Source organism: Rhodanobacter sp. C01, from assembly GCF_002001045.1.
Classification (GTDB): domain Bacteria; phylum Pseudomonadota; class Gammaproteobacteria; order Xanthomonadales; family Rhodanobacteraceae; genus Rhodanobacter.
Window position 1 is genome coordinate 1 of record NZ_MUNR01000003.1, and the last position, 55771, is coordinate 55771.

Annotated in this window: 52 protein-coding genes, 1 tRNA gene and 1 riboswitch; of the genes, 33 read left to right on the plus strand and 20 right to left on the minus strand. The window is 62.8% G+C overall.

Translation table 11 applies throughout. The features are described from left to right. Positions 1 to 287 precede the first annotated feature (287 nt). Positions 288 to 1535: a crosslink repair DNA glycosylase YcaQ family protein gene (locus B0E50_RS00085; RefSeq protein ID WP_077438963.1), complete on the plus strand. Its 1248-nt coding sequence runs from the start codon at positions 288 to 290 to the stop codon at positions 1533 to 1535. An 11-nt stretch (positions 1536 to 1546) separates the two neighbouring features. Here B0E50_RS00085 and B0E50_RS00090 read toward each other — a convergent pair whose 3' ends face one another. Continuing rightward, a complete protein-coding gene (locus tag B0E50_RS00090) occupies positions 1547 to 2029 on the minus strand; it encodes a hypothetical protein (RefSeq protein ID WP_077438965.1) in 483 nt (160 codons plus the stop codon). A 357-nt stretch (positions 2030 to 2386) separates the two neighbouring features. Between B0E50_RS00090 and B0E50_RS00095 the strand changes: the two genes are divergently transcribed. The 6 genes from B0E50_RS00095 to B0E50_RS00120 all read left to right on the plus strand — a co-directional run bounded on the left by B0E50_RS00095 (position 2387) and on the right by B0E50_RS00120 (position 6462). Then, positions 2387 to 2596 carry a cold-shock protein gene (locus tag B0E50_RS00095; protein WP_077438967.1) on the plus strand — a complete coding sequence of 70 codons (210 nt, stop codon included), beginning with the start codon at positions 2387 to 2389 and terminating at the stop codon, positions 2594 to 2596. A gap of 263 nt (positions 2597 to 2859) precedes the next feature. After that, positions 2860 to 3069, plus strand: a complete 210-nt coding sequence (locus tag B0E50_RS00100) for a cold-shock protein (protein WP_077438969.1) — start codon at positions 2860 to 2862, stop codon at positions 3067 to 3069. Between the two features lie 117 nt (positions 3070 to 3186). Further along, on the plus strand, positions 3187 to 4086 hold the full coding sequence (locus B0E50_RS00105) for an alpha/beta fold hydrolase (protein ID WP_139350694.1): 900 nt from the start codon (positions 3187 to 3189) through the stop codon (positions 4084 to 4086). A gap of 54 nt (positions 4087 to 4140) precedes the next feature. Next, positions 4141 to 5202: an NADH:flavin oxidoreductase/NADH oxidase gene (locus B0E50_RS00110; protein ID WP_077438973.1), complete on the plus strand. Its 1062-nt coding sequence runs from the start codon at positions 4141 to 4143 to the stop codon at positions 5200 to 5202. 16 nt (positions 5203 to 5218) lie between these two features. Continuing rightward, the gene (locus tag B0E50_RS00115) at positions 5219 to 6088 is read left to right on the plus strand and encodes a pirin family protein (protein WP_077439099.1); all 870 of its coding nucleotides are present in this window, start codon (positions 5219 to 5221) and stop codon (positions 6086 to 6088) included. 71 nt (positions 6089 to 6159) lie between these two features. Further along, on the plus strand, positions 6160 to 6462 hold the full coding sequence (locus tag B0E50_RS00120) for a DUF962 domain-containing protein (protein WP_077438975.1): 303 nt from the start codon (positions 6160 to 6162) through the stop codon (positions 6460 to 6462). Positions 6463 to 6484: 22 nt separating this feature from the next. Here the strand turns inward: B0E50_RS00120 and B0E50_RS00125 are convergent, their stop codons facing one another. After that, complete coding sequence (locus tag B0E50_RS00125) at positions 6485 to 6874, minus strand: cytochrome c (RefSeq protein WP_077438977.1); 390 nt, start codon at positions 6872 to 6874, stop codon at positions 6485 to 6487. A 153-nt stretch (positions 6875 to 7027) separates the two neighbouring features. On the opposite strand from B0E50_RS00125, the gene B0E50_RS00130 reads away from it, so the two are divergent. After that, entirely contained in the window at positions 7028 to 7813 is a 786-nt protein-coding gene (locus B0E50_RS00130) for a tRNA threonylcarbamoyladenosine dehydratase (protein WP_077438979.1), read from the plus strand. 75 nt (positions 7814 to 7888) lie between these two features. On the opposite strand, the gene phbB is transcribed toward B0E50_RS00130, so the two are convergent. Next, a complete protein-coding gene (phbB, locus tag B0E50_RS00135) occupies positions 7889 to 8629 on the minus strand; it encodes an acetoacetyl-CoA reductase (RefSeq protein ID WP_077438981.1) in 741 nt (246 codons plus the stop codon). A gap of 113 nt (positions 8630 to 8742) precedes the next feature. Further along, a complete protein-coding gene (gluQRS, locus tag B0E50_RS00140) occupies positions 8743 to 9609 on the minus strand; it encodes a tRNA glutamyl-Q(34) synthetase GluQRS (RefSeq protein ID WP_077438983.1) in 867 nt (288 codons plus the stop codon). Between the two features lie 129 nt (positions 9610 to 9738). On the opposite strand from gluQRS, the gene htpX reads away from it, so the two are divergent. The 3 genes from htpX (at position 9739) to B0E50_RS00155 (ending at position 13717) form a co-directional block, all read left to right on the plus strand. After that, positions 9739 to 10629, plus strand: a complete 891-nt coding sequence (gene htpX, locus B0E50_RS00145) for a protease HtpX (protein ID WP_077438985.1) — start codon at positions 9739 to 9741, stop codon at positions 10627 to 10629. Positions 10630 to 10728: 99 nt separating this feature from the next. Beyond that, a complete protein-coding gene (htpG, locus tag B0E50_RS00150; protein WP_077438987.1) occupies positions 10729 to 12597 on the plus strand; it encodes a molecular chaperone HtpG in 1869 nt (622 codons plus the stop codon). Between the two features lie 313 nt (positions 12598 to 12910). After that, complete coding sequence (locus tag B0E50_RS00155; RefSeq protein ID WP_077439101.1) at positions 12911 to 13717, plus strand: isocitrate lyase/phosphoenolpyruvate mutase family protein; 807 nt, start codon at positions 12911 to 12913, stop codon at positions 13715 to 13717. 385 nt (positions 13718 to 14102) lie between these two features. Here B0E50_RS00155 and B0E50_RS00160 read toward each other — a convergent pair whose 3' ends face one another. The 4 genes from B0E50_RS00160 to B0E50_RS00175 form a co-directional block, all read right to left on the minus strand. After that, on the minus strand, positions 14103 to 14738 hold the full coding sequence (locus B0E50_RS00160; RefSeq protein ID WP_077438989.1) for a hypothetical protein: 636 nt from the start codon (positions 14736 to 14738) through the stop codon (positions 14103 to 14105). Positions 14739 to 15055: 317 nt separating this feature from the next. Further along, complete coding sequence (locus tag B0E50_RS00165) at positions 15056 to 17071, minus strand: DUF2075 domain-containing protein (RefSeq protein WP_077438991.1); 2016 nt, start codon at positions 17069 to 17071, stop codon at positions 15056 to 15058. A gap of 87 nt (positions 17072 to 17158) precedes the next feature. Then, complete coding sequence (locus B0E50_RS00170) at positions 17159 to 18127, minus strand: restriction endonuclease (RefSeq protein WP_077438993.1); 969 nt, start codon at positions 18125 to 18127, stop codon at positions 17159 to 17161. A gap of 69 nt (positions 18128 to 18196) precedes the next feature. Continuing rightward, positions 18197 to 19093: a LysR family transcriptional regulator gene (locus tag B0E50_RS00175; RefSeq protein ID WP_077438995.1), complete on the minus strand. Its 897-nt coding sequence runs from the start codon at positions 19091 to 19093 to the stop codon at positions 18197 to 18199. A 108-nt stretch (positions 19094 to 19201) separates the two neighbouring features. On the opposite strand from B0E50_RS00175, the gene B0E50_RS00180 reads away from it, so the two are divergent. From B0E50_RS00180 to B0E50_RS00215, 8 genes are all read left to right on the plus strand, one after another. Then, entirely contained in the window at positions 19202 to 20071 is an 870-nt protein-coding gene (locus B0E50_RS00180) for an aldo/keto reductase family oxidoreductase (RefSeq protein WP_077439103.1), read from the plus strand. Between the two features lie 147 nt (positions 20072 to 20218). Then, complete coding sequence (locus B0E50_RS00185) at positions 20219 to 21025, plus strand: isocitrate lyase/phosphoenolpyruvate mutase family protein (protein ID WP_077439105.1); 807 nt, start codon at positions 20219 to 20221, stop codon at positions 21023 to 21025. A gap of 102 nt (positions 21026 to 21127) precedes the next feature. Beyond that, a complete protein-coding gene (locus B0E50_RS00190; protein WP_168170754.1) occupies positions 21128 to 22225 on the plus strand; it encodes a S41 family peptidase in 1098 nt (365 codons plus the stop codon). A gap of 64 nt (positions 22226 to 22289) precedes the next feature. After that, on the plus strand, positions 22290 to 23639 hold the full coding sequence (locus B0E50_RS00195; protein ID WP_254427119.1) for a dipeptidase: 1350 nt from the start codon (positions 22290 to 22292) through the stop codon (positions 23637 to 23639). A gap of 97 nt (positions 23640 to 23736) precedes the next feature. Further along, complete coding sequence (locus B0E50_RS00200) at positions 23737 to 25539, plus strand: DUF885 domain-containing protein (protein ID WP_077439001.1); 1803 nt, start codon at positions 23737 to 23739, stop codon at positions 25537 to 25539. 161 nt (positions 25540 to 25700) lie between these two features. Next, a complete protein-coding gene (locus tag B0E50_RS00205) occupies positions 25701 to 26204 on the plus strand; it encodes a sugar O-acetyltransferase (RefSeq protein ID WP_254427120.1) in 504 nt (167 codons plus the stop codon). 403 nt (positions 26205 to 26607) lie between these two features. After that, entirely contained in the window at positions 26608 to 28287 is a 1680-nt protein-coding gene (locus B0E50_RS00210; RefSeq protein WP_077439005.1) for a hypothetical protein, read from the plus strand. Positions 28288 to 28527: 240 nt separating this feature from the next. Beyond that, the gene (locus tag B0E50_RS00215; RefSeq protein ID WP_077439108.1) at positions 28528 to 29349 is read left to right on the plus strand and encodes an isocitrate lyase/phosphoenolpyruvate mutase family protein; all 822 of its coding nucleotides are present in this window, start codon (positions 28528 to 28530) and stop codon (positions 29347 to 29349) included. A gap of 92 nt (positions 29350 to 29441) precedes the next feature. Here the strand turns inward: B0E50_RS00215 and B0E50_RS00220 are convergent, their stop codons facing one another. Continuing rightward, the gene (locus B0E50_RS00220; RefSeq protein ID WP_077439007.1) at positions 29442 to 30188 is read right to left on the minus strand and encodes a glucose 1-dehydrogenase; all 747 of its coding nucleotides are present in this window, start codon (positions 30186 to 30188) and stop codon (positions 29442 to 29444) included. A 109-nt stretch (positions 30189 to 30297) separates the two neighbouring features. Here B0E50_RS00220 and B0E50_RS00225 point away from each other — a divergent pair, with 109 nt between their 5' ends. Then, positions 30298 to 30681, plus strand: coding sequence for a helix-turn-helix domain-containing protein (locus B0E50_RS00225; RefSeq protein WP_077439009.1), 384 nt, complete (start codon positions 30298 to 30300; stop codon positions 30679 to 30681). A 43-nt stretch (positions 30682 to 30724) separates the two neighbouring features. On the opposite strand, the gene B0E50_RS00230 is transcribed toward B0E50_RS00225, so the two are convergent. The 4 genes from B0E50_RS00230 to B0E50_RS00245 form a co-directional block, all read right to left on the minus strand. Beyond that, a complete protein-coding gene (locus B0E50_RS00230; protein ID WP_077439011.1) occupies positions 30725 to 31999 on the minus strand; it encodes an MFS transporter in 1275 nt (424 codons plus the stop codon). Beyond that, a complete protein-coding gene (locus B0E50_RS00235) occupies positions 31996 to 32337 on the minus strand; it encodes a hypothetical protein (RefSeq protein ID WP_077439013.1) in 342 nt (113 codons plus the stop codon). The genes B0E50_RS00230 and B0E50_RS00235 overlap by 4 nt, the downstream gene beginning before the upstream one ends. 86 nt (positions 32338 to 32423) lie before the next feature. Further along, complete coding sequence (locus B0E50_RS00240) at positions 32424 to 32987, minus strand: isochorismatase family protein (RefSeq protein WP_077439015.1); 564 nt, start codon at positions 32985 to 32987, stop codon at positions 32424 to 32426. Positions 32988 to 33047: 60 nt separating this feature from the next. Continuing rightward, the gene (locus tag B0E50_RS00245; RefSeq protein WP_077439017.1) at positions 33048 to 33500 is read right to left on the minus strand and encodes a MarR family transcriptional regulator; all 453 of its coding nucleotides are present in this window, start codon (positions 33498 to 33500) and stop codon (positions 33048 to 33050) included. Positions 33501 to 33908: 408 nt separating this feature from the next. Between B0E50_RS00245 and B0E50_RS00250 the strand changes: the two genes are divergently transcribed. Continuing rightward, a complete protein-coding gene (locus B0E50_RS00250; protein ID WP_168170755.1) occupies positions 33909 to 34916 on the plus strand; it encodes a diguanylate cyclase in 1008 nt (335 codons plus the stop codon). A 74-nt stretch (positions 34917 to 34990) separates the two neighbouring features. Here the strand turns inward: B0E50_RS00250 and B0E50_RS00255 are convergent, their stop codons facing one another. The 4 genes from B0E50_RS00255 to B0E50_RS00270 all read right to left on the minus strand — a co-directional run bounded on the left by B0E50_RS00255 (position 34991) and on the right by B0E50_RS00270 (position 39770). Next, positions 34991 to 35596, minus strand: coding sequence for a DUF4124 domain-containing protein (locus B0E50_RS00255; RefSeq protein WP_174575010.1), 606 nt, complete (start codon positions 35594 to 35596; stop codon positions 34991 to 34993). A gap of 89 nt (positions 35597 to 35685) precedes the next feature. After that, positions 35686 to 36258 (minus strand): nicotinamide riboside transporter PnuC, encoded by a 573-nt coding sequence (gene pnuC, locus B0E50_RS00260; protein ID WP_077439021.1) that lies wholly within the window; start codon positions 36256 to 36258, stop codon positions 35686 to 35688. A gap of 1 nt (position 36259) precedes the next feature. Beyond that, on the minus strand, positions 36260 to 38449 hold the full coding sequence (locus B0E50_RS00265; RefSeq protein ID WP_217343169.1) for a TonB-dependent siderophore receptor: 2190 nt from the start codon (positions 38447 to 38449) through the stop codon (positions 36260 to 36262). 54 nt (positions 38450 to 38503) lie between these two features. After that, a riboswitch (TPP riboswitch) is annotated at positions 38504 to 38600 on the minus strand. A 33-nt stretch (positions 38601 to 38633) separates the two neighbouring features. Beyond that, positions 38634 to 39770, minus strand: a complete 1137-nt coding sequence (locus B0E50_RS00270) for a phosphotransferase (protein WP_077439023.1) — start codon at positions 39768 to 39770, stop codon at positions 38634 to 38636. 124 nt (positions 39771 to 39894) lie between these two features. On the opposite strand from B0E50_RS00270, the gene B0E50_RS00275 reads away from it, so the two are divergent. Next, positions 39895 to 40785, plus strand: a complete 891-nt coding sequence (locus B0E50_RS00275) for an AEC family transporter (protein ID WP_077439114.1) — start codon at positions 39895 to 39897, stop codon at positions 40783 to 40785. Between the two features lie 78 nt (positions 40786 to 40863). Continuing rightward, a complete protein-coding gene (locus B0E50_RS00280; RefSeq protein ID WP_077439025.1) occupies positions 40864 to 41457 on the plus strand; it encodes a response regulator in 594 nt (197 codons plus the stop codon). 21 nt (positions 41458 to 41478) lie between these two features. Here B0E50_RS00280 and B0E50_RS00285 read toward each other — a convergent pair whose 3' ends face one another. After that, a complete protein-coding gene (locus tag B0E50_RS00285; RefSeq protein WP_139350691.1) occupies positions 41479 to 41730 on the minus strand; it encodes a hypothetical protein in 252 nt (83 codons plus the stop codon). A 45-nt stretch (positions 41731 to 41775) separates the two neighbouring features. Between B0E50_RS00285 and B0E50_RS00290 the strand changes: the two genes are divergently transcribed. Next, positions 41776 to 42168 (plus strand): RNA-binding S4 domain-containing protein, encoded by a 393-nt coding sequence (locus B0E50_RS00290; RefSeq protein ID WP_077439029.1) that lies wholly within the window; start codon positions 41776 to 41778, stop codon positions 42166 to 42168. 98 nt (positions 42169 to 42266) lie between these two features. Further along, the gene (locus tag B0E50_RS00295; protein WP_077439031.1) at positions 42267 to 42830 is read left to right on the plus strand and encodes a response regulator; all 564 of its coding nucleotides are present in this window, start codon (positions 42267 to 42269) and stop codon (positions 42828 to 42830) included. A gap of 105 nt (positions 42831 to 42935) precedes the next feature. Here the strand turns inward: B0E50_RS00295 and katG are convergent, their stop codons facing one another. After that, positions 42936 to 45131 carry a catalase/peroxidase HPI gene (gene katG, locus B0E50_RS00300; protein ID WP_077439033.1) on the minus strand — a complete coding sequence of 732 codons (2196 nt, stop codon included), beginning with the start codon at positions 45129 to 45131 and terminating at the stop codon, positions 42936 to 42938. A gap of 650 nt (positions 45132 to 45781) precedes the next feature. Here katG and B0E50_RS00305 point away from each other — a divergent pair. Further along, positions 45782 to 46141: a hypothetical protein gene (locus B0E50_RS00305; RefSeq protein WP_077439035.1), complete on the plus strand. Its 360-nt coding sequence runs from the start codon at positions 45782 to 45784 to the stop codon at positions 46139 to 46141. Between the two features lie 274 nt (positions 46142 to 46415). Further along, a complete protein-coding gene (locus B0E50_RS00310; RefSeq protein WP_254427121.1) occupies positions 46416 to 47285 on the plus strand; it encodes an alpha/beta hydrolase in 870 nt (289 codons plus the stop codon). 55 nt (positions 47286 to 47340) lie between these two features. Here the strand turns inward: B0E50_RS00310 and mutS are convergent, their stop codons facing one another. Beyond that, complete coding sequence (gene mutS, locus B0E50_RS00315) at positions 47341 to 49917, minus strand: DNA mismatch repair protein MutS (RefSeq protein ID WP_077439039.1); 2577 nt, start codon at positions 49915 to 49917, stop codon at positions 47341 to 47343. A gap of 89 nt (positions 49918 to 50006) precedes the next feature. Here mutS and B0E50_RS00320 point away from each other — a divergent pair, with 89 nt between their 5' ends. The 6 genes from B0E50_RS00320 (at position 50007) to B0E50_RS00345 (ending at position 55663) form a co-directional block, all read left to right on the plus strand. Then, positions 50007 to 50516 (plus strand): CinA family protein, encoded by a 510-nt coding sequence (locus B0E50_RS00320; RefSeq protein WP_077439041.1) that lies wholly within the window; start codon positions 50007 to 50009, stop codon positions 50514 to 50516. A 137-nt stretch (positions 50517 to 50653) separates the two neighbouring features. Further along, positions 50654 to 51691, plus strand: a complete 1038-nt coding sequence (gene recA, locus B0E50_RS00325; RefSeq protein ID WP_077439043.1) for a recombinase RecA — start codon at positions 50654 to 50656, stop codon at positions 51689 to 51691. A gap of 32 nt (positions 51692 to 51723) precedes the next feature. After that, entirely contained in the window at positions 51724 to 52299 is a 576-nt protein-coding gene (locus tag B0E50_RS00330) for a regulatory protein RecX (RefSeq protein ID WP_077439045.1), read from the plus strand. A gap of 85 nt (positions 52300 to 52384) precedes the next feature. Further along, positions 52385 to 55027, plus strand: coding sequence for an alanine--tRNA ligase (alaS, locus tag B0E50_RS00335; RefSeq protein ID WP_077439116.1), 2643 nt, complete (start codon positions 52385 to 52387; stop codon positions 55025 to 55027). Positions 55028 to 55290: 263 nt separating this feature from the next. Then, positions 55291 to 55494 carry a carbon storage regulator CsrA gene (gene csrA / locus B0E50_RS00340; protein ID WP_077439047.1) on the plus strand — a complete coding sequence of 68 codons (204 nt, stop codon included), beginning with the start codon at positions 55291 to 55293 and terminating at the stop codon, positions 55492 to 55494. Positions 55495 to 55570: 76 nt separating this feature from the next. Beyond that, positions 55571 to 55663, plus strand: a tRNA-Ser gene (locus tag B0E50_RS00345). Positions 55664 to 55771 lie beyond the last annotated feature (108 nt).

A 55771-nucleotide genomic window follows, 5' to 3' on the forward strand; every position in this document is an offset into this window, starting at 1 on the left:
GGGCGGTGGCGGCGGGGTGTCCTGGGCCAGCAGTGTGCCGGCGAAGAAGATCGCCCCGATGGTGATGGTCGATAACAGTGGCTTGCGGAATTTCATCGTGGATGCTCCATGCCAGAATAGTGGGAGTTTCGTACTCATCCGGAAGCGCTCAATTCGGGAAAATCCCTGATCGCTACTGCCGGACTCGGTGCCACGCTAGCAAAGGCTTTGTAAATGCCCGCTCAATATTCTCGTCGTGAATCCGTGAAGATGCTGTGTCGTTGAACGCAGCTTCAGTCAACCACCGCATGCTGACCCCGTCGCAGGCGCGTTTGCTGCAACTGGCCGCACAGGGGCTTTTGCAGCCGTTGCGCCGCCGCCCCCGGCGTGCCGATGTGGTGGCGACCATCGAACGCATGCGCCTGCTGCAGATCGATACCATCCATGTGGTCGCACGCAGCCCTTATCTGGTGCTGCACTCACGCCTCGGCGATTACCCGATGGTGTGGCTGGACGAGGCGCTGACGCAGGGGCAGCTCGCCGAATGCTGGGCGCACGAGGCATGCTTCGTCGCCGCGACCGATGTCGGCCTGCATCGGGGCTGGCTGGGGCAACGCGGCAATCACTGGGCACACCGCAATGCCCAACGCATGCATCGTGAACAGCGTGCGGACATGGATGCGCTACTGGAAGGTATCCGTGCCTCTGGCCCCGTGCGTGCGGCGGACTTTGTCCGCAAGAGCGAGGGCGCAGAAGCGGCGAAGACCGGTTGGTGGGAATGGAAACCGGAGAAGCGCTGGCTGGAGGCGTGGTTTGCGTTGGGCGAGCTGATGGTGGCGCGACGCGAGAACTTCCAGCGTGTCTACGACCTCGCTTCAAACGTGCTGGTCCGGCTCGATCCACCGTTCGATGTCGACACAGCCGCGCTTACCGCGGCGGAGCTGCGGCAACGCTTCATCCTCGACAGCGTGCACGCGTTGGGCGTGACCCAGGCTGGCTGGATCGCCGACTATTACCGGTTGAAGCCGGCGGTCACCGAGCAGGAACTCGCGCCGCTGCTGACCCGCGGTGACCTGTTGAGCGTGCCGGTTCAAGGCTGGAAGGTGCCGGGCTATGTGCATCGCGATCATGCCGAAACACTGGATCGGGCAATCCGCGGTCGCTTGCGCGCCACCCATACCACGCTGTTGTCGCCGTTCGATCCGCTGGTGTGGGACCGGGCACGGGCGCTGGCGATGTTTGATTTCGAGTACACCATCGAGTGCTACACGCCGGCAGCGCGACGACGCTACGGCTATTTCGTGCTGCCCATCCTGCATCGTGGCCGGCTGGTCGGCCGGCTGGACGCCAAGGCCCATCGCGACGAAGGCGTGTTCGAGGTCAAGGCGCTCTTCCTGGAACCCGGTGTGACGCCCGAGCCCGAACTTGTCCGAGCGGTGGCTGTGGCGATTGCTGCCACGGCACGCTGGCACGGTACGCCCGAAATCAGGCTGGGACGCACGCAACCGGCCAGCTTGGCGAAGGCATTGCGGACGGTCTGGCAAGTTATCGGATAGGCGCAACCCGTTTACCGCGTGCTGCTGGCAGGAGCCGGGCTCACCGCGCACGACTTGCCATGCAGGGCTTCACGCAACGTAGTGGCCAGCGAGTTGCAACGGGCAGCCAGTTGCGGGCGGATATCCGGATTTTCCGAATCACGCAGCAGGCTGGTGCGCATGGCATCGTAACGTTCCGGCAGCTGGCTCGGCGTGAAGACGCCTGCGGCGCGGTGGCATGCCATATAGCTGGAGAGGTAGTCATCGCAGGCAGCAATGCCGGTACGGTCGGGCAACTTGACCTCCTCGACCGTGACATGGCCGTGGGGACCGGCATTGCGCTGCGGATGGTGTGTGGTTGTTGCGCCTGTTGTACTGGCAACTGCCGAAGTCGAGGCCGTTGCCTGGGAGGTGCCAGTCTTGGACGCGGCCGGGGTGGTGGGGTGATGGGCACAGCCGGCCAGCAACAGGGTGACGATCATGCCGGCCAGGGATGAACGGGTCAGGGTGGGCATGCTGGGTGCTCCTTGGTAATGATCCTGAGGAAGTTGCGAGGATCCGGTCGTGCCGGTGGATGGCTCGACTCACACTAGACCGGGTTCGACGTAAACAAAATCTGAATTTGTCATCCCGATTGGCAAAAACGACGGAAACGTTTTCATTTCGTGCCGCGTTGCGCAATCTCGCATCGTCCGGATTCTGCCGTTATGATCTGGCCACTGTGTTTGCCGGGGTCAGCAGAGATTGTGACCCGATGCAGCTGATCCGCGATCTGCCTCATCGTTCACCCCAGGGTTGTTTCCTTGCACACCAGTAAGCCGGTCTGTCGCAACATGCAGGTCGAGCCTTCAAACCCAATGGAGTGATTAACTATGTCTGATCGTCAGGTCGGTACCGTCAAGTGGTTCAACGACGCCAAGGGCTTCGGTTTCATTGCCCGTGATAATGGCCCGGATGTTTTCGTGCATTTCCGCGCGATTACCGGTTCGGGCTTCAAGAGCCTGCAGGAAGGCCAGCAGGTTTCCTTCAGCGTGGTGCAGGGCCAGAAGGGCCTGCAGGCTGAAGAAGTAACCCCGGCCTGATTGCCATTCGATGTAAGGGAAACCGGGCAGCGATGCCCGGTTTTTTCTTGCCCGGATAATGGCCGCAACAATCTGCTTGACAAATCACTTGCAAGCTGGAAATCCGTTATGCTAACGGCACTGTGTCTGCTCGGCCACGTGCGTGCCCGGTAAGGGGTTTCCTGAATCCCTATCGTTACACCCGATGATTCCGGCAAGCTCAGTAAGCCGTCGGCCCGTTGGGGCCGGCTTGTGTCAGCGTCTGGAATGGATCGGAGTGAGTCATGTCGGATCGTGAAGTAGGTACCGTCAAGTGGTTCAACGACGCCAAGGGCTTCGGCTTCATCAGCCGTGAGAATGGCCCTGACGTGTTTGTGCATTTCCGCGCCATCAGCGGCACGGGATTCAAGAGCCTGCAGGAAGGGCAGAAAGTGAGCTTCAAGGTCGTCGACGGCCAGAAGGGCTTGCAGGCCGAAGACGTCACGCCGGCCTGATAACGGCGTTGATATTCTGAAAGGGCCGGCGCAAGCCGGCCTTTTTTTGTCGCAGAAACAACAATTCGCTAGCCTGTCGGGATGTCCGATCCCTCCCACGGCCGCGCGCCGACCCCGATGCCGGCTGTCACAGCCACCGAGCAGACAGTCATCACGGTTTCGGCGGCCGATGGTTCACGCTTCGAGTTGCTCTGCGTCCATCCCGCTGGCGCATGGCACCAGTTGCTGTTCTGGTTGCCGGCGATGGGCATGCCGGCCAGGCACTACCTGCCGCTGGCCGAGGCGCTGGCCGCGCGGGGTGTGGCAATGGTCGTGCACGAATGGCGCGGTATCGGTTCCAGCAACCGGCGTGCCGGCCGTCATGAAGACTGGGGTTACCGCGAGCTGCTGGCCGACGATTTGCCGGCGGCGCTGGCAGCGGTACGCGTGCGCTGGCCGCAGGCGGCCTGCTGGCTGGGTGGGCACAGTCTGGGCGGTCAGTTGGGTTCGCTGTATGCCAGCCTGCATCCATCCGCACACGCCGGTCTGGTGCTGGTGGCGAGTGGTTCGCCGTATTGGCGCCGTTTCCGCTTTGGCGGTCTGATCCGCATCGCCTATGTCCTTGCCCCGTGGCTGGCGTGGCTGGTGGGCTATCTGCCCGGCCGGCAGATCGGTTTCGCCGGCAACGAGGCTCGCCGGTTGATTGCCGACTGGGCGCGCAGCGGGCGCAGCGGCCGTTATGCGGCGACCGGGATGGCGCAGGATTTCGAGCAGGCAATGGCCGCGTCGCCGTTGCCGGTATTGGCATTGCGCCTGCAGGACGACTGGCTTGGGCCACAGGCCTCGCTGGACTGGCTGCTCGACAAGATGCCGCAGGCCGGCCGGAGCGTGGAGGTCATCACGCCGCAGGACCTCGATGGTCGACCCGCTGATCATTTCGGCTGGATGAAGACACCCGAGCCGATCGCCGCAAGCGTGGCAAGCTGGATCGCAGCACAGGATGCGGGCTCGACCGCACGTGATCATCCGGCCGCTTGATCCGTTGGCGGGTCGCCTGCATATCGAGCAGCTGTCTCCTGGCGGAAATACCCGATGAACCTGTTCGAACCCCTGGCCCAGCGCGGTCTCAACTTGCGCAACCGTCTGGTGGTATCGCCGATGTGCCAGTACTCGGCTACCGACGGCATGCCGAACGAGTGGCATATGGTGCATCTGGGCAGCCGGGCCGTGGGCGGTGCAGCGGTGGTGATCGCCGAGGCCACCGCGGTCTCGGCGCAAGGGCGCATCTCGCCGCAGGACACCGGCTTGTGGAATCAGGCCCAGCAGGAGGCGTGGCAGCCGATCGCCCGCTTCATCAAGGCGGAGGGCGCGATTGCCGGCGTGCAACTGGCGCATGCCGGACGCAAGGCCAGCACGCTGCGCCCCTGGGAAGGGCATGGCCCGGTACCCGCCGGGCAGGGCGACTGGCTGACCGTGGCGCCATCGGCGTTGCCATTCGATACCGGCTGGAACATGCCGCAGGCGCTGGACGAAGCTGGCATCCAGCAGGTGATCGCGGATTTTCGCGCGGCGGCGCAACGCGCGCTGGCGGCCGGCTTTGAACTGATCGAGCTGCATGCTGCACACGGCTACCTGCTGCACCAGTTCCTGTCACCGCTGAGCAACCAGCGCGACGATGCCTATGGCGGCAGTTTCGAAAACCGCAGCCGCCTCGTGCGTGAAGTGATCGCCGCGGTACGCGAGGTGTGGCCAGCCGAGTTGCCGCTGTGGCTGCGCATCTCGGCCACCGACTGGGCCGATGCCGGCGGCTGGGATATCGAGCAGAGCGTGCAGCTGGCCGCGCAGGTGAAACAGCTTGGCGTGGACCTGATTGATGTTTCCAGCGGTGGCCTGTTGCCGCACGTCACGATCCCGCTGGAGCCGGGCTACCAGGTGCCATTCGCCGCACGCATCCGGCGTGAGGCCGGCATCGCCACCGGTGCGGTGGGCCTGATCACCACGGCCAAGCATGCCGCGGACATCGTCACCAACGGTGAAGCCGACGTGGTATTGATGGCGCGCGAGAGCCTGCGCGACCCGTATTTCCCGCGTCGGGCAGCTCATGTGCTCGATGCGAAGATCGAGGCGCCGATCCAGTATGGGCGCGCCTGGTAAGCCACGGAGAACGATGATGGAAGCGAGTCCAACCCTGATCGAAGGTCGCCTGCATGACCTCGGCGACGGCTTCACGGTGAGGCGCATGCTTCCGGTGCTGCAGGCGCGCCATGTCGGCCCGCTGGTGTTCTTCGACCACATGGGTCCGGCGACCTTCGCGCCCGGCAGCGGCATGGACGTGCGCCCACATCCACATATCGGACTGGCTACGGTGAGCTGGCTGTTCGAGGGAGCGATCCGCCATCGCGACAGCATCGGCAGCGTGGCCGACATCCGTCCCGGTGAAGTGAACTGGATGACCGCCGGGCGCGGCATCGTGCATTCGGAGCGCACACCGCCGGATGAGCGTCGTGACGGACAGTCATTGCATGGCGTGCAGATCTGGGTCGCCTTGCCGCAGGCCGACGCCGAAGTGGCGCCCGAATTCCATCACCATGATCGCGCGGTGTTGCCGACGATCCGCCAGCCGGGCATGGAAGCAGTGCTGATTGCCGGCAGCGCGTACGGGCAACAGTCGCCGGTCAAGGTGTTCGGACCGATGTTCCTGCTCGAGGTGAAGCTGGCCGCTGGCGCCGAACTGGCGTTGCCGCCGGAACATCTCGAACGTGGTGTCTTCCTCGTCGAGGGTGCGGTTCGCTGGGGTGAGCTGGATCTTGCCGCGGCACAGATGGCCGTGCAGGCAGGGCCAACGGCACCGTTGTTACGCGCAAACGCGGACAGCAAGCTGCTGTTGTTCGGCGGTGCGCCACTCGATGGCGAGCGGCATCTATGGTGGAACTTCGTGGCTGCGACCCAGGAACGGATCGAACAGGCCAAGGCCGATTGGCAGGCGCAACGCATGGGCACGGTGGTGGGTGACGAGGACGAGTTCATTCCGCTGCCTTGACCGGTGCCGTTGGTTGCATCAAAAGCCTGCCCGGGTCACGCTGTCCGGGTCGATCCGTCAGGGGTTACCACATGTCCGGTTTCAGCAATTTCAGCGAGTTCTATCCGTACTACCTGACCGAACACAGCAACCGCAGCTGCCGTCGCATGCATTTCATCGGCAGCAGCCTGGTGATCGTGGTACTGGTAGTGGCGCTGCTGACCGGCCAACTCGGCTGGCTATGGCTGATGCCCGTAGCCGGTTACGGTTGTGCCTGGATAGGCCACTACGTGTTCGAGAAGAATCGTCCGGCCACGTTCAAGCATCCGCTGTACAGCCTGCTCGGCGACTGGGTGATGTACGGGCAGATGTTGCGCGGCAAGGTCAGCTTCTGAGCACTGGCCGTGCCTGAGTGGATCAGCGGTATTTCTGGTGGCAGCTCTTGCAGGTGTCATCGATCGGCTTGATGGCTGCAGCCAAGGCGGCGCAGTCTGCGGGTGCCGATTGCAACGCCTGCTGCAGGCGATCCTGCAACTGGCTCGCGTCGTCGGTGAAGTCCTTCTCGGTCATGCCGAACACCGGCACGATATCGGTGGCGGTGGACTGCAGTCGCTGCAGGTGATGCTGGATGCTGGCTGCATCGCACTGCTTCGCCTTCAGCGCATGGCCCAGTTCACCCATGTGATAGCCCATGGTATGCATCACCGCCTTCGGCATCGGATTGCGTGCACTCAGCGTACTCATGACGTTGACCGTTCCGATCACGCCAATCGCCAGGCCGAGCAGGATCAACAGAGCGACGCGCATCGTTTTGGTCCCACAGGAGACGAGGAAGGCAGCAAGAATAACCCGTGCCGATGCGTGGCATCCATGCAGGCGCGATAAAATGACGGTTGAACCGCATCAGGATGATCCCGTGACACCTTCAGACAACCTCAGGCGCACACATGGCATGTTCACATGACTGATGCGGCATTTCCGGCCGAGCGCTTCGCCGGCGTCGAGCGCCTGTACGGCCTCGGCAGCGTGGCCGCGCTGGCGCAGGCACACGTGTGCGTGATCGGCATCGGCGGCGTCGGTTCGTGGGCGGCCGAGGCGCTGGCACGCAGTGGCATTGGTCGACTTACCCTGATCGATGCCGACGAAGTCTGCGTGTCCAACACCAATCGCCAGCTGCATGCGCTGGATGGCGAGTTCGGCAAGTCCAAGGTCGGCGTGATCGCCGCACGGGCAAAGGCGATCAACCCGGTCATCCGGATCGAGGCGATCGAGCGCTTCCTCACGCCATCGACGCTGGACGAACTGCTCGACCGCGGCTACGACGTGGTGCTGGATGCCTGCGATGCGTTCCGCGTAAAGCTGGAAACGATCGCCTGGTGCCGCCGGCGCAAGCTGCCGATCGTCAGCGTCGGCTCGGCTGGTGGTCGCACCGATTCCACCCAGATCCGCGTGCGTGATCTGTCACGCACCGAGCACGACGCGATGTTCAGCCTGATCCGCAAGAAGCTCCGCGCGGACTTCAACTTCCCCCGCAATCCGGATCGCTACTTCGGCGTGTCGGCGGTGTACTCGTTGCAGAACGTGCAGTACCCGCAACCCGATGGCACGGTGTGTGGCAACCGTCCGCCGGGTGGCGACGCGTTGAATCTCGCCTGCGGTGGTGGCCTCGGTGCCGCCACGCATGTCACCGGCGCGTTTGCATTCGCGGCAGTCGGCAAGGTGCTGGAAAAGCTGCTCGACCGGTAGGAGCGCACCCTGTGCGCGATGCTCTTCGTCACGTCAGGCAAAACATCGCGCACAGGGTGCGCTCCTACACGTGGCTTACCAACCCATGTAATGCCCGCCATTGATCGCCAGGTTCGCCCCGGTGATCCAGCTGGCCTGGTCGCCGGTGAAGAACGCCACGGCATGTGCGATCTCGTCCGGCCGCCCGAGGCGGCCGACCGGAATCTGCGCAACGATCTTCTCGCGCACTTCCTCGGGCACGGCCATCACCATGTCGGTGCCGACATAGCCGGGCGAGACGGTGTTCACGGTGATGCCGAACTTCGCGTTCTCCTGCGCCAGCGAAATGGTGAAGCCGTGCATGCCGGCCTTCGCGGCGGCGTAATTGGCCTGGCCGTACTGGCCCTTCTGGCCGTTGATCGAGCTGATCTGCACGATGCGGCCCCACTTGCGCGCACGCATGCCGTCGATCACCGGGCGGGTGACGTTGAAGCAGGCGTTCAAGTTGGTGCTGATCACGTCCGTCCACTGCTGGTAGTTCATCTTGTGGAAGGTGCTGTCGCGGGTGATGCCGGCATTGTTGATCAGGATGTCGATCGAGCCGCATTTTTCCTCGATGGCACGGATCATCGCGTCGCAGGCGGTGGGATCGCATACATCGCCCTGCACCATGCATACGTTGATTCCGTCCTTGGCCATCGCGTCATGCCACGCCTCGGCCTTGCTCTGGTCACGGTAATTGGTGGCGACCCGGTGCCCCTGACTGGCGAGGTAGCGGATGATCGCGCTGCCGATGCCGCCAGTGCCACCTGTGACCAATGCCGTACGCTGCGTCATGTCCTTGATCTCCTGAGAGGTAAAGCCGAGGGCTGTGAAATCCGGCCATCATGGCAACGCATTGCTGCAATTCGATGCCATGGAGAGCCGGTTTGCCTTAGCTTTATAGCGTTTCAGGCGACAGAGTGACCGCTGCATTGCGGCAAAAGTGCCGGGTCGAAATTGACGAGCGCCTGCGCCAGCAAGTCCTGCACATTTGCCGTGTCCCCGGAGGCAGGCAACTGCAGGAAGACCAAGGCCTGTCGCAACGCTGGCAGCGGGCTGGCCGGATCGACTGGACAGGCCCGGTCGGACTTGGACAACTTGCGACCCTCGGCGTCCAGCGCCAACGGCAGGTGCCGGTACGCTGGTGTTGGCAGGCCCAGGCAGCGTTGCAGCCAGATCTGCCGCGCGGTGGAGTCGAGCAGGTCGCTGCCGCGCACCACGTCGGTGATGCCCTGGAACGCGTCGTCCACCACGCAGGCCAGCTGATAGGAATAGAGGCCTTCGACCCGCTTGATGACGAAATCGCCGGCACTCTCATGCAGGTTCTGCCTTTGCGGGCCTTGCAGGGCGTCGACGAAATCCACCTCGATGTCCGGCACACGAAGGCGCCATGCGGGTGGGCGATTCGGATCGGGTGCTGCGATGCAGCGGCCATCACGATGCATCCCGTCCGCACCGGCCAGGTCGCTGCGACTGCACCAGCAGGGGAACACCTGATCCGCCGCGCGCAGCCGCTCGAATGCCGCATCGTAGGCGGCCACGCGCTGCGACTGGAACAGCGTCGGTGCATCGGCGACCAGCCCGAATGCCGGCAGCGCTGCCAGAATGCTGGCCGCCGAGCCGGCGACCTCGCGCGGCGGGTCGATGTCCTCCATCCGCAGCAGCCATTGGCCGCCAGCATGCCGTGCGCACAGCCAGCTTCCCACCGCAGCCACCAGCGAGCCGAAATGCAGGTGTCCGGTGGGCGAGGGGGCGAAGCGGCCGCGATAGGTCATGCGGTCATTTTAGGGTATGCAGCGGGGACGACAGGCCTGGCGGACCTTGAAACGGCGCCTCCATGCCCCGAATCTTGATCCACGCGCCAAGCGCGTAACCCCTTCATGACTGCCACAAGAGAGACAGCCATGCGTCGCATCGCATTGTTCATTGGTACCAACCTCGCCGTCCTGTTCCTGCTGAGCATCGTCTGCCACTTGCTCGGTGTCGACCAGATGCAGGCCGCACGAGGCTTTGGCGGCTCGACCGGGCTGCTCATCTTCGCCGCTGTGTTCGGCATGGGCGGCGCCTTCATCTCGCTGGCGATGTCCAAGTGGATGGCCAAGATGTCCACCGGTGCGCGCGTGATCAGCGAGCCGCAGAACGAGACCGAGCGCTGGCTGGTCGATACCGTGCGTCGCCATGCCCAGAACGCTGGCATCGGCATGCCCGAAGTGGCGATCTACGACGCGCCGGAAATGAACGCGTTCGCCACCGGCATGACCAGGAACAGCTCGCTGGTCGCAGTCAGCTCCGGTCTTTTGCAGCAGATGGACCGTGAGCAGGTGACCGCCGTGCTCGGTCACGAGATCGGCCACGTCGCCAATGGCGACATGGTGACGTTGACCCTGATCCAGGGCGTGCTGAATACGCTGGTGATCCTGGCTGCGCGCATCGTGGGTCGGCTGGTCGACAGTTGGCTTTCCGGTGGTCGCGACAACCGCGGTGGCAGCGGTATCGGCTACTTCGTGGTGGTGATGGTGCTGCAGGTGGTGTTCGGCCTGTTCGCCTCGATGATCGTGGCCGCATTCTCGCGCTGGCGCGAGTTCCGCGCCGATGCGGCGGGCGCCAAGTTCGCCGGTCGCGGCGCGATGATCTCCGCGCTGCAACGGCTGCAGGCCAACCATGGCGAAAGCACCTTGCCCAACACCATCGCCGCATTCGGCATTTCCGGCCCGCTGGCCGATGGCTTCAGGAAACTGTTCATGAGCCATCCGCCGCTGGACGAGCGCATCGCCGCGCTGCAGAGCGCCAGCTAGGCATCGCCAGGCCGTAAACTTTCGGACCCGTCATTCCGGCCTGCGCCGGCATGACGGTCAAGAGAATTCAACATCCACGCATCAACGGAACACCCACGCATGACCGCACCCACCGAAACCCGCAAATTCGAAGCCGAAGTCGCCCAGGTGCTGCACCTGGTCACGCACTCGCTGTACTCGCACAAGGAGATCTTCCTGCGCGAGCTGATCTCCAACGCCTCCGACGCCTGCGACAAGCTGCGCTTCGAGTCGATCGCCAAGCCCGAGCTGATGGCCGGCGACAGCGAGCTGCATATCGACGTGAGCTGGGATCCGGACGCGCGCACCGTCACCATCCGCGACAACGGCGTCGGCATGAATCGTGACGAAGTGGTGGCGAACATCGGCACCATCGCCAGCTCCGGCACCAAGCGCTTCCTCGAGGCGATGTCGGGCGAGCAGAAGGCCGATGCGCGGTTGATCGGCCAGTTCGGCGTGGGCTTCTATTCCGCCTTCGTGGTCGCCGACAAGGTCACCGTGATCACCCGTCGCGCCGATGCGCCGGCGAGCGACGGCGTGAAGTGGGAGAGTGACGGCAAGGGCGAGTACTCGCTGGAGCAGGTCGAGCAGGCCGAGCGCGGCACCTCCGTCATCCTGCATCTCAAGGCCGACGAGGACGAGTTCCTCAAGCGCTGGCAGCTGCGCTCGCTGATCACCAAGTACTCCGACCACGTCGCCTTCCCGATCCGCATGCCGGTGGAGAAGGACGGCAAGCCGACCGACGAATGGGAAACCATCAACGCCGCTTCGGCGCTGTGGACCAAGCCGAAGTCCGAGATCAGCGACGCGGACTACCAGAGCTTCTACAAGTCGCTCGGCCACGATTTCAACGATGCGCTGGCGTGGACGCACAACCGTGTCGAGGGCAGCCAGAGCTTCACCACCTTGCTGTACATCCCGTCGCAGCCGCCGTTCGACCTGATGATGGGCGGCCGCGACGAGCGCAAGGGGCTGAAGCTCTACATCAAGCGTGTCTTCATCATGGACGCGGCCGAGGAGCTGCTGCCGAACTACCTGCGCTTTGTGCGCGGCGTGGTCGACGCGGACGATCTGCCGCTCAACGTGAGCCGCGAGATCCTGCAGCAGAACCGCCAGCTTGAGCGCATCAAGTCCGCCTGCGTGAAGCGCGTGCTCGACCTGATCGAGAAACTGGCCAAGGACGAGCCGGAGAAATTCGCCACGTTCTACAAGGCGTTCGGCAACACGCTCAAGGAAGGCATCAGCGAGGATGCGAACAATCGCGAGCGCATCGCCAAGCTGCTGCGCTTCGCCTCGACCAAGGGCGACGGCAGCGCGCAGACCGTCTCGTTCGATGACTACATCGGCCGCATGCCGGTGGGCCAGGACACCATCTGGTTCATCACTGCCGACAGCTACGCCGCCGCGCTGGGCAGCCCGCAGCTGGAAGCGTTCAAGGCCAAGGGCATCGAAGTGCTGCTGATGTCCGACCGCATCGACGAATGGATGCTCGGCAGCTTGAACGAATACGGCGGCAAGAAGCTGCAGAACGTCGCCAAGGGCGAACTGCCGCTGGACGAAGCCGACAAGAAGAAGCAGGAGGAGTCCGCGAAGGAGGCCGAGCCGCTGGTCAAGAAGCTCAAGGAGCTGCTCGGCGACCGCGTCGGCGACGTACGCGTCTCAGCCCGCCTCACCGATTCACCGTCCTGCCTCGCGCTGAGCGATTACGAGATGGCACCGCATCTCGCCCGCCTGCTGCGCGAAGCCGGCCACGACATGCCGGACAACAAGCCGACGCTGGAAATCAATCCGCAGCATGCGTTGCTCAAGCGCGTCGAGGCGGAAGCGGACGAAGCGAAGGCGAAGGATCTGGCCACGCTGCTGCTGGAGCAGGCGGAGATCGCAGCGGGTGCGCAGTTGCCGGATCCGTCGGCGTTTGTGCAGCGGATGAATCGGGTGTTGCTGGGCTAAGACGCAGCGCATTTCGCCAATATGAAGAGCCCGCCATCCGGCGGGCTTTTTCTTGTCTCCCTCTCCCCTTGAGGGAGAGGGCTGTGACCGAAGGGAATCCCTTTGGGAGGGAGAGGGGTGCTCGCGAAAATTCCACCCATCCGTCACCCCAGCGCAGGCTGGGGCCCAGTGCCTTCAGCTCATACAGATTTGGCCCCTTCCGAGGGTATGCGCTGCGCGGTATCACGGCGAACCGTTGCAAGGGCGTCCCTGTTGGTGGGGCGAAACTTCAAGCAGAATGCACGTCCCCATCGGTGATGCATCGGAGCTCGACATGTCAGCGAACGCAGCCATCTTCCGTCAGTTGCACGATGGCCCGCAGCCGCTGCGGCTGCCCAATGCCTGGGACGCCGGCAGTGCCAGGTTGTTTGAAAGTCTGGGCGCCGCGGCCATCGCCACCACCAGCGCAGGTTTGGCCTGGGCGCTTGGCTATGCGGATGGAGGAAAGCTGCCAGTGGACGCCGCGATCCATGCGGCAGCCGGCATCGCGCGCGTCCTCACGGTGCCGTTGTCGGTCGACATGGAAAACGGCTACGCCGATGATGCCGCGACGGTAGGCGAAACGATCCGGCGACTGCTCGATGTCGGCGTCGCCGGCATCAATATCGAAGACGGTGCGCAGGCGCCGGCCGTGCTCGCTGCGAAAATCGAAGCGATCAAGAACACCGCCGCAAAGGCGGGTTCGGACATCTTCGTGAATGCGCGCACCGACGTGTACCTGGCCAATCTGGCCGATGCCTCGCTGCGCGTCGATGAAACGCTGTCACGCGGCGCGATCTATCGCGCGGCCGGTGCCGATGGTTTGTTCGTTCCCGGTCTGCACGAACCGGCCGAGATCCAGGCCATCGTGGTGGGAATAGGCCTGCCGCTCAATGTGATGGCGTGGCCGGGACTGATGCCGGTCCACGAGTTGGGTCAGCTCGGTGTGCGGCGCTTTAGCGCAGGCTCCGGTATTTCGCAGATGCTGTGGGGACAGGCGGAAACACTGGCGCGGGATTTTCTCGATAGTGGGCGCTCTGAGTCGCTGGCCGCGGGTGCCATGCCGTACGGCCGGATTCAGGCTTTGTTCGCCGGAACGTAAGCGGTAAGGATTGCCTGTTTGCGTGCTTCGGGTTCAAGCAGGCACAGAGTCAAGAGCTTTCGTCTGCGTGCGGCAGCCGAGTCACTTTTCTCTTGCGTGGCCAAGAGAAAAGTAACCAAAAGAGAAGGCCACCCCGCTTGGCGCTTGCCGCCCATCCATGGGCGGCAAGTCCGTGAGCCGGGGCCGGGCTTTTCGAACGGTCATCCTGACCGTGCGAAAAGGAACCGACGTCCTGTCGGTTCCCGCTACGCGGCCTGTCGACCCCGCCTCACCGCCGCACAAGGGGCCCCAGGTAGAGCAGCGTGCCATCCTGGCCCGCACTCGGTGCGCCCGCTGCGCGGGCAAACGTATCCAACGCGAGTGACTACGCCGTCCCCCAATCGAATCAGAAGCAGTTGGGAGACAATGAGCAATCCCATTTGCCATCCGTGCGTAGGAATCGGCATGTCAGATCTCGCAGGCCACCCCACAATGGGAGCGAAGCGATTTCTTCTGCCGTGGCCGGGCGAAGGCCCTGAAATTCATGGAAAGCGTGATCATCATCGGTAGGACCACTACCAAAGGCGAAGAGCTGATCGCACAGTGCGGGCACTCCAACTTGCTCGGCAACGAAGCATCCATCCGCGTCACAACACTCGCGGATTAAATCTTCTTCAACGTCTCGGCTTGCTCCGTAAAGAAGCAACATACCGCCAGCCTTGTAGTTCGCGGCGTCACGGTACTGATAAATGAAGACTTGGCGCTCGCCATCGTCCTCGTCCTCATGCAGAAAATAGACGGCATCAGGAGTGTCCGAAGTCCACTCGCGTCGGGTCATGATGTAGCCAAGCTTGTTTACGATGTGAAACCCCGGCATGGCGTACCAGTTTTCATCTTCGTAAGCACCGGTATCTACGATGGTCCACACGCGTTCGAGCGGCTGATCTTTAACGTCGTCGAAATCGAACATGCCACCATCGGACTTTTGGATAACGCCCCAGCCATCCCAGAACTTGTCTTCGGAAATGTATTCGTCGCTCATGGATGGCCTCAATCGACAGGGGAGGTTCGTCGTGCACGCGACTGATATTTTCACCACTTTGTCTCAGCTGACGCGACAGCATGAAGAGCGCGTGACCACAAAAAAATGGGTCAGCTCAGGGCGTACTTGCCGACAATCACGCCTCACAAGTTCGACCCCAGATGAGAACCGGAATGTGAGAGGCGAGCTAAAAGCTTGCGATACCTTCTGGCGATTCGAGGCGGCAATGGAGTTGCCTCAAGCAGAGGTCACTGTCAGACGACGAATGCTTCTAATTCCTGCAGCAACATCATGATTCCGACGACGTCCCCCCGCTTTTAGCTCAGCGCAGGAATTCCGACTTCCTGAAACAGCTGATGGGCAGAATTGTAGAAAGCTGGGAGTCTGGTCGGATCGGCCGGGTCGCCCTCTGGTATGACGATCACCATGCCCTGTCGCGCTCTGGTGAGTAAGACGCGATAGGCATTAAGCAGATAGCGTTGTCTTGAGTCTTTGCGAACACGTTCCCACCGCTTGCCTTTGAAGCCGAAGTACTCCCATTCATCGCCTTCAAGGCGTAAATCACCGTCCCAGACCACGCAAGCCCAGTCCAGTTCCAAACCCTGCACCTGAAATTCGGTAGCAACATCCTCCAAGTAGTAAGAGGACCTGACGTCTTGCCTGTCCTCAAGGAACCAACGCACAGGATCTACCTTCACTCGCACATCAATACCGTGAGGCTTGAGACGCTGGGCCTGCGAAGAAACCACGATTCCGTAACGCTCCGATCCCCGAGCCTGCTGCCTTAGCCAGTCTTTGGCTCGATCGAGATTACGCGTGACGCGAATGGGGTAGTGTGGAAGCACCTGATTCAATGTGGTTCGCGCCTGCTCGAGCTCGAGAGCTAGAAGCTCGTTCACGAAGCCTGAGACACGATCTGAACGAAATGAGCGTACAGAGGTAGCAAGGTGAAGTGCCTCGTCCCAATGCACGAGGGGGCGGGTCGACAACGACTCGAGCTCTGCGTCCGCGTGATACTCGATTTCGCGGAGTCGGGGAGACAGATATATCGACCAATCCGTAAAGCGGCGACGGATGGCTGAAAGCCATTCGCTGATACCTGCCTCACCAGTATTGATTTCCTGCCCACTGCCGACCAAGCACACCACAGCTGCCCAGTCGGCATGTCGATCAAGGCAGGAAATTAGAAATTCGGGCTCGGACTGGTCAAAGCCGTCAGTGCCCTTCTTTCGTAGCATGAAGCTAGCTGTCTGTGTAAGGTCCCACGCCCGTTGTGCCTCATCGAAGAGCGCAATGTGCTCGATGGGTGGGGCGCTGCTAGCAAGGCAGTCGTCGCGAAAGTGGTGGACGTTCTGAATGAATTGCTTCACGGCGCTGCGGGCCTCGCCAATACGAAGCTGCTCGCCCGTGGCGAGAGCCCGCTCTTTGCGATCACGCGCTAGTGCTTCATGTAATACGCTCACCAGAGGGCCATTACCCGACAAGAACACGCTGTAGAGCTCGTCTTCCTTCTTGGTGTGCTTATTCGCTATGTCCAGACCTACGAGAGTTTTTCCTGCTCCAGGTACACCCGTGATAAGGAAAATAGCCTTCCGTCCTTCGGCGTGCACTTGGTCGATGAGCTCGCTCAATCGATGGGACGTGATGGCCAAATTCTTTGCACCCGCATCGTGGCGTGAGATTTCCTCAACGGCGTGCCCTGCGTAAAGCGCCCTTGCTGCCTCTACGATCGTTGGTGTGGGGCGATAGCGACCGCGTTGCCACAAGTCGCTATCAATAGACGGTTCTTGGAAGAATTCGAGGCCGAGGTCGATTGCTCGGGATAGACCATCAGTGCCGCACAGTACCGGAGTAGTAAGAAGGTCTTGGTGACTAGTAACCTCAATCGCTGTCGGCGTGCAGCTTTTGCCCGTTGCGATCAGCACGGGAACAATTGGAATCGGATGGCTTGCGTCATGAAAATTTTTCAGGTCTAACGCGTAGTCCCAGACCTGATCGATCGCACTGCGCGTGAATCCAGTTGCACCCACTTTGAACTCGAGTACGAACAACACATTTTCTAAAATAAGGACTGTGTCGATACGCCGGCCTAGGCGAGGAATGGCATACTCGAAGTACAGTGCGCCATGCGCTGATTCTCTCGAAGTGAGCAGTCGCCTCAATATCTCGATTTGCTGCATCCAAGCGGACTTTTGAGCGAGCTCATCTGAAAAATCTGACCAAACAGCTAGTGATCCTAAAATCGCGTTTGGGCTAGCTATCAGAAATTCGGAAATAGTTGCGCCATAGCCCCAGCGTGCTCGAGATCGCTCATTTGTCGTTGTTTGATCCATCGCAGCCCCCTGAAAGTTAGTCCAGGTTAGCGGCAAATTACTGCGGATTGCGAAGTTTTAGTGAGCGACGCCAGACATTCCCTACCTTCACCGCAGCGGCACTTCCTTCGTTGTCTTCTCCAGAATCTTCATCGACTCCGCATTCTGCTTCTTCCATTCACGTAGCTGTGCTGCGTCCTGCGAGTCGCTCATGTAGATCGTTGCTTGCGGGTGCGCCGATGGCGTTGCTGGTGCCGGACGGCTCATGGGTGCCTGCAATCGAACAGCTGCAGGTCGGGTAGCAGCTGGCGACGGAATAGCGTTTGGTGGTGCGACTGACGTGCCAGACGCAAGTACACCGATGACCAGCAAACTCGCAAGCATGCTTCCGCCAAGCGCAAGCGGCGAGTCCATCGGTCCCGCAGCCTGTGCTTTGGAGGTTTGTAGAGAACGCACCGTAGAGATCAGTTCGCCGCCATGGATGAGTTCGATCGGTTTGCCTTGAGCGAAGCGCCGTGCGTCCGTGGTGTAGTCGCCAAGGGCGACAATCTTTACAGTGGCAGCTTTGTGGTGCATCAAGAGGCCGTACATCTCACGCACAACTGTGACGCCGACTTGTCGGTTCTGCCATTGCTTGCATTGCACCAGCGTGATCTGTCCGTTCCTACGCAGGATCAAATCGATACCTCCGTCGGCGCCACCGAGGCCGGTTTCTTCGATCGCATAGCCTTGGCGGCGGAAAGCTTCGCCGGTCAGTTGCTCAAACTGGCGCCAGTTCATCTGACGCAGGCTATCGATGCCGGTCTGCTTGTCGAGTAGTTGTCGACGGCTTCGACGGCTGATGAAAGAAGCGAGTGCGGCGATCCAGCAGCCGGCCAGCGCTATCCAGCCGATCGGCGCATAGATGCCGGTGGCGGCAAGCTTGCCCAGTCCGGACGTAAATTGATTGTTGGTCGCGCCGAAATACCAACCGATGCCGTGGCGTATCGCGATATAGGCGATCAAGCCGAGCACAAGGCCTACCGGCCACGGCATGGACGCCACGACCTCAAATCCGCTTTGCTTGCGCTTGGCCATAAGCTCCCCCTGTGCATTCCTTGGCCTCCCCACAATAGTGCCAAGACCGGTGGAAATGGAATTCGCGGCTCAGGTCTCGCGAATAAAGTCGACAAACGCCCGCAGCGGCGACGGCAAATGCCGGCGGCCGGAGTAGTACAGAAACGGGCCGCTGAAGCTTTGCCACCAGGGTTCGAGGACGGGCACCAGGGCGCCGCTTTCGAAATGCGGGCGTAGCCAATCCTCGAACAAGAGAATGATGCCGAGTCCGTCGATGGCTGCCTGCACGGCGAGGTCGAAGGCGGCGCCCTGGCGAACCTGCAAGGGTCCCTGCGGGTCGATGCGCACGATCTCGCCGTCGCGCTCGAACTCCCAGACGGGTATCGCGCCGCCGGAAAACTGGCCGCGCATGCAGGCATGTTGCAGCAGGTCGCGTGGGTGTTCGGGGCGTCCATGCGCTGCGAGATAGGCGGGCGCGGCGGCGGTGACCAGTCGTTGCGTGCGCGGGCCGATCGGTATGGCAATCATGTCCTGCGCAAGGCGTTCGTCGTAGCGGATGCCGGCGTCGCAACCGGCAGCCACTAGGTCGACGAAACTGTCTTCGACGATCACTTCCAGCCGGATCTCGGGGTAGCGTTTGAGGAACGGCGTGATGATCGGCGGCAGCACGGTGCGTGCGACGTTGGCCGGCACGTTGAGTCGCAGCGTGCCGGCGGGGCTGTCGCGGAAATGATTGACCACGTCGAGCGACGCCTGCACTTCGGCCAGCGCTGGCGTCAGTCGTTCGGCCAGACGCTCGCCCGCTTCGGTGAGTGACACGCTGCGTGTCGTGCGATGTAGCAGGCGCACGCCCAGTCGTGTCTCCAGGCGTTTCACCGCATCGCTCAATTGCGAGGCCGAGCCGTTGCCGGCGCGGGCGGCCTCGCGAAAACCGCCAGCCTGCACCACTGCCAGAAAGGCGAGAAGGTCCTGCATGTCGGTTGCCATTGTTCGGATCTCCGTACAGCCCGTGCGGAGTGTGGCGGATTATCGAGCAGGTGAGGCAAGCCTATAGTCGATTCATCCCCAATGATCGACCGTCCCCAGGAGAAAGACATGAGCCATCTCAAGCAAGCCGGCACGTTTTCGCTCGGCGACCGCAGCGTCAACCGCATGGGCTACGGTGCCATGCAGCTCGCCGGCCCCGGCGTGTTCGGGCCGCCGAAGGATCACGCCGCTGCTGTGGCGGTGCTGCGCGCGGCGCTGGAAGCCGGCGTCAACCACATCGACACCAGCGACTTCTACGGGCCGCATGTCACTAACCGGATCATCCGTGAAGCGTTGCATCCCTATGCGGAAGACTTGGTGATCGTCACCAAGGTCGGGGCGCTCCGCGGTGATGATGCCTCGTGGAACCCGGCACAGAGCCCGGCCGAACTGGAGCAGGCCGTGCACGACAACCTGCGCAACCTCGGGCTGGATGTGCTGGATGTGGTCAACCTGCGCATCATGGGCGATGTGCATGCACCGTCCGAAGGGTCGATCGAGCCGCAGTTCAGCGCACTGGCCACGCTGCAGCAGAAGGGCTTGATCCGCCATCTTGGCCTGAGCAATGCCACCCTCACGCAGGTGGCCGAGGCCCAACGCATCGCCTCCGTGGTCTGCGTGCAGAACCAGTTCAATCTCGCCCATCGCGAAGACGATGCCCTCGTCGATGCCCTCGCCAGGCGAGGCATCGCCTACGTGCCGTTCTTTCCCCTCGGTGGCTTCAGTCCGCTGCAATCGCAAACACTCTCCGATGTGGCTGCGCGTCTCGGGGTCACGCCGATGCAGGTCGCGCTGGCATGGCTGCTGGCCCGTGCGCCCAACATCCTGCTGATTCCTGGCACGTCGTCGCTGGGTCATCTGCTCGAGAACCTGGCGGTGGCGGAGTTGCAGCTCGATCAGAACGTGATGGCCGAGTTGGGCAGCATCGGCAAGGGCTGATACTTGGGCGGTGGTTCTCTGGCTGGGCCCACGGTGTGAGGTGGCTCGCAGCGGATCGAGAGTGGAATGTGGTTTCTTGCTGTTCGACATCGTGGCCTAGGCGTTACCCTGCCGATTCTACCCGCGATGTATGCCACGGAGATCGACATGTCCCAGCAAGCAGCCACGTTTCGCCGGATGCACGGCGGCCCCGAACCACTGCGACTCCCCAATGCCTGGGACGCCGGCAGCGCCAGGTTGTTCGAAAGCCTCGGTGCCTCGGCCATCGCCACCACCAGTGCGGGTGTGGCGTGGGCGCAGGGTTACGCCGACGGTGGAAAGATGCCTGCCGACGTGGCGATCGCTGCCGCCGCCAGCATGGCACGAGTGTTGCGGGTGCCGCTGTCGGTCGACATGGAAAACGGCTATTCGGACGACGCGAAGGCTGTGGGTGAAATCGTCCGGCAACTGTTCGATGTCGGCGTTGCCGGCATCAATATCGAAGACGGAACGGCTGCGCCCAGCAATCTTGCGGCGAAGATCGAGGCGATCAAGAATGCCGCGTCGAAGTCGGGTGCGGATATTTTCGTCAACGCCCGCACCGACGTTTTCCTGGCAAATCTGGTCGATGCATCGAAGCGTGTCGACGAAACGCTGTCGCGCGGCGCGACCTACCGTGCTGCGGGTGCTGACGGCTTGTTCGTGCCGGGGCTTCGTGATGCCGCCGAGATTGTCGCCATCGTGGAAGGCGTCGGCTTGCCGATCAATCTGATGGCGTGGCCGGGCTTGGCCGCGTCGGATGAGCTGGGCCGGCTCGGTGTGCGGCGGCTCAGCGCGGGCTCCGGCATTTCGCAGATGTTGTGGGGGCAGGCGGAAAGGCTGGCCAGGGACTTCCTCGACACCGGCCGCTCGGAGTCGATGGCCGAGGGCTCGATGCCGTATGGGCAGCTGCAGGCGCTGTTCGCCGAGAAATGATCGGCGACAGGCCACCGAAACTAGGTTCAGGTTGCATTTTCTCGAATGCATTTCATGCAACTGTACTCTGACTTGGTTTCCAACCTGTCCTGGAGAGTGTCCATGCATCGCTGCCGATCCCTTGTTGTGTGCCTGTTGTTGCTTGGCTCGATCTCCAGCGCTTTCGCCCAGGCCGCACCGCCGCCCGCTGCGGTTGATGCTTCGACGCGGAATGCCGTTGTCGAAGCACTCGGCAAGCAGATGAAAGCGAACTATGTATTCCCGGCGGTCGCCGACAAGGTGGCAGTGGAGCTTTCGGCCAACGACGCGCACGGCGCATACAACGGCAGCAAGACGACCGATGCTTTTGCCACGACGTTGACGGCAGACCTCAGCAAGGCGGGTCAGGATCGTCACCTGCGTGTGCTCTACGACCCGAGCTTCAAGGCTTCCCCCGGCGATCAAAAGGCGCCTACCCAGGAAGATGTGGATGAGACAAGAAAATTTGTGCTTCACATGGGCTTCGGTATCGCCAAGGTGGAGCGACTGCCGGGTAACGTGGGCTATCTCGATCTTCGCGCTTTCCCTCCGGCCGAGTTCGTGACGGGTGCCTATGCCTCGGCGATGAATCTGCTCTCGGGTACCGATGCGCTGATCCTCGACCTGCGCCTGAACGGCGGTGGCGATCCTGTTTCGGTGGCGAACTTCCTCAGCTACTTCTTTACCGAGGGTGACAGCCGGCACCTCAACGATCTCTACTGGCGTCACGACAACAGCACCCAGCAGTACTGGACGATGCCTGTCGCCGGCGCGCGCTATACGAAACCCGTTTACGTGCTGACCTCGGCCTACACCTTCTCGGGAGGCGAGGAGTGCGCCTATGACTTCCAGACGCAGAAGCGGGCCACCCTGGTAGGGCAGACCACCGGCGGCGGCGCCAATCCGGGTGATGAGTTCTCGCTTGGACATGGCTTCGTCGCGTTCATTCCGACCGGGCGTGCGATCAATCCGATCACCAAGACGAACTGGGAGCATGTGGGTGTGAAACCCGATGTGGCAGTTGCCGCCGCGGACGCGATGAAGACGGCTTATGCGAGCATCCTCGAGACGCTTATCCGGAAGACCAAGGACAACGGGCAGCGGGATGCGCTGCAACACACGTTGGCCCGCGTCAGGAAAGGCGAAGACGAGAAGCCCAACTACGAGCCGCCCAAGCAGTGATATAGAAAGGCTGCATGCTTGCAGTGATTCCTTGGCGCATCCGGAACAACAGGGGAGAAAGGACATGACGATCAGCAGACGCTCGACCCAAGCCATGGTCGGCCTGGCCACGATCCTGGCCACGCTGTGCACGTCGCCGGCGATGGCGGTCCGACCGGACGATACTGCTCTCATTGCGCGCGTCGATCGCGTGCTCGCCACGACGCCGTTGATCGACGGCCACAACGATCTGGCCTGGGAAATCCGCGAACGTTTTGGCAATGCCGCCGGCGTGGACCTTGGCGCGAGTACCGCGAATCTTCCGCTGAAGCCGGAAGACGGTGAAATGCCGTCACCGCTGATGACCGACATCCCTCGACTGCACAAGGGCCACGTCGGTGCGCAGTTCTGGTCGGTGTGGACTCCGCCCACGATCACCGGCCCGGCGGCGGTGAAGATGACGCTCGAGCAGATCGATATCGTGCACACCATGGTGGCGCGCTATCCGAAGGATCTGCAGATGGCCTATTCGGCGGACGACATCATGCAGGCGTTCAAGGCCGGCCGCGTGGCGTCGCTGATCGGCATCGAGGGCGGCCACCAGATTGACGACTCGCTGCCGGTGCTGCGCCAGATGTATGCAGTCGGTGCACGTTACATGACGCTGACCCACACGCTGGACAACGACTGGGCCGACTCGGCGACGGATGCGCCGAAGCATCATGGGCTGACGCCGTTCGGGCGCGCGGTGGTGCATGAGATGAACCGCCTCGGCATGCTGGTCGATCTCAGCCACGTATCCCCGGATACGATGCGTGCTGCGTTGGATGCCTCGGTCGCGCCCGTGATGTTTTCGCACTCCGGTGCGCGCGCACTGGACGATCATCCGCGCGACGTGCCGGACGACGTGCTGAAGATGGTGGCGCGCAACCACGGCATCGTCATGGTGACTTTTGCGCCGTCCTATGTGTCGGCCGCGCGTGCACGCTGGGAAGCTGACCGGGCCGCCGAGCAGACGCGCTACAACGCGCCACCTTACGCCGGCCTCTATATCGGGCAGCCCGAGCGGACGAAGGCGGCACTGGCCGAATGGGACCGCCAGCATCCCAAGCCTGTCGTTACGCTGGCGATGGTCGCCGATCACATCGAGCATGTGCGCAAGGTGGCCGGGATCGACTGCGTCGGGATCGGTTCCGATTTCGACGGCATTCCCGATACGCCGCAAGGTCTGGAAGGCGTCGACAAGTATCCGGCCCTGCTCGTGGAGCTGGCGCGACGTGGCTGGACCGACGAGGAACTCGGCAAGCTGGCCGGCGGCAACATGCTGCGAGTGCTGCGCGAAGCCGCCGCCGTGGCCGCGCGGCTGCAGGCCAGCGAGCCGCCATCCTCGGCGACGATCGGGCAACTGGATGCTGACGTCGCGAAGAAACCTTGAGGGGGTGGAACCGGATTCGACCACCCGGCATGACCTTCGGCATATCCGGCGCCGCGCCGCACGGTCTACCCTCGGTCATCCACCGGGAGATCCATCCATGTTCAAGCCACTGATCGCAGGTATTGCGTTGGCACTCAGCGGCGCTGTCGCCGCACAGGCCACGCCCGCTACTCCGTCCACTTCCGCGCCCATGGCCGCGCCGGCGTGGGTAGCCAAGAGCAACGCTGATGCGCAGCCGTTGCTGAAGGTGCTGGCCGACTTCAATCCCGAGTTTGCCTCGCAGTTCGGCTTTCCCGGCTACGACGACAAGGCCATCGACCTGAAACCGGACGTGGAGCAGCGTTCGCGTGCCGCGATGACGGCGGCGCGCGATACCTTGCAGAAGAAGCTGGCGACGGAAACCGACCCGAATGTGCGCCAGGATCTTGAGATCATGATCAAGGCGGCCGATCGCAACATCGAGGGAAGCAAGCTCAACGAGGAGTACCTGTTGCCGTATGCCGATATCGGCCAGACGGTGTTCCAGGGCGAGTTCGCACTGTTGCAGGATCAGGTTGCCGCGGATCGCCGTCCGTCTGCACTCAAGCGCCTGCAGTGCTATGTGGGCATGACCGCCGGTTGCACGCCGGTGACGAAGGAGGCCGAGGCGCTGTTCCAGGCGAAGCTGGGCAACCCGAAGCTGATCGGTCCGTACAAGGTCGAGGTCGAACAGAACTTGGCCAATACCGCGCGCTATGTCGACGGTATCCGCAAGCTGTACGCCAAGTACAAGATCGACGGCGCTGGCCCCGCACTGGACGCCCTGCAGAAGCAGCTGGATGACTACGACGCGTGGGTCAAGAGCACGGTGCTGCCGCATGCGCGCACTGACTTCCGGCTGCCGCCGGCGGTGTATGCCAACAATCTCAAGCAGGTTGGCCTCGACATCACCCCGCAGGAGTTGATCGCGAAGGCCGAACTGGAATTCATGGAAACCCAGGCGCAGATGCAGATGATGGCGCCGGATGTGGCGAAGGCCGAGGGCATCAATGCCACCGACTATCGCGACGTGATCAAGAGCCTGAAGAAGCAGCAGCTCGACCGCGATTCGATCGAACCGTACTACCACCAGGTCATCGGCAAGATCGAGGACATCATTCGCCAGCAGGGCATCGTTTCGCTGCCCGATCGCAAGATGATCATGCGGGTGGCCTCGGAGGCCGAGAGTGCGGCTGAGCCTGCGCCGCACATGGATCCGCCGCCGCTGATCAACAACCACGGTGAGCGTGGCAGCTTCGTGTTGCCGCTCGGCAATCCGCCGAACGGCAAGGGCGACAACCAGGCCTATGACGATTTCACCTGCAAGGCCTGCGCGTGGACGCTGACCGCACACGAAGGCCGGCCGGGTCACGAGTTGCAGTTCTCGGCGATGGTCGAGCATGGCGTGTCGCTGGCGCGCTCGCTGTTCGCCTTCAACAGCGTCAACGTGGAAGGTTGGGCGTTGTATTCCGAATACATGATGATGCCGTACGAGCCGAAGGGCGGGCAGATGATCGCCCTGCAGCTGCGCCTGCTGCGCGCGGCGCGTGCGTTTCTCGATCCGATGCTGAACCTCGGGCTGATCACGCATGATCGCGCGCACGACATCCTGGTCAACGACGTGGGCTTGTCCGAAGCCTTCGCCCGCGAGGAACTCGACCGCTTCACGTTCCGCTCGCCGGGTCAGGCGACAGCCTACTTCTACGGCTACTCGCGCCTGCTGGAACTGCGTGCGCACACGCAGATCGAACTGGGCAACAACTTCAATTTGAAGCAGTTCAACGACTTCCTCATCGCTCAGGGCCTGCTGCCGCCAGATCAGCTGGCCGAGGCGGTGGACACGCAATTCATCCCGGCCCATGGCGGCAAGCGAGTGCAATAAGCCGCAGTGCTCAGTCCGAATTTCGGGATTGGGCGGGCTCCGGCCCTCCCGATCACTAGCCACATTGGACGGATCCCGGTGCCATCGACGGAGGAAAGTGACGAATGTCGAATGAGGTCGGCACCAGGAGAATTTGCAGGCGGACGCCGGAATCAGCGGCCATGGTGGCCAACGTCAAGCGCGCGATGGCGATCACCGCCAGACTCAATCGTTTGACGTTCGACGATGCAGATGAAATCCGGGCATTGTTCAGCGAACTCATCGGCAGGAAGGTGGATGAGAGCTTCTCACTGATCCCGCCTTTCTATACGGCCGGCGGGGACGAAATTCGCGTCGGGAAAAATGTCTTCGTCAATCAGAACTGCACTTTCTATGACCTCGGCGGCCTAGACATCGCGGACGACGTGATGATCGGGCCAAGCGTGAGCATCATTACGGCGGGCCATCCCCTTGAGCCTTCGCAACGACGCTCCACCACCATCGGGAAACCCATTGCGATCGAGAGAAACGTCTGGATCGCAGCCGGTGCAACGATCATCGGCGGAGTGACCGTAGGCGAAAACTCGGTGGTGGCTGCGGGTTCGGTCGTCACCAGGGACGTTCCCCCGAATACGCTTGTCGGAGGAAATCCGGCGCGGGTCATTCGTTCGATTGGTGACGACTGAAGAAGCATCTGCCAAGGGCCGTGAGCGGAAATTCAAACGGGGACACTGCTCAACAAGTCCATTGGCGATAAAGGACATCGTTCGCATATGCGGTAGTCCTGACGTGCGCCTCAGCGCTCTTGTGGCGGCGGCCGTGACGGCATGCGGATGGCGCGCATCGAGGGATGCATGTCGTGATGGCGAAGCAACATCACTGCACGCCCTTGCGGGTACGCCACGATTGATCGTTGTCATCGTCGGCTTCTGCCTGTCTGCTCCTGGACTCCCATGACATTGCGTGCTCTTTCGTGACGTAGTTTCTTGCGTGGGGTTTTGTCAAGAATCGTTCATTAGCCGCGCGTAGCGTTGGTACGCCTCGACTCCTGTCCGGCGCGTGTACGACCCCTACCCAAGGAGATTCTCTATGACGAAGCTTCTGCTCGGTCACTCCATCCGCCGGCGTGTTGTGGCTGCGCTGGTGATTGGTGCACTTACGGCCAGCGCGATGGCGAGTGCCGACGATTATTCGCACGGTCATGGTTTCCAGTTTCTGCCCGGCAATCTTGTGGTCAGCCGCAGTGTTTACGACAACAAGAGCAGCAATGTTGTTGTCGGCACTATCCTGCCGACGAACTGTGCAAGTACCACCGGCGGCTGTGGCGCAGCCACCGGTGCGCCCTATGACGGCACCTATCCCTATGTCTGGAACGATGTCCTCTATGACGCCAACTTCGGCATCACCTCGCGCATCTTCCTGGATCAGGTGACGCCGAACGGGTCGCTGCTCAATTCGCTGGAGGTGCCCAACAGCTCCCTTCCAGCTGCGATGGAAGGCGAACTGGTGACCAGCTTCAGCTCGAAGTCGGAGCTGGCCCTGCACCTGTCGCTGGATCACAGGTACCTGACGTTCATGGGCTATGTGGCACCGGTCAATGCGGTTGACGTGTCCAACTCGAACACTCCGGGCGCGATCGATGCCACCAATCCGGATGGCCAGAATTTCTATCGCGCGGTGGCGACGGTGGATCGCCGTGGTCGTTTCGGCTTTACCGAAACCAATGCCTACAGCGGCAACAATGGCCGCGCCGCGATCCTCGACGATCGTGGCCATGCCGATTATTTCTACACGTCCGGCAATGCGGGCAACGGCAGCAACCCGCAGCCGATGGGCGTCGTGCTGGGCGCCGGTGCGCAGTTCATCACGTCGGTACCGCTGCCGGAGGTGGCGCAGACCCCAGGCGTGAATACGCCGGTAAGCAGCTTTTCGCTGACCGTGCTGGGGCAGAAGGCCGACAAGATCGGCAAGGACGACAACTTCCGCGGCATGACCGTGTTCAACAACGTGCTCTATTACACCAAGGGTAGCGGCAGCAACGGCATCAACACCGTCTACTTTGTGGATACAACGGGCAAGGCGTGCCCCAATGGCGTGGGCTTGCCTGTGCCCGGTGCCGCGCTGCCTTCCGCGCCACTGGCCTACAACGCAAGCACGCTGGCTACGACAGGGCTGCCAACCAACATGTGCGTGCTGGCCGGGTTTCCCTCGACGCCCAACAAGTCGGCGACTACGCTCGCCTATCCGTTTGGTATCTGGTTCGCCGACGCCAACACCGTCTATGTGGCAGACGAAGGCGATGGTTATACCGGTGGCAGCGACTTGTACACACACGCTGCGACGCAGACCACGGCAGGCCTGCAGAAGTGGGTATTCGATGCGACGGCACAGAGCTGGAAACTGGCCTATACGCTGCAGACCGGCCTTGGCCTGGGTCAGTCGTACTCGGTTCGCGACTATCCGGTCGGCGTCAATTCGGCCACCAACCTGCCGTGGTCACCGGCCACCGATGGTCTGCGCAACTTCACCGGCAGCGTCGATCGCGATGGCAAGGTCACGCTTTGGGCGGTGACCTCCACGGTAAGCGGCAATGGCGACATCGGTGCCGACCCGAATCGGCTCGTGGCGATCCGTGACGACTTGAAGAACACCACGGCAGCCGGCGCCGCGAAGGAGTCGTTTGTGACCTTGCGTACGGCGAAATTCGGTGAAGTGCTGCGTGGCGTGTCGTTCACCCCCGATGACGACGATCACGGTCACTGGCACTGAGACAGGGTCGATAGCGTGGCCGGGCTGATCGTCTCGGCCACGCTATGGCGCTATGGCTCGATCGAAAGTGGCAGGGTCGAATGCGCGGCACCTTTCCATGGCACGTATTCGACGCCTCTGTCTCGCAACGGCGAAGCAAAACCTGATGATGGTCTCCCGGCGCATCAACGAAAAGTCGGCCATTATTCGGAACCCGGTTTCTTCGCGCGCATCAACGCGCATCAATCAGTCGAGGTTCCGATGACCCGTACAGTCGCCGACAAACGTGCCGCCTTTCGCACCCTGCACCAGCAAGGGTGTTTCGTGCTTCCCAATCCGTGGGATGTGGGGAGTGCGCGGATGCTGCAGCATCTGGGTTTTGCCGCGCTGGCCTCGACCAGTTCGGGTTATGCCTGGTCGACCGGCCGTCCCGATTACGCGGTCACGCTGGCAGGTGTGCTGCAGCATCTGACTGCCTTGTGCGAAGCGGTTGACCTTCCGGTGAATGCCGACTTCGAATCCGGTTTTGCTTCCGATCCCGAAGGAGTGGCAGCCAATGTCGGTCTTGCCGTGCAGGCGGGTGTGGCCGGCCTCTCGATCGAGGATCGCGATATCGAGGCTCCGTTTGGCCTCTACGCCCCAGCCTTTGCCGTGGAACGCATCCGTGCCGCTCGCGCGGCGATCGATCGATCCGGCGAGGATGTTATTCTGGTGGCGCGTACCGAGGGCCTGCTGCACGCCGCCGATGCCATCACGCCGGCCATCGACAAGCTGGTTGCCTTCGCCGCCGCAGGTGCCGATTGCCTGTATGCACCGGGCGTGCGCGACAAGTCCCATATCGCCACGATGATTCGCGCGGTGGCGCCCAAGCCGCTGAATGTGCTGGTCGTGGATACCGCGTGGAACGTTGCCGAGCTGGCCGATCTCGGCGTGCGACGCATCAGCATCGGCGGTGCGCTGGCGCGGGCTGCCTGGGGTGCGGCAATCGCAGCTGCCGAACAGATCAGGGCAGGTGCGTTCGATGGTCTGGCTGGCGGAACGCCCGCCAAGCGCCTGAATGACGCCTTTGCCGGCTTCGTCTGAGTCAGGCTTCACTTATGCGCCAGAGATGAGATGACGTACCACGTAGTCGGCGGGAGGTGTTTTGCGCACCTCCCGCCAGACATGGCACGCAATCAGCGCATGCCGCCACCCGCGAACAGATGCTCACCGGTCAGCCAGTACGAATCGTTCGAAGCGAGGAAGGTAACGATCGAGGCGATGTCGTCCGGCTGGCCGATGCGACCCAGCGGGGTGTGTCCCACGGCCTCGGCCTGGAAATCCGAGCCGATGAAGCCGGCGGTGATGGCACCTTCGGTTTCCACCATGCCCGGGTTGACGGCATTGACGCGGATCTTGCGCGGCCCAAGCTCGCGCGCGAGCACGCCGGTGATGGCATCCACGGCGCCCTTGGTGGCCGTATAGACCGCGCTTGCGGGTGGCACGATGCGAGACACGAGTGAGCCGATGTTGATGATGCTTGAGCCTTCGCCCAGATGCGTTGCCGCGGCTTGCGTGGTCAGCAGCAGGCCGAGGACGTTTACGTTGAACTGCCGGTGGAAGTGCTCCTCGGTGATGGCCTCGAGCGGCGCGAATTCGTAAACGCCTGAGTTGTTCACCAGCACATCCAGCCGGCCGAAGTGCTTCACGGTGCCCTCGACGAGAGCCTGTGCGTCAGCCGCCTTCGATACGTCGCCCTGGATGGCCACGGCCTTGCCGCCTGCCGCCACAATCGTGGCCACGACCGCGTCGGCGCCGGACTTGCTGGAGGCGTAATTCACCACTACCGCAGCACCTTCCGCAGCCAGTGATTTTGCAATGGCAGCGCCGATGCCTTTGGATGCCCCGGTGACGAGGGCGACTTTACCTGTGAGCTTGCTCATGACGATGTCCTTGGTGTCTGGGAGTGATGGGAGGAATTGGTTCTTAAATTCCATAGTTCGTAAAATACGAACTATGGAACTAATAGTCAAGAGCTGCTAACATCAATCCATGAAACCGCTGATCCATCCGGACATCGACAACATCACCGTGGAGGGCATCCTGCATGCGCTGTCCGATCCGGTGCGTGTCGCGATCTATGCCGACATGGCCGGTGCGGGCTGTGCGCAGACCTGCTCGACCTTCCTGCAGGTGGTCGACCGCTCGATCCCGAAGTCCACGCTTTCACAGCACTTCCGGACCTTGCGCGAGGCAGGGCTGATCCGCAGCGAACGTCAGGGCGTGGAGATGCTCAACACCACACGCTGCGGCGAGATCGAGCAGCGCTTTCCGGGCCTGTTGCCTGCGATCATGAGTGCTCACCGTGTGCAGCTGATGCAAAAGGCGCGCATGGCCAGGCGCAAGCCGGCCGGAAGCCGGACCAGTACGGGCTGAGGTATTCCTCAGGCGCCGGGCAGGTGCGGCTTGCTGTGTGCCGTCACCCTGATACCGGTGCCACGCTGTCACCGTCGATGCTGAGGCGCAGGCGTCCGGCGTCGAAACGCACGCGCAGATGGTGATGCCTGACCAGATAACGCGTCGCGACGATGGCCGCCGCGATGCCCGAGGCAGCACCAATGCCGAGCGCCCAGCGCGGACCGAAGCGGTCGGAGACCAAGCCAACGATCGGTGCTCCGATGGGTGTGCCGCCCATGGCGATGGCAAGCACGATGGCCATGACGCGGCCACGCATGGCCGGCGTGGTGGAGAGCTGCGCCAGGCTGAGGGTGGACGTGGTAAAGGTCTGCGCGGATACGCCAATGATGACCAGAGCGACACCGAACAACGCCTCGTTGGGCATCACGGCCGCGAGCGCGCAGGCAACGCCGAAGACACCGGCACCGATCAGCAGGATCGCGATGTGCGGTCTTGCCCGTTGGGCGGCAAGCAACGCGCCAGCGATCGATCCGATGGCCATGGTCGACGTCAGCAGCCCGTAGGTGTCGGCGCCGGCGTGGAAGACGCTGACCACCATGGTCGAGATGTAGATCGCGAAGTTGAGCCCGAATGTGCCGACCAGGAAAAGCATCAGCAGCACGGCTTTCAGGTCGGGGCGCTGCCATACGTAGCGAAAGCCGTCGGCAAGACTGCCGCGGGTGCGCACGGCGCGATCTCCCCGATGCAGCTCATCGACGCGCAGCAGGCTGAGCGAACCGAGTACGGCAACGAAGGTGGCCGCGTTGATCAGGAACACCCAGCCGGCGCCCACGCCTGCAATCAGCACGCCGGCTACCGCGGGACCAATCATTCGCGCGGCGTTGAACGAGGTGGAATTCAGTGCCACGGCATTGGACAGATCGGCCTCGCCAACCAGTTCGGAGACGAACGTCTGGCGTGCCGGCGAATCGAAGGCGGTGACGCAGCCGAGCAGGAACGCAAACCCGTATACCTCCCACAACTGCACGAGTCCGCTGACGGTGAGGATGCCCAGGCCAAGCGCCAGTATGCCCATGGCCGCCTGGGTGGCGAGCAGCAGCTTGCGGCGGTCGAGGTGATCGGCCGCAAAGCCAGTCAGCGGCAGCAGCAGCACCTGCGGCGCGAACTGCAGTGCGGTGACCGCGCCCACCGCGGTGGCGTTGTGGCGGGTCAGCTGGGTCAGCACGATCCAGTCCTGGGCGATGCGCTGCATCCAGGTGCCCACGTTGGACACCAGCGCGCCAGCCGCCCACATCCGGTAGTTGAAGCCTTTCAGCGAACGGAAGATGCCCTTCATGGAATCGTTCGCGTGTCCGTTGGCGAATTGCCGCCGTTGAAACGTCCGAACATGCGGGCCGACATCAAGCCAGTCAGCAGAACGCCAGCTGCCGCCGCGAGTACTTGATCGGTGGCGCGCAGGTCGAAGTTTCCAACGCGGCACAGCAGCACATAACCGATGGCCAGATTGAAGAATCCCCACAGCACATTCAGCGTCGACGACGAAAACCCCTGGCCAGGCGGCTTCGCGAACGGACTCTGGAACGGTCGCCCCATCACCCCGCTGACAAAATGCGGAATGGCATTGGTGAACAGGGCGCCTGCGAAGAAGTAAGAAACATAGTGAGTCCAGTTCATTTCGAGGTACTCCGTGGTTGGTGAGTCGTCATGCCTGCTTTGCTTCGGACGCCCTCCGTCCAGTCACGGCAGGAGGATTTCCCGCGTCACGCGTGGCTGGCATCGAGCAGGTCGATGATTTCCCGGGTGGTGCCGGTTTCGCCCAGTCGCGGGAAGATCCGCATGACGCTGTTGTCGTGGGCTTCGGCATTCATGTCGGTCATGGCATCGACCGCGAGGGTGACATTGAAGCCCAGCTCATGCGCGAAGCGGGCGGTGGATTCGACGCCGATGCTGGTGGCAACGCCGGCGAGCACGACCTGGGTGACGCCCAGCTCTTTCAGGTGCGCGTCGAGATCGGTGCTGGTGAATGCGCCCCATGTGCGCTTGGTCACGATGTGGTCCTGCGGCTGCCGGTCCAGTTCGGGCACGAAGTCCGCCCATCCGGCTGGCAGCTCGCCCATGCTGCGGGACTGCTCGGCCCGGCCCGGCGCGCCACCGGTGACGTTGACCAGGACGACCGGCAAACCGCGTTGGCGAAACGCATCAATCAGGGCACGCGCGTGAGCCACCACCTCGCGGGTCGGATGCGCCGTAGGGTAGGCGACGATGCCATTCTGAAGGTCGATGACGACGAGGGCAGTCTGCGGGTCGAGTGTGGTGACGGTCATGGGGATTTACCTGGTGGAGGTTGATGGCGGTCCTTGCGCGCAGGGCGGCAAGAGAAGCGTTTACGAGTCGAGGAGGCGCTTGAGCAGTTCGACGGCACTGGCAAGCTGCGCCTGTTCCTGTGACGTCAGCTGCGTCTGGATGGCATGGAACAGCCAGTCTTCCCGCGCCGCGCGATTGGCCTTGATCAGTTCATGGCAGGCGGGAGTGAGTGACAGCAGGGTTTGTCGACCATCGTTGGGATCCGGGGAGCCACGCAGCAGGCCTGCCGCCAGCAGCGCGGAGACATTTGCGCCCATCGATTGCGGACGCATGCCCTCGGCGTGTGCGAGCGCCGTCACGGTGGCGGGTCCATCGCGTTCCAGATGCCCGAGCACCGACACCTGCGACCATGCGAGGCCGCCCACGCTGGCCTGCTCGCGCAGACGGCGCTTCAACTTGCCAACCAAGACGCGCAGTTCCACGGCCGTCGCCATGGTGCGTGTCGTCGCCGGATCGGCCTTGGGTTTCTTCATGCAGCGAAGTCTGGCATATATGAAGCTAAACTGCAAAGGTAAACTTCGTAAATAGTATGCGACTGCCTGCTTCCTGCTGCAGGGCGCATTGCATTACTGCGGTCACGCAGTGATGTATGCATGGAAAGGCGGCATTTTCGGAAGGGTAGTGGCGAATCCGATCCCGGGATGCAACACTGCGGGAGGCATGGCAGCACCGTAAAACCTTGATGAAGCTGGCTGATTCCAATCTGTGTTGTCCTTGACATGTCCGTGACCCGCATCGCTTCCAGCGGAGCCCTTCCATCTGGTCATCACGCCGCGGTGGACAGTTCGCTGCCGGTCGAGAAGGGTGGCCGCCGAACCAGTGCCCACTCAGCCTTCTGGATCATGACGCGGCGCGTCAGCGTTCTGGCGGCATGCGTGGACATGGCCTTTCTGGTTTTTTTCCTTGCGGTTGGTTCGCCACTGCTTGCGTGGCTCAATCTGGTCAGCATCAGCATGTACGGTGCTGCCTACCTGTTGTTGACGCGACGCAGGAATCTCCCAGCCATCATCCTGATCTGGACGGAAGTCACCGCGCACGCGGCCATCGGAACCATGCTGGTGGGTTGGGACAGCGGCTTTCATTACTACCTGTTGATGTTCATCCCGGCCACCGTCGTCAGTGGTGGCTGGCGCAATGTGATCGCGCCGCTGTTGTTTCTGTTTCTGGCCTATCTGGGGCTGCATGTGGCTGCGCACTTTGTGGGTGCACTGGCGCCACTGAATGACACGGCCCTGTTGCTCCTCAACGTATTCAACGTGTCGATTTTCTTCGCGATGGCCAGTTACACGGCACGCTTCTATTACGAACTGGTCAGAAAGACCGAAAGAAAACTGCGCGAGCTGGCGACGAAGGATGCCTTGACCGGTCTGTCCAACCGGCGCCATCTGCTGGATCTGGCGCAGCAGGAAATCGCCCGCGCCCGACGAAGTGACGAGGAAGTCTCGCTCGTCCTGGCCGACATCGACGATTTCAAGCTGATCAATGACGGGCATGGCCACGATGCCGGTGATCAGGTGCTGGTGCACGCGAGCCAATTGTTCCGGGGTATCTGTCGAGCCCAGGACACGGTGGCACGCTGGGGTGGCGAGGAATTTCTTTTCCTGCTGCCGGCAACCGGCCAGGATGCCGTACGGGAATTTGCCGAACGCGTTCGCATGACTATTGCCGATGCGAGGTTCGAGCATGCCGGCCAATCCATCCGATTCTCCCTGTCACTGGGAGTCGCCACACTGGCGGAATCTGAAAGTCTGGATGACGCGATTGGCCGTGCGGACGGTGCGCTTTATCGGAGCAAGACAGAAGGTCGCGATCGTGTGACCACCGCACTTCATCCCGCGCACGAAAAGCCGACATCCTGGCAGGGCGACATGGAAGCTTCCCCTGTGTGAAACAACGGGAAGCGGGTCAGTACCGGGTTCCGGACACGGCACGCATCGCACGAGTCAGCCCGCCACGACTACCTTCAGCACTGCACCCGTCCACCCGCAAGCGATGTGCATGGATGGAACACGGGTTTGGGCGGTGGCCCAGGCGGCTTGTGGTCATGATCGTGATCACGATATGGCGGCGCCACGGCGCCCCAGTAGGCGGGTGGAGCGTAATAGGTCGGTTGCGACAGCTGGTCGGCATATTCCGCGTTCTGCTGGCGCAGTGCATCGTTCTGGGCCTGCAGCAGCCGATTGGTGTTGGCGGTCTGGTCGGCGATCGCCTGCTGTCGTGCGTCTTCCGCCTGCTGCTGCGCGTCGGCTGCCTCGTCTGCCTGCTGCTGCGCCTTGTCGTCCATCTTCTGCTGGTAGGCGTCGAGGCGATCCTTGTAGAGCGCGTCGAGATGATGGGCATCGGCATAGCGCTTGGCGATGTCGACCTGGCCCAGGTTGAGGTAATGGTCGATGACTTCGCTGTCGTCGGCCTGGTGGATCAGCTCACCCTTGCCGCCGGGGCAGGGGTGGTCGGTGTATTCGAGCTGTCCACCCTGCGTGCATTTGTAGATGTTCTGGGCCATGCCAGCCTGCGCCGCGGCCAGCAGCAGGGCGGCAACACACAACTTGATGGTGAGCGTGGCCTTCATGGTGAGTGCCATTCTGCGCCGACGCCGTGCAATAAAAAAGCTGCTGGAATCTGCACGGATCGGATCCGTTCAAACTCTCCGCCATCCGGCTAGGTTCCCGTCACCTGCGGGCGCTGCGCCCGCTGCCAGCTGCGCAACCCGCCCACCGCCAGCACGATGAAGCCGGCGTAAAGCACCGAGGTGATCAGCAACGACTTGTAGACGTATTCGCCCACGTAGATCACGTCGACCACGATCCACAGCCACCACGCGGCGATATGCCGGCGCGCCTGCCACCATTGGGCGACCAGGCTGAAGGCGGTCAGTGCTGCATCCAGCCAGGGCAGCGCGGCATCGGTCCAGCGGTGCATGGCGAAGCCCAGCGCGAGCGCGCCGAGCGTGCCGAGCACGATATGCAGCACGGCTTGCTGGCGCGGCAACGGCGCCACCTGCACACGGCCGTCGTCGCCCATGTGCTGCAACCAGCGCACCCAGCCGTAGACGATCAGGATGGCGAAGGCCAGTTGCAGCAGCGCATCGGAATACAGCTTGGCGTCGACGAATACCCAGGTGTAGACCAGCACCGAGACCAGTCCCACCGGCCAGCACCACGGCCGGCGCTTGGCGGTGAGCCAGACGCCCCAGGCGCTGAGCAGCGCGGCGATGAGTTCGATCAGAGTCATGTCAGAACGCGTAGGTCAGTGAGAGTCGCGCCAGCCGCGGCGCGCCCGGGAACAGGTAGCTGTCGCCGCCGGAGGTGCCGGTGTCGCGCCAGTAGAAATGGTTGAACACGTTGTCGATGTTCAGCCGCCAGGTCAGTGCATGGCCGTTCCATGCGGTGACGTAGCGCAGGCCGGTATCGAACACGTTGTAGGCCGGCACGCTCACCAGCCCGTTCGGCGTGGCAGGGTTGGAGCTGCTGTAGCGCCAGCCGCCGAGCAGGCTGAGATCGGTCGCAAACGGCAGGCGATAATCCAGGTACATCGACGTGCGCAGGCGTGGCACGTTGACGATCTGGTGACCTTCGTAGCTGGGTGTGCCGGTGTCCTCGGCGCGCGCCTGGATCAGGTTGGCGCTGGCGGTGAGGCGCAGGTTGTCGCTCAGCTGGCCGGCGGCGTTGAGTTCCAGCCCGGTGTGCACCTCGTTGCCCTGCTGCACGAAGGTGAAGCCTTCCGGGGTATTGTCCGGTTGCGCGAACTGGTACGGCTGACGGATGCGGTACAGCGCGGCCTGCAGGCTCAGTGCATCGCTCCATTCGTACTTGACGCCGGCTTCGGCCTGGCGCGCCAGCAGCGGCGCCAGCACATCGTTGCCGTTGGATGCCCACCACGGCGCCTGGCCGCCCAGTGACAGGCTTTCGCTGTAGCTGACATAGGCCGTCAGCGCGGCGGTTGGTTGCCACAGCACTGCTGCCTGCGGCAGCAGCTTGTTCTCCACGGTATGCCGCTGCAGTACGCCGTTGTCGTCGAACGCGCTTTCATTCAAGGCCACATAACGACCGCCGGCGAGCACCTGCCATTGCGAGCCGAGATGCACGCGATCGAGCGCGAACAGCGAGCGCTGCCAACTGTCCAGCCGGCGTGCCGATGGTCCAGGCTGATTCGGCGATGGCGCGAAATAGGGTGGATCGACCTCGTCGATGTTGGCGGTGCCGACATAATCGTAGACGTAGGGACGCTGGTTGAGCGTGCGGCGGAACGTGCTGGCGCCGACACTGAGCTCATGCGTGAATGCGCCGGTATCGAAGCTGCCCTTGAGCACTGCGCGCAGCTCGTCGTTCTGGCGGTTGTCGTCGGGGCTGCGATAGTCGTAGACGTCGTAGTCGCCGTTCGGTGCGAAGAACCAGCCCGGCGTGGCACCGCTGGCGCAGTCCGGCGAGTAGGCGCAGCCATAGGCAAAGGCGACGTTGTCGTCGATCACCACGTGACTATGGCCGGCCGACACCTGCGCCTGCCAGTGGTCATCGAACTGGTAGTTGAAGCGCAGCGTGCTGTTGCTGGCGTGGATGCCTACAGGCTGCTGCCACGGCTCGAAGCCGAGCATGCGGGTGCGGCTGGGATCGGGCGGAATCACCGTGCCGCCGAGCAGCTGGTAGCCGGAGACCGAGCGCTGTCCGCTGGTCTGGTAATCGGTGTCCAGTTGCAGCGTGGCGTTGGAGCTGATCTTCCAGTCGGCGGCCAGCGAGATGAAGCTGCGTCGGCCATTGGCATGCTGCACGTAGGAGTTCATGTCTTCATGCGCCGCGTTCACGCGCACGCCAAAGTCCGGTGTCAGCCACGTGCCGACATCGAGCGCCTCATAACGCGAACCTTCCGAATCGGTGCCGACGGTGACGGTGTGCACCTCGGCCGGACGCTTGCCGACGTAATTCACCAGCCCGCCCGGCTGGACCACACCGGCTTCCAGACCTGCGAGGCCCTTGAGGATTTCCACCTGCTGCTTGTCTTCCAGCGTCAGGTACTGCTCGCCGGCCATGCTGAGGTCGTTGAAGCGGAAGCCGCTGGCCAGGTCCAGCGCGAAGCCGCGGATGGCGATGTCCTGGTAGTAGCCGACCGGCGCGTAGTTGTCGCCAAGTGCGGCATCGGTATGTGCCAGCTCGCTCAGCGTGCGCGGCTGGCGATCGTCGAGCTGGTCGCGGGTGATCACCGTGATCGCGGCCGGCGTGTCGTGCAGTGATGTGTTGCCCAAGCCGCCAAGATCCGTGCTGTCGGCGTGATAGCCGTTGCTGCTGTCTGCATGCACGTGCACCGGTGCCAGCGGTGTGGCTTGCTGTTGGGATGGAGTGTTGTCCTGTGCGTGGGCCAGCGTCGTCGCTGCCAGCAGGGCAAGGATCAAAGGAGTGCGGGCGAGGGGAGTTCGGAGTGAAACCATCATCATCGTCTTCTGTAGTGCGGACGAAGCGACGGCGATCCGGACGTCCGGACGGACGTGCTGGATCAGCAAGCTCCCTACGCCGGTACTGACCGGATCAGGTTCCAAGGGACTCTCTCAGCCCGGCAGACACCGGGCACCCCCGCTTCAAGAACGCTTATTTAACCACGAATGGCCGCTTCCCGGGTCAGGCACCGTCGCGGATGGCTTGCAGCAAGGCCTGTCCCGGTGGCGTCGTGAACCATGCCGCGTGGCCAAGCAGGAAGGTGTCGTAAGCCACGTCGGCGTTCGCGCGCGAGCCGGTGATGCTGTGGAAATACTCGACCTCGGACAGTGCGAAGTCCACATGCACCAGTGGCAGCAGGTCAGCCAGCAGATGGATGTCTGCGGCATCCAGCGGACGCTGCTGCCGGTAGCCTTCGAGCAGCGCATGGGCGATATCGAGGTGCGCGGCAGCCTCGCCGGTATCCAATGCCAGCCACGCGATCGCGTTGCGTTCGATCGCGGTGGCGAGATCGAACAGGGCGCAATTCGCGGCAGCCAGGCCGAAGTCGAGCACTGCAGTGATGCGTGCTGCCGTGCTGGCATCGCTCCAGCACAGGTTGGAGACATGCCAGTCACCATGCGTCCACAGTTGTAGCTGTTTCGTCAGTGGCGGTTGCACGGTGGCATGCCAGGGCGCGAGCAGGCGGGTGAGATCGGTCTGCCAGTCGCGATCGCGCAGGTAACCGGCAAGACCCGGACGCTGCGGCAATTGCACCTGCAGCATGGCGATCGGATCGGACGAGGCGATCAACTCGCTGCGTGCGACCAGGATATGGGTACCGCGCTGGGCAGCGTGGTAGCCGGTGGCGGCATCATGCAATGCCGCCAGCATGCGGCCGGCGCTGAGTGCATGTTCGCGGTTCGGCAACGGCGACCATGAAATCGCGTCGCGATAGATGTCGGTACCGGCGGCGTGCTCATGCACCTCGTAGACCCAGTCACCGAGCGCCACGGCGGTTTGCCCCCGCACGTCACGCAACATCATCGGTATCGGCATGCCGTTGGCACGCAGATGCGCGGTGAAGCGGTGTTCTTCGCTGAGCGTGGCGACCGAACGCACACTGTGGTGATGACGCTTGATGAAGACGGTCCCACCGGCTGTCTCAACCAGGCAGGCGGCCGACAGTGGGCGTGGGCTGTGCCAGTCGATGCGCGTGGCTGTGCCGAGCTGTGGATAGCCGCGCAGCAGCGTGTCGACCTCGGCTGCGGTAAGCGTGGGCCAGTCCGGCGGCGTGCTGTCGCCGGCCAGTCCGTGCGCGAGGTGGATGGGATCGTTCATGGGCTGGTGGTGAGGGACAGGCCGCAATTATCCCTGAAAGGATGCGCGGTACGCTTTCGGGCGAGGACGGCATCGCGTCTAATGGGGGTGACCTCCCCATGGCGTGCCACGTTCGATGAGTGCGATGTTGCTGCTGTTTGTCTGCCTGATCCTGGGCGTGCTGGTGGCGCGTTTTGCGAAGCCGCCGGCTGGCATCGTGGCGGGCATCAACTGGTGGGTGATCAACGTGGCGTTGCCGGCGCTGGTGCTGGATCTGATCCCCCGGGTGAAGTTCGATCCGCAACTGTGGTTTCCGGTGGCGGCGATGGTGCTCACGTTCGGCGGCGCGTGGTTGCTGTTCGGCCTGCTCGGCCCGCGGCTGGGCTGGTCGCGGCAACGCACGGGCGCCTTGATCCTGGTCTGCGGTCTGGGCAATACCTCGTTCATGGGTTACCCGTTGATGCAGGCGCTGCATGGCCAGCAAGGACTGGCGCTGGCGGTGGTGGCCGATCAGCTTGGCTGCTTTCCGATCCTTGCTTCGGCCGGCATCGTGGTGGCATCGCTGTATGCGGGGCGCAAGCCGGAGCCGGTACTGATCCTGCGGCGCATCCTGACGTTTCCCGCCTTCGTCGCGCTGATCGTCGGTATCGTGGCTGGCCAATGCGGCGGGTGGCCTGAGCTGCTGCATGGGGTGCTTTCGCCGATCGGCGTCACGCTGACGCCGCTCGCGCTGTTCTCGGTCGGCCTGCAATTCAAGTTCCATCCCGGCGACCGGCAGCTGGGCGCGGTGAGCTGGGGGCTAGCCTGGAAACTGCTGCTGGCGCCGCTGCTGTGCTGGATGATGGGCGTCGCCGCAGGCGTGGGCGGACTCGTGCTCACGGTCGGCGTGCTGCAGGCGGCGATGGCGCCGATGGTCTCGGCGGCGATCCTCGCCGACGAGTACGAGCTGGATCCGGCGCTGGCCAATACCGTGCTGGGCGCCGGTATCGTGCTGTCGCTGTTGACCATCCCGCTGGGCAATCTGTGGCTGGGATAGGAATGCTGCCGGCTTGCGTCGGGACGTCACTGCGTCGAGACTAATCGGCATCTCTATGCACGGGTGGGGGATCCTGTCATGGCAGGTTTCGAGCTGATCAAGCGGCTTTTCGGCAGTGACCCCTCCGAACGGCGCACCGTGCCACGCAGTGGCGTACCCAAGGGGGCGCGGGTGCTGGTGGTGGATGACTCGGCCACGATACGCGCCGTGCTCGGCAAGATGCTGAACCAGGACAGCCATATCGTGTCCAAGGCGCCGGATGGCGAGACGGCGCTCGAGATGGCGCGCAAGGAGATCCCGGACCTGATCTTTCTGGATATCGTGCTGCCGGGCATGAATGGTTTTGCCGTGCTGCGCGCATTGCGCCGCGACTCGCTGACCCGGGACATCCCGATCGTGATGATCAGCGGCAACCTGCAAGCGACCGAGCAGTTCTACGTGCAGCGCTTCGGTGCCGACGATTTCATGAAGAAGCCGTTCGGCCGCGGTGAGGTGTTCGCGCGGATCCGGCACCTGACGGAAAGCGGCCGGCTGGTGGTGCGCGAGCGGGCCGCGGAAGAGACGCCGCTGCCGGTCGAGCCCGAGCATACCGAAGCCGAGCACGCGGCGATTCCGGATATCGCCATGCCGGACCCGCATGACCTGATCATGCCGCCCGGCGATCGTTCCTGAGTCACCGATGGCGCGGGATACTCAGTTGCGCGCAGTCCCGATACCGGCGCTCATGGCATCGACAGCCTGCTTGGCTTCCTTCAGCCCGCTGCCATCACGCTGGCGATAGAGCTTGATGGCCTCGATGTCGGCATCGCTGATGGCGGGATTCGGCTTCCATGCGGTGCGGGCATGGCGAGCGGCAGCCCTCGCTGCGCTGGCGCGACCGAGCAGATAACCCACCATGAAGATGCAAAAAATGCCGGCGAACGAGCCGATGGTGTTCCAGTGCATCGTCTGGTTTCCGTTCGGGAATGCGACAACGCGATAATGCCATCCATGCATGATCTTCGTGAACCGGCTGGACTGCGTGTCGATGTGTGGCTGTGGGCTGCACGTTTCTTCAAGACGCGCAGCCTCGCCAGGCAGGCGATCGATGGTGGCAGGATCGACGTCAACGGTGCCGGCTGCAAGCCGGCGAAGCTGTTGCGCGTGGGCGATCGCCTGAAAATCGGTCGTGGCGAGGAACGGCTGGAAGTCGATGTGCTGGCCTTGTCCGACAAACGGGGGCCAGCCAATGTCGCCCAGACGCTTTACGACGAAACCGAAGCCAGCCGGGCAACCCGGGAGGCGATGCGCGAGCAGCGCCAACTGGTCGGCACCCACGGACCGGCCAGACGGCCGGACAAGCACGCGCGCAATCAATTGCGCCGGATGAAAGACGCACGCTGAGCAGTACATCCCAGAAAACCGGCCGGATCTGCAGGAACATCTGCACCATTCCACGAGGTCGCGCAATGTGCACGACCTCACATCGCGCGGAGGCTGGCATGGACGGACTCGCACTGAGAAACGGCATCGGCTTCTTCAAGCGCCTGCTCGGCAGCGGCGCTGACGGGGTGCGGGCGGATTCGCGGCTGCAGACGGCATCGGGGTCCCGCATGCTGGTGGTAGACGATTCGCCGACGATCTGCGCCGTGCTGGGCAAGATGCTTGGCCAGGATGGCTACGCCGTGAGCAAGGCACTCGACGGCGAGAGCGCGATCGAGCTGGCGCGCAGCGAGCTGCCGTCGCTGATCTTCCTGGATATCGTGCTGCCCGGCATCAACGGGTTCGCCGTGCTGCGCGCACTGCGCCACGACGAGCTGACCCGGCATATCCCGATCGTGATGATCAGCGGCAATCCGCAGGCCACCGAACAGTTCTACGCGCAGCGTTTCGGTGCCGACGACTTCATCAGGAAGCCGTTCGGCCGCGCCGATGTGGCTGCCAGCATCGACCAGCTGGTCCGCTCCGGGCGCCTGGCCGCACGCGATGTTGCGTTCGAACGGATGCTCGCAGTGGCCATGTTGCAAGATGCCAAGCCGAGCACCGTGCCGAGCCTGGCCACCTGAGCGAGACGCGAGCTTCAAAGTTCGCTAACCTCGACCTGGTCTGGAATAACCAGATGCCAGGTCGAGCATGCTCGCCACAAGATCCCCAGGATCTATTCTCCGGGGTCATGCAAGATCGAAGCGGTCCAGGTTCATCACCTTGTTCCAGGCCGCGACAAAGTCCCGGACAAACTTTTCCTCGGCGTCGGAGCTTCCGTAGACTTCGGCCAGGGCACGTAGCTGGGCATGTGAACCGAAGATCAGATCGACACGCGTGCCGGTCCACTTGAGTTCGCCGGTTTGGCGATCACGCCCTTCGAACGCATCCTTGGCGTCGGAGACTGTTTTCCATTCCGTGCCCATGTCGAGCAGGTTCACGAAGAAGTCATTGGTCAATGCCTCCGGCCGCTTGGTGAAGACGCCTTGCTGGATCTGGCCGATGTTGGTATTCAGAACTCGCATGCCACCAATGAGTGCCGTCATCTCGGGTGCGGTCAGCGTCAGCAACTGCGCCTTGTCAATCAGCATGGCCTCTGCCGATACGCTGTATTTTCCCTTGAGGTAGTTGCGGAAGCCATCGGCGCTCGGTTCGAGCACGGCGAAGGACTCGATGTCGGTTTGCTCCTGCGTGGCATCCATGCGCCCCGGTGCAAAGGGAACCATCACCGTGTAACCGGCATTTTTCGCCGCCTGCTCGACGCCGGCACAGCCGGCCAGCACGATCAGGTCGGCGAGCGAGACTTTCTTGCCGCCAGATTGCGTGCTGTTGAACGCATTCTGGATACACTCAAGGGTTTTCAGCACATTCGCCAGCTGCTCCGGTTGGTTGACCTGCCAATCTTTCTGCGGAGCAAGACGTATGCGCGCGCCGTTTGCCCCACCGCGCTTGTCGGAGCCACGGAACGTGGACGCCGATGCCCATGCGGTCGACACCAGTTGCGAAACAGACAGGCCCGACGCCAGGATCTTGCCCTTGAGGGAAGCGATGTCCTTGTCATCGATCAAGGCATGATCGACAGCAGGGACGGGGTCTTGCCAGATCAGTTCTTCGGCAGGTACTTCCGGGCCGAGATAGCGTGCGAGCGGGCCCATGTCGCGGTGGGTCAGCTTGAACCATGCTCGGGCGAAAGCATCGGCCAACTGGTCGGGATGCTCGTGGAAACGCCTCGAAATCTTTTCGTAGGCCGGATCGAGCCGCAGCGAGAGGTCGGTGGTCAGCATGGTGGGTGCGTGACGCTTCGACGGGTCGTAGGCGTCCGGAATGGTATCGGCGCCGGCGCCATGCTTCGGTGTCCACTGATGCGCACCGGCCGGGCTCTTCGTCAGTTCCCACTCGTAGCCGAACAGATTCTCGAAGAAGTTGTTGCTCCATTTCGTCGGCGTGGTGGTCCAGGTGACTTCCAGGCCGCTGGTGATCGCATCAGCGCCCTTGCCTGTGCCGAAGCTGCTCTTCCAGCCAAGGCCCTGCTGCTCGATGCTGGCGGCTTCGGGTTCGGGTCCCACATGGGACGCCGGGCCGGCGCCGTGGGTCTTGCCGAAGCTGTGGCCGCCCGCAATCAGCGCCACAGTTTCTTCATCATTCATCGCCATGCGGGCGAAGGTCTCGCGGATATCCCGTGCCGCCGCGATCGGATCCGGGTTGCCATTCGGGCCTTCCGGGTTGACGTAGATCAGCCCCATCTGCACGGCGGCGAGCGGATTTTCCAGGTCGCGTTCACCAGAGTAACGACTATCGGGTTTGTCACTGGTGGCCAGCCAAGTCTTCTCGTTGCCCCAATAGACATCTTGATCCGGCTCCCAGACATCCTCACGCCCGCCGCCGAAACCGAAGGTCTTGAAGCCCATCGATTCCAGCGCGACGTTGCCGGTGAGGATGATCAGGTCGGCCCAGGAAATCTTCCGCCCATACTTCTGCTTGATCGGCCATACCAACCTGCGCGCCTTGTCGAGGCTGACGTTGTCCGGCCAGCTGTTGAGCGGCGCAAAGCGCTGCTGGCCGGCACCGGCGCCCCCGCGGCCGTCGCCGGTGCGGTAGGTGCCGGCGCTGTGCCATGCCATGCGGATGAAGAAAGGTCCGTAGTGCCCGAAGTCCGCCGGCCACCAGTCCTGCGAATCGATCATTAGCGCCAGGAGATCTTTTTTCACGGCCGCCAGGTCGAGACTCTTGAACTCTTCCGCATAGTTGAAGTCCTTGCCCATCGGGTCGGACAGGGACGAGTGTTGCTGCAGGATCTTCAGGCTCAGCTGGTTCGGCCACCAGTCACGGTTCGTGGTGCCACCGCCGGCGGCGTGATTGAACGGGCACTTCATTTCGTTTGACATATGTTCTCCACCTTTGGTCGTTTGAGTCCGACGACCCGGTCTGGTGTTGAGTCCGAGTGCCGATAGATGAAATTGTTCTTGCAAACGGCATTTAGCATGCGCAAGCTTTTCGATCAGTGGCTCGTCGAGCAACTCGCCTAATCTCGGATGCTGGTGATCAGCGACTCCTGGTTGTCGGCAACTGTTGCGCAGGCATCAGTGGTCAGAGTCTTGCAATCGTGGTTCATGGCGGCCTTCCTGGCGCTGAAGGGATTTCCTGCGAGGCTACGCCCAAGGGGGCATGGGGGGAATTCGATTGTATGGATACTGACGATAGCCAATGGCTATCGTCAGTATCCTCGCTGGGTGGTCATGGAGGGTTACAGGCCATGCGAGGGTGGTGCGAGGCTCAACCATGGCTGAACAGACGCCAGGACAGTCGCGGCGACGGTCAACGTGATTCGTGGTCATGCCGTTCCCCGTGTTGTGCTAGCCAGATGATTCGACGGTCTGGATCGACGCGGGGAAGGGGTTCTCATTATTCGATCGCGGATGATTCAGCGTGCGAGCGTGGGCATGGTGCACGGATGCCGTGTTCTTACCAGGCACCGGTGTGGTTTTCTTCGATACATGTTCAATCCTGCCAATCAACATGCACGAGGCCATTACTCATGAATACAAAGACGGCTTTCCGCTTCAGCCTGATGGGTCTGCTGGTATCCGCCGCGTTCGCTTCGGGCGCGGTCATGGCGCAGGCGACGCCTGATGCCACGGTGCCGGGCCACCCGCGGGTCAACGAGGTCAACAAGCGCCTGGACAACCAGCAGAATCGTATCCAGAACGGCGTGGCTGGTGGCCAGGTCAACGCCAAGCAGGAAGCGCGCGACGAAAAGCATGACTCCAATATCGCGCAGCGCGAAAGCGCCGACGAGGCCAAGCACAACGGCCATCTCACCAAACAGGAACAGCGCAACCTGAACAAGTCCGAGAACAAGAACAGCAAGCGCATCCATCGTCAGCGGACAAATTGATCGAGTTGTTGCACCTGGCACGCGACATAATGTGCTGACCGGAAGCCTCCCCGTGCTTGCACGGGGAGGCTTCGTCGCTATGGTGGTCAAATGCCTTCCGTCAGCTCGATAGACGGATGTGTTGGGCGGGTCATCCTGTCTGAGTCTGATGCGTTCGAGTGAGTCGGTGCGCCGTCTCGCGTGCAGGCCCTCCGGATGTTCACCACACGACCCCGACAAAGCGGAGTTTTGTTTGCGCATACCTCGGACAAACGGTTTCCTGCTTGTGCTTTGCATGGCGTTATTGCTGAGCAGTTGCCATGGCGCGCTCTTTGCGGGGCTCAACACGACGGACGAGCAACGCGGCATCACGGCCGAACGCAATATCGTGTTCGATGCTTCGCATCATCTCGCGCTGGATATCTATCGGCCCGCCAATGCCGGAGAGGCACCCATCGTGGTCTTCTTCTATGGAGGGGACTGGACCCACGGCAAGCGCCAGTGGTACCGGTTCGTGGGCGCCGCGCTGGCCTCGCACGGCGTGATCGTGGTGATTCCGGACTATCGCAAATACCCCAGGGTGAAGATGGATGGATTCATGCATGATGCCGCGCACGCAGTGGCATGGGTGCACGATCACGCCAGGCAGATCGGTGGCGATGCACGCGACATCTTCGTCATGGGCCATTCGTCGGGAGGTCAGATCGCCGCGCTGCTTGCGACCGATCCCGCCTGGCTCAGGGCCGATGGCATGAAGTCGGGTGATCTGGCCGGCTTCATCGGACTGGCGGGCGTCTACGACTTCGTGCCGATCGCCAAGAAGGAAAAGGACATGATCGGCATGTTCGGCAGGACTACGGCCGAGCAGCGACGGGCACAGCCCATCTCGTACGTCCATGGCGCCGAGCCGCCGATGTTGCTGCTGCATGGAACGGCAGATCGCGAAGTCACACCGTCGAACAGCAAGTCGCTGGCGCAGGCGATGAGGGCCCAGCGCGAAGACGTGAGCCTGAAGCTTTATCCGGACATCGGCCACCTGGGATTGCTGTTTTCGATATCGCGACCGCTGCGCGAGCACGCACCGACGCTGGATGACGTGCTGGTGTTCATCCATGCGCACGAGAAAGACGGTGTGAGCGATGCGGTGCATCTCACCTCGTCGTAGGAGGTCCCGGAGAGGCCGACCTGGCGATGGCTTGGAAGCGAAACCCGCAGTGAACTCAGGTTAGCGATTTCAGCCGGTACAGCGCTTCCAACGCCTCACGCGGAGTCAGCGCATCCGGATCGATCCCGTCCAGTGCACGCTCCATCGCCGAGGGTTGCGCCGGTGTGAACAGGCCAAGTTGCAGCGAGGTCTCGGTTGCAGGCCTGGCTGCCGATGCATGGTTGTGCATGCCACGCTCCAGCTCGGTCAGCGTGCGTCGTGCATCGGCGATCACTGACTTCGGCAGGCCAGCCAGCGCCGCTACCTGCAGACCGAAGCTGCGGTTCGCGGGGCCATCCTTCACAGCATGCATGAACACCAGTTGCTCGCCGTATTCGACCGCGTCGAGATGCACGTTGGCGATAGCCGTGTACTCGCCGGCCAGCTCGGTGAGTTCGAAATAATGGGTGGCGAACAGCGTGTAGGCGCGGCTGTTGCGCGCCAGATGCACAGCGGCAGCGCGTGCGAGTGAAAGTCCGTCGTAGGTGCTGGTGCCACGGCCAACTTCGTCCATCAGTACCAGGCTGTGCTCGGTCGCGTTGTGCAGGATGTTCGCCGTTTCGCTCATTTCCACCATGAAGGTGGACTGGCCACGCGAGAGGTCGTCGCCGGCACCGATGCGGGTGAAGATGCGGTCAATCGGACCGATGACGGCATGTGATGCCGGTACATAGCTGCCGATATGCGCGAGCAGAACGATCAATGCGTTCTGCCGCATGTAGGTCGATTTGCCGCCCATGTTCGGGCCGGTGATGACCAGCATGCGGCGGGCGTCGCCGAGCGCGAGGTCGTTCGGCTCGAACGGTTCGTCGCGCACCTTTTCCACCACCGGATGACGGCCACGTTCGATCGTTATGCCGGGCTCATCGGTGAGTTCCGGAGCGGTCCAGTCCAGCGCCTCGGCCCGCTCGGCCAGGGTGGCGAGCACGTCGAGTTCCGCCATCGCGGCGGCGGCTGTCTTCAGTGGTTCGAGTTTCCCGGTCAACGTGTCGAGCAGTGCCTCGTACAGCGCGCGTTCGCGCATCAGCGAACGCTCCTTAGCCGACAGCACCTTGTCCTCGAAGGTCTTCAGTTCCTCGGTGATGTAACGCTCTGCATTCTTGGTGGTCTGCCGGCGCGTGTAGTGCGTGGGCGCCTTGTCCGACTGCGCCTTGGTGATCTCGATGTAGTAGCCGTGCACGCGGTTGTAGCCCACCTTGAGCGTGCTGATGCCGCTGGCGGCTTTCTCTCGCTCCTCCAGTTCGACCAGATACTGGTCGGCGTGGGTGGACAGGCGGCGCAGCTCGTCGAGTTCGGCGTCGTAACCGTCGGCGACCACACCGCCATCGCGCTGCAGTACCGGCGGCTGCGCCACGATCGCGCGGGCGAGCAAGGTGGCACTGTCGGCGTGATCGCCGATGCGTTCGACCAGCGCATGCAATAGCGGGCTGTCCAGCGCGGCAATCTGTTCGCGCAACACCGGCGCGGCAGCGAGGCCATCGCGCAAGGTGGACAGATCGCGCGGTCGTGCCGAGCGCAGCGCGACGCGGGCGAGAATGCGTTCCAGGTCGCCGATGCCGCGCAACTGTTCGCGCAACGCGTCATAGCGGCGGCTGTCGATCAGGGTGCCGATCGCCTGATGGCGACGGCGCAGCAGTTCGCGCGAACGCAGCGGGCGATTCAGCCAGCGGCGCAGCAGGCGCGCGCCCATCGGTGTCACGGTCTCGTCGAGCACGCCGAGCAGGGTATGTTCGGTGCGGCCGCTTGGATGCGTATCCAGCTCCAGGTTGCGTCGCGTTGCGGCGTCCAGCGCGATCGTCTCGCTGGCGCTCTCCACTGCCATGCCGGTGAGGTGCGGTAGCGCACTCTTCTGGGTTTCCTCGACATAGCCGAGCAGACAGCCGGCCGCGGCGGTGGCGAGCGGCAGGTTGTCCACACCGAAGCCGCCGAGGTCGCGGGTGCCGAAGAAGCGGTTGAGCTCGCGCTTGGCCGCATCGCTGTCGAAGTGCCAGGGTGGCCGCTTGCGCAGGCCCGGCAGGCTGCTGACGAGTTTTGGCCAGACGACACTTTCGTCGACCAGGGTTTCGGCAGGCTGCAATCGGGCCAGTTCGGCGGCGAGTGCTTCGGCATGTGGCACTTCGCTGAGCAGAAAGCGGCCGCTGGACAGGTCGACCCAGGCGAGACCGTACGCACCATTCGATCCTGCCGCGATCGCCAGCAGCAGATTGTCGCGGCGCTCCTCCAGCAGTGCCGCATCGGTCACCGTGCCAGGCGTGACGATGCGCACCACCTTGCGTTCGACGATGCCCTTGGCCAGCGCCGGGTCACCCATCTGCTCGCAGATGGCCACCGATTCGCCGAGGCGCACGAGCCGCGCCAGATAATTCTCGGCCGCGTGATACGGCACGCCAGCCATCGGAATCGGCGCACCTCCCGACTGCCCGCGCTGGGTCAGCGTGATGTCGAGCAGCCGTGCTGCCTTGCGCGCGTCGTCATAGAACAGCTCGTAGAAATCGCCCATGCGGAAGAACAGCAATACCTCGGGGTACTCGGCCTTGGCCGTGAGGTATTGGCGCATGAACGGGGTGTGCTGGGAGAGATCGTCGTGGCTCATGCAATGCAAGTCTTGGCGTAGTCGCGTGGAACGGGTAGAACGGTGCCCTTGCGCGTGACGCAAGGTGCATTCAAGTTCGGGAGTCTCGCATGGAGTTGTTGTCCGTTCCTACCGATGCCGAGTTGCTGGCGCTTGCCGCCGAGGTCGCGACCGAAGTGCAACGGTGCCGGTTGATGCTGGTCACGGCCGAATCCTGCACGGGTGGCTGGCTGGCCAAGACGCTGACCGACCTGCCTGGCAGCTCGGCCTGGTTCGACGCGGGCATGGTGACCTACAGCTACGAAGCCAAGGAGGCATTGCTTGGGGTCAATCCACGCACGCTCGAACACACCGGTGCGGTCAGCGAGGAAACCGTGCTGGAGATGGTTTCCGGTGCACTGGCGCGCTTCGGTGCTGGCGTGGCGGTGGCGGTGACCGGTATTGCCGGGCCATCCGGCGGTACGCCGGGCAAGCCGGTTGGTACGGTGTGGGTCGGCTGGAAGCGTCGTGGCGGTTACGGGCACGCGCGAATGTTCCACTTTCCGGGTGATCGAGAAGCCGTTCGGCGGCAGACGGTGGCCGCGGCGCTCATCGGTTTGCGGAAAACCCTGACCGAGTGAGGCGCCACCTGCTGCCAGACCGGCTTGACCGGTATGGGATACTGGCCGCATTGCAGCCGATCATCCCTTGATCGCAGCCCGTGAGACCCGATCCGGGCATCATGCACCCCATTCACAGCCCAACCGGATACAAGACGATGGATGACAACAAGCGCAAGGCTCTTACCTCCGCCCTCGGCCAGATCGAAAAGCAGTTCGGCAAGGGCGCGATCATGCGCATGGGCGACCGCGTCAATGAAGCGATCGAAACTGTCTCCACCGGTTCGCTCGGGTTGGATATCGCGCTCGGCGTCGGTGGCCTGCCGCGTGGCCGCGTGGTCGAGATCTACGGTCCGGAGTCGTCCGGCAAGACCACCATGACCCTGCAGGCGATCGCCAGCTGCCAGCGCGCAGGCGGCACCGCGGCCTTCATCGATGCCGAGCACGCGCTCGATCCGACCTATGCGGAAAAGCTGGGCGTCAAGGTCGATGATCTGCTGGTGTCGCAGCCGGATACCGGCGAGCAGGCGCTGGAAATCGCCGACATGCTGGTGCGTTCCGGTGCGGTCGACATGGTCGTGGTCGACTCGGTCGCTGCGTTGACGCCGAAGGCGGAAATCGAGGGCGAGATGGGCGATTCCCACGTCGGCCTGCATGCCCGCCTGATGAGCCAGGCGCTGCGCAAGCTCACCGCCAACATCAAGAAGTCCGGCACCCTGGTGATCTTCATCAACCAGATCCGCATGAAGATCGGCGTGATGTTCGGCAGCCCCGAGACCACCACCGGCGGCAATGCGCTGAAGTTCTACGCCTCGGTGCGCCTGGATATCCGCCGCATCGGCGCGGTGAAGAAGGGCGAGGAGATCATCGGTTCGGAAACCCGCGTCAAGGTGGTCAAGAACAAGGTGGCGCCCCCGTTCCGCCAGTGCGAGTTCGAGATCCTGTACGGCGAAGGCACCTCGCGCGAAGGCGAGATCATCGAGCTGGGCGTGGCACAGAACCTGATCGACAAGTCCGGCGCCTGGTACAGCTACAACGGCGACCGCATCGGCCAGGGCAAGGAGAATGTGCGCCAGTTCCTGCGCGACAACCCGGCGATCGCCAACGAGATCGACAAGCAGCTGCGCGAGCGCCTGCTGGTGCCGGTCGGCAGGCCGGCCGCTGCTGCAGCGGAAGAGGCACTCGAGGAAGCGTGATTCGTGCCCGTTCGTGATTCATTGCAGGAGACATGGCCCGGCTTGTCCGGGCCATGTCCGTTTGCGTGACCATGAAGCGCGTTCCCGGCAAGGACAGGGACCAGCCCGGCGGCAATCAAGCCAACGGGGATCGGCCGGCCAAGCCGAAGCGCAGCGCCTACGACAAGGCGCTGGGCCTGCTGGCCCGTCGCGAGCATTCGCGGCGCGAGCTGAAGACCAAGCTCCGCCAGGGCGGCTACGAGGGCGAGGAAACCGGCGCCGCGCTGGACCGCCTCGGCGAACAGCACTACCAGGACGACGATCGTTTTGCGGAAGTGCTGCTGCGCAGCCGGATTACGCAGGGTTATGGCCCGGTGCGCCTGCGCGTGGAGCTGAAGAGTCACGGGCTGGCCGATGCCCGGATTCGCGAGTTGCTGGACGCGGCCGAGGTCGACTGGGAGGCTTTGGCCGCTGCCCAGTTGCGCCGCCGCTATGGCGGTGCAGGCACCACGGACCCCGCCGAACGTGGCCGCCGGGCGCAATTCCTCTTGCGCCGCGGCTTTCCGGCCGCCACAGTACGGAGTGTTACCCACGCCGACGTGGACGACGCTGCCGACGATATCCCCTGAAATCCATCGTCCGAGGATGATGGATGGACTGATCGCGGCGGTGCCGCCATGGCGTGGCCTTCTACCGCTTGCCGCCATGACCCGCATGAAAACTGCCGAAATCCGCTCTGCCTTCCTCGATTATTTCCGTTCCAAGGACCACACCATCGTGCCGTCCAGCTCGCTGGTGCCGTCCAGCGACCCGACCTTGTTGTTCACCAACTCGGGCATGGTGCAGTTCAAGAACGTGTTCCTCGGCAGCGAAAAACCTGGATACGTCCGGGCGGCGGACGTGCAGCGCTGCCTGCGTGCCGGTGGCAAGCACAACGACCTCGATGCCGTGGGTTACACCGCGCGTCATCACACGTTCTTCGAGATGCTCGGCAACTGGTCGTTCGGCGATTACTTCAAGCGCGGCGCGATTCTCTACGCGTGGGAATTGCTGACCAGCGTGTTCAAGCTGCCGGCCGACAAGCTGTGGGTCACCGTCTATCACACCGACGACGAGGCCTACGGCATCTGGAACAAGGAAGTCGGTGTTCCCGCAGAGCGCATCGTGCGCATCGGTGACAACAAGGGCGCACCGTTCGCCTCCGACAATTTCTGGCAGATGGCCGATACCGGTCCGTGCGGCCCGTGCACCGAGATCTTCTTCGACCATGGCGCCGGGATCGCCGGTGGTCCGCCCGGTTCACCGGACGAGGACGGCGACCGTTACATCGAGATCTGGAACCTGGTGTTCATGCAGTTCGACCGCGCACCTGACGGCACGCTGAGTCCGCTGCCGGCGCCGTGCGTGGACACTGGCATGGGCCTGGAACGCCTCGCCGCCGTGCTGCAGCACGTGCATTCCAATTATGAGATCGATCTGTTCGCGCATCTGATCCGTGTGGCGGGTGAACTCACCAGTACAAAGGATCTGGCCAACAAGTCGCTGCGCGTGATCGCCGATCACATCCGCGCCTGTTCCTTCCTGATCGTTGATGGCGTGTTGCCTTCCAACGAAGGCCGCGGCTACGTGTTGCGCCGGATCATCCGCCGCGCGTTGCGGCATGGCTGGATGCTTGGAGTGCGTGGCGACTTTTTCTGGAAGATGGTCCAGCCGCTGGCCGAGGAAATGGGCGAGGCCTATCCCGAGTTGTCGGCCAAGCAGGCGTTCGTGGAGGATGCGCTGCGCACCGAGGAACAGCGTTTCGGCGAGACGCTGGAAAACGGCATGCGCTTGTTCGACGACATCGCCGATAAGAGCCGGGCAGGGAAATCAGGCAAGACCATCCCGGGTGTCGATGCGTTCCGCCTCTACGACACTTATGGTTTTCCGGTCGATCTCACGGCGGACATTGCGCGCGAGCGTGGCCTCGACGTGGACATGGTCGGTTTCGAGCAGGCCATGAACGAACAGCGCGAGCGTGCCCGTGCCGCCGGTCGCTTCGAGGCCAAGGGCCAGATGCCGGCAGAGCTGGCCAGCCAGCTCAAGCCCACGGTCTTCCTCGGTTACGAGACGTTGCACGGCCAGAACGGCAAGGTGCTCGGCATTGTGCGTGGCGGCAAGCAGGTCGATCAGCTTGGCGAAGGCGAAGAAGGACTGGTGATCCTCGATCGCACGCCGTTCTATGCGGAGTCGGGCGGCCAGGTCGGTGATACCGGCGAGTTGCGCAATGCTGCGGGCCGTTTCGAAGTCGGCGACACGTTGAAAATGGGTGGTGTGTTTTTCGGCCATGCCGGCCGCTGGCACGGTACGCAGCCGCTGCGTACCGGTGATGTCGTCGAAGCCAGTGTGGATGCTGCACGTCGCCAGGCGATCGTGCTCAATCACTCGGCGACGCACCTGCTGCACGCCGCGTTGCGCGAAGTGTTGGGCGATCATGTCACGCAAAAGGGTTCGCTGGTGGCGCCGGAGCGTCTGCGTTTTGACTTTTCGCACTTCAAGCCGATGAGCCCCGACGAACTGGCTCGGGTGGAGGCTATGGTGAATGCCGAGGTGCGTCGCAATGCGACCGCCGAAGTGCACAACATGGGCTACGACCAGGCAATCGAGTTCGGCGCGATGGCCCTGTTCGGCGAGAAGTACGGCGACGAAGTGCGCGTGCTGAAGATGGGTGACTTCTCTACCGAGCTGTGCGGCGGCACCCACGTCGCTCGCACGGGTGACATCGGCCTGTTCAAGCTCGTCAGCGAGGCTGGCGTGGCCTCCGGCGTGCGTCGCATCGAGGCCGTCACCGGCGCGGGTGCGCTTGCTTACGTTGCCGATGAGGAGCGTCGCCTGGGCGAGCTGTCGCAACTGCTTTCGAGTAGTGGCGACGATGCCGTGGAGAAATTGCGCCAGCTGTTCGACAGGCAGAAGAAGCTCGAGCGCGAACTGGACTCGTTGCGCAGCAAGGCGGCGGGTTCCGCCACCGCGGATCTGGCTGGCTCCGCAAAGGATGTTGGCGGCATCAAGGTGGTTGCCGCGCGACTGGAAGGGCTGGATGCCAAGTCATTGCGCGACAGCGTGGACCAGCTCAAGCAGCAGCTCGGCGACTGCGTGATCCTGCTGGCGGGTGCGGCGGAAGGTCGCGTTTCGCTGATCGCCGGCGTGCATGGCAAGGCGCTTGGCCGGGTCAAGGCGGGCAACGTGGTGGCACATGTTGCCGCCCAGATCGACGGCAAGGGTGGTGGTCGTCCGGACATGGCCCAGGGTGGTGGCTTGGATGCGCCCAACCTGCCATCCGTCCTGTCGGAACTCCCTGACTGGATTTCAAGTCAGTGAATGCAGCCTGCATAGACCAATTGTCGCCACCTGAACGCATTGCACAGGGTAATCAGGCTCAGTTAGTATCGACGGAGTGTCGACGTCGCCGGTATGCGGTGGCATCGCCAGTCAGGACGCTCAGAAGGTGTTTTGGCTGTGAGCCGGGAAGGCGGTAGGGCCTTCGGCGGATCAATCGTCGAACTGTGGATGGATGGGCTCAGGGGTGAGGCGCCGTCGATTTGCAGGCCTGTGACCAACAGTAATTAATGGAGTAGGAAATCATGTTGATTCTGACCCGCAGGGTCGGTGAAACCCTGATGATCGGCGACGAGGTGACCGTCACCGTTCTGGGCGTGAAGGGCAATCAGGTGCGTATCGGCATCAATGCGCCCAAGAACGTAGCCGTCCACCGCGAGGAAATCTACCAGCGGATCAAGGGCGAAAATGATGGCGGTAGCTCGCCGGAAGGTTCGGCCGAACACTGATCACGCATCGAGGACTTTACCTTGACCTCGCCGGTCAGTATCCTTGCCGGCTCCGCAGCAATGCGGGAAAGAACCCGGAGAGATGCCCGAGTGGCCGAAGGGGCTCCCCTGCTAAGGGAGTATAGGGTCAAAAGCCTTATCGAGGGTTCGAATCCCTCTCTCTCCGCCAGATACGCAACTAAGCCCCTGAAATGCGGGGCTTTTTTGTGGCTGAAATTTACCTACCCATGATTTTACCCATGCCAAGGATGGCCTTTGGAAAGGTCGTTTCTGGACT

What these genes read in the sequence shown, in the direction of transcription:
- B0E50_RS00320 (WP_077439041.1), top strand. Translation starts at nt 50,007, where the DNA reads ATGGAGTTGTTGTCCGTTCCTACCGATGCCGAGTTGCTGGCGCTTGCC.
- B0E50_RS00265 (WP_217343169.1), bottom strand. Translation starts at nt 38,449, where the DNA reads ATGATGGTTTCACTCCGAACTCCCCTCGCCCGCACTCCTTTGATCCTT.
- B0E50_RS00210 (WP_077439005.1), top strand. Translation starts at nt 26,608, where the DNA reads ATGACGAAGCTTCTGCTCGGTCACTCCATCCGCCGGCGTGTTGTGGCT.
- phbB (WP_077438981.1), bottom strand. Translation starts at nt 8,629, where the DNA reads ATGACGCAGCGTACGGCATTGGTCACAGGTGGCACTGGCGGCATCGGC.
- B0E50_RS00220 (WP_077439007.1), bottom strand. Translation starts at nt 30,188, where the DNA reads ATGAGCAAGCTCACAGGTAAAGTCGCCCTCGTCACCGGGGCATCCAAA.
- B0E50_RS00255 (WP_174575010.1), bottom strand. Translation starts at nt 35,596, where the DNA reads ATGAAGGCCACGCTCACCATCAAGTTGTGTGTTGCCGCCCTGCTGCTG.
- B0E50_RS00290 (WP_077439029.1), top strand. Translation starts at nt 41,776, where the DNA reads ATGCATGATCTTCGTGAACCGGCTGGACTGCGTGTCGATGTGTGGCTG.
- B0E50_RS00215 (WP_077439108.1), top strand. Translation starts at nt 28,528, where the DNA reads ATGACCCGTACAGTCGCCGACAAACGTGCCGCCTTTCGCACCCTGCAC.
- B0E50_RS00130 (WP_077438979.1), top strand. Translation starts at nt 7,028, where the DNA reads ATGACTGATGCGGCATTTCCGGCCGAGCGCTTCGCCGGCGTCGAGCGC.
- B0E50_RS00230 (WP_077439011.1), bottom strand. Translation starts at nt 31,999, where the DNA reads ATGAAGGGCATCTTCCGTTCGCTGAAAGGCTTCAACTACCGGATGTGG.
- B0E50_RS00295 (WP_077439031.1), top strand. Translation starts at nt 42,267, where the DNA reads ATGGACGGACTCGCACTGAGAAACGGCATCGGCTTCTTCAAGCGCCTG.
- B0E50_RS00200 (WP_077439001.1), top strand. Translation starts at nt 23,737, where the DNA reads ATGTTCAAGCCACTGATCGCAGGTATTGCGTTGGCACTCAGCGGCGCT.
- B0E50_RS00305 (WP_077439035.1), top strand. Translation starts at nt 45,782, where the DNA reads ATGAATACAAAGACGGCTTTCCGCTTCAGCCTGATGGGTCTGCTGGTA.
- B0E50_RS00085 (WP_077438963.1), top strand. Translation starts at nt 288, where the DNA reads ATGCTGACCCCGTCGCAGGCGCGTTTGCTGCAACTGGCCGCACAGGGG.
- B0E50_RS00310 (WP_254427121.1), top strand. Translation starts at nt 46,416, where the DNA reads ATGGCGTTATTGCTGAGCAGTTGCCATGGCGCGCTCTTTGCGGGGCTC.
- B0E50_RS00185 (WP_077439105.1), top strand. Translation starts at nt 20,219, where the DNA reads ATGTCCCAGCAAGCAGCCACGTTTCGCCGGATGCACGGCGGCCCCGAA.
- B0E50_RS00245 (WP_077439017.1), bottom strand. Translation starts at nt 33,500, where the DNA reads ATGAAGAAACCCAAGGCCGATCCGGCGACGACACGCACCATGGCGACG.
- pnuC (WP_077439021.1), bottom strand. Translation starts at nt 36,258, where the DNA reads ATGACTCTGATCGAACTCATCGCCGCGCTGCTCAGCGCCTGGGGCGTC.
- B0E50_RS00100 (WP_077438969.1), top strand. Translation starts at nt 2,860, where the DNA reads ATGTCGGATCGTGAAGTAGGTACCGTCAAGTGGTTCAACGACGCCAAG.
- B0E50_RS00235 (WP_077439013.1), bottom strand. Translation starts at nt 32,337, where the DNA reads ATGAACTGGACTCACTATGTTTCTTACTTCTTCGCAGGCGCCCTGTTC.
- B0E50_RS00270 (WP_077439023.1), bottom strand. Translation starts at nt 39,770, where the DNA reads ATGAACGATCCCATCCACCTCGCGCACGGACTGGCCGGCGACAGCACG.
- mutS (WP_077439039.1), bottom strand. Translation starts at nt 49,917, where the DNA reads ATGAGCCACGACGATCTCTCCCAGCACACCCCGTTCATGCGCCAATAC.
- B0E50_RS00285 (WP_139350691.1), bottom strand. Translation starts at nt 41,730, where the DNA reads ATGCACTGGAACACCATCGGCTCGTTCGCCGGCATTTTTTGCATCTTC.
- B0E50_RS00115 (WP_077439099.1), top strand. Translation starts at nt 5,219, where the DNA reads ATGGAAGCGAGTCCAACCCTGATCGAAGGTCGCCTGCATGACCTCGGC.
- B0E50_RS00170 (WP_077438993.1), bottom strand. Translation starts at nt 18,127, where the DNA reads ATGGCCAAGCGCAAGCAAAGCGGATTTGAGGTCGTGGCGTCCATGCCG.
- B0E50_RS00240 (WP_077439015.1), bottom strand. Translation starts at nt 32,987, where the DNA reads ATGACCGTCACCACACTCGACCCGCAGACTGCCCTCGTCGTCATCGAC.
- B0E50_RS00190 (WP_168170754.1), top strand. Translation starts at nt 21,128, where the DNA reads ATGCATCGCTGCCGATCCCTTGTTGTGTGCCTGTTGTTGCTTGGCTCG.
- B0E50_RS00225 (WP_077439009.1), top strand. Translation starts at nt 30,298, where the DNA reads ATGAAACCGCTGATCCATCCGGACATCGACAACATCACCGTGGAGGGC.
- B0E50_RS00330 (WP_077439045.1), top strand. Translation starts at nt 51,724, where the DNA reads ATGGCCCGGCTTGTCCGGGCCATGTCCGTTTGCGTGACCATGAAGCGC.
- csrA (WP_077439047.1), top strand. Translation starts at nt 55,291, where the DNA reads ATGTTGATTCTGACCCGCAGGGTCGGTGAAACCCTGATGATCGGCGAC.
- recA (WP_077439043.1), top strand. Translation starts at nt 50,654, where the DNA reads ATGGATGACAACAAGCGCAAGGCTCTTACCTCCGCCCTCGGCCAGATC.
- gluQRS (WP_077438983.1), bottom strand. Translation starts at nt 9,609, where the DNA reads ATGACCTATCGCGGCCGCTTCGCCCCCTCGCCCACCGGACACCTGCAT.
- B0E50_RS00275 (WP_077439114.1), top strand. Translation starts at nt 39,895, where the DNA reads ATGTTGCTGCTGTTTGTCTGCCTGATCCTGGGCGTGCTGGTGGCGCGT.
- B0E50_RS00195 (WP_254427119.1), top strand. Translation starts at nt 22,290, where the DNA reads ATGACGATCAGCAGACGCTCGACCCAAGCCATGGTCGGCCTGGCCACG.
- B0E50_RS00125 (WP_077438977.1), bottom strand. Translation starts at nt 6,874, where the DNA reads ATGCGCGTCGCTCTGTTGATCCTGCTCGGCCTGGCGATTGGCGTGATC.
- alaS (WP_077439116.1), top strand. Translation starts at nt 52,385, where the DNA reads ATGAAAACTGCCGAAATCCGCTCTGCCTTCCTCGATTATTTCCGTTCC.
- htpG (WP_077438987.1), top strand. Translation starts at nt 10,729, where the DNA reads ATGACCGCACCCACCGAAACCCGCAAATTCGAAGCCGAAGTCGCCCAG.
- B0E50_RS00090 (WP_077438965.1), bottom strand. Translation starts at nt 2,029, where the DNA reads ATGCCCACCCTGACCCGTTCATCCCTGGCCGGCATGATCGTCACCCTG.
- B0E50_RS00280 (WP_077439025.1), top strand. Translation starts at nt 40,864, where the DNA reads ATGGCAGGTTTCGAGCTGATCAAGCGGCTTTTCGGCAGTGACCCCTCC.
- B0E50_RS00250 (WP_168170755.1), top strand. Translation starts at nt 33,909, where the DNA reads ATGGCCTTTCTGGTTTTTTTCCTTGCGGTTGGTTCGCCACTGCTTGCG.
- B0E50_RS00165 (WP_077438991.1), bottom strand. Translation starts at nt 17,071, where the DNA reads ATGGATCAAACAACGACAAATGAGCGATCTCGAGCACGCTGGGGCTAT.
- B0E50_RS00175 (WP_077438995.1), bottom strand. Translation starts at nt 19,093, where the DNA reads ATGGCAACCGACATGCAGGACCTTCTCGCCTTTCTGGCAGTGGTGCAG.
- B0E50_RS00105 (WP_139350694.1), top strand. Translation starts at nt 3,187, where the DNA reads ATGCCGGCTGTCACAGCCACCGAGCAGACAGTCATCACGGTTTCGGCG.
- htpX (WP_077438985.1), top strand. Translation starts at nt 9,739, where the DNA reads ATGCGTCGCATCGCATTGTTCATTGGTACCAACCTCGCCGTCCTGTTC.
- B0E50_RS00205 (WP_254427120.1), top strand. Translation starts at nt 25,701, where the DNA reads ATGGTGGCCAACGTCAAGCGCGCGATGGCGATCACCGCCAGACTCAAT.
- B0E50_RS00110 (WP_077438973.1), top strand. Translation starts at nt 4,141, where the DNA reads ATGAACCTGTTCGAACCCCTGGCCCAGCGCGGTCTCAACTTGCGCAAC.
- B0E50_RS00160 (WP_077438989.1), bottom strand. Translation starts at nt 14,738, where the DNA reads ATGAGCGACGAATACATTTCCGAAGACAAGTTCTGGGATGGCTGGGGC.
- B0E50_RS00155 (WP_077439101.1), top strand. Translation starts at nt 12,911, where the DNA reads ATGTCAGCGAACGCAGCCATCTTCCGTCAGTTGCACGATGGCCCGCAG.
- B0E50_RS00095 (WP_077438967.1), top strand. Translation starts at nt 2,387, where the DNA reads ATGTCTGATCGTCAGGTCGGTACCGTCAAGTGGTTCAACGACGCCAAG.
- B0E50_RS00180 (WP_077439103.1), top strand. Translation starts at nt 19,202, where the DNA reads ATGAGCCATCTCAAGCAAGCCGGCACGTTTTCGCTCGGCGACCGCAGC.
- katG (WP_077439033.1), bottom strand. Translation starts at nt 45,131, where the DNA reads ATGTCAAACGAAATGAAGTGCCCGTTCAATCACGCCGCCGGCGGTGGC.
- B0E50_RS00120 (WP_077438975.1), top strand. Translation starts at nt 6,160, where the DNA reads ATGTCCGGTTTCAGCAATTTCAGCGAGTTCTATCCGTACTACCTGACC.